52 protein-coding genes and 1 other RNA gene (1 of these 53 only partly in view) are annotated in these 56,485 nt (G+C 64.2%); 39 read left to right on the plus strand and 14 right to left on the minus strand.

The genetic code is table 11. The annotated features are described in order from the left end of the window. Positions 1-130: 130 nt before the first annotated feature. On the plus strand, positions 131-1,426 hold the full coding sequence (gene tcuC, locus JMY28_RS08925) for an MFS transporter (protein ID WP_201695531.1): 1,296 nt from the start codon (positions 131-133) through the stop codon (positions 1,424-1,426). A gap of 85 nt (positions 1,427-1,511) precedes the next feature. On the opposite strand, the gene JMY28_RS08930 is transcribed toward tcuC, so the two are convergent. Further along, on the minus strand, positions 1,512-3,461 hold the full coding sequence (locus JMY28_RS08930; RefSeq protein ID WP_201695532.1) for a tetratricopeptide repeat protein: 1,950 nt from the start codon (positions 3,459-3,461) through the stop codon (positions 1,512-1,514). Positions 3,462-3,603: 142 nt separating this feature from the next. Here JMY28_RS08930 and JMY28_RS08935 point away from each other — a divergent pair, with 142 nt between their 5' ends. The 3 genes from JMY28_RS08935 to JMY28_RS08945 all read left to right on the plus strand — a co-directional run bounded on the left by JMY28_RS08935 (position 3,604) and on the right by JMY28_RS08945 (position 6,806). After that, positions 3,604-3,924, plus strand: a complete 321-nt coding sequence (locus tag JMY28_RS08935) for an ArsR/SmtB family transcription factor (RefSeq protein ID WP_236596762.1) — start codon at positions 3,604-3,606, stop codon at positions 3,922-3,924. Further along, a complete protein-coding gene (locus tag JMY28_RS08940; protein WP_201695534.1) occupies positions 3,921-4,991 on the plus strand; it encodes a cation diffusion facilitator family transporter in 1,071 nt (356 codons plus the stop codon). The genes JMY28_RS08935 and JMY28_RS08940 overlap by 4 nt, the downstream gene beginning before the upstream one ends. A 120-nt stretch (positions 4,992-5,111) precedes the next feature. Further along, the gene (locus JMY28_RS08945) at positions 5,112-6,806 is read left to right on the plus strand and encodes an FAD-dependent monooxygenase (protein WP_201695535.1); all 1,695 of its coding nucleotides are present in this window, start codon (positions 5,112-5,114) and stop codon (positions 6,804-6,806) included. A 40-nt stretch (positions 6,807-6,846) separates the two neighbouring features. On the opposite strand, the gene JMY28_RS08950 is transcribed toward JMY28_RS08945, so the two are convergent. From JMY28_RS08950 to JMY28_RS08965, 4 genes are read right to left on the minus strand one after another with little or no spacing between them, the layout of a single operon-like run. Further along, positions 6,847-7,086 carry a formate dehydrogenase subunit delta gene (locus tag JMY28_RS08950; protein WP_201695536.1) on the minus strand — a complete coding sequence of 80 codons (240 nt, stop codon included), beginning with the start codon at positions 7,084-7,086 and terminating at the stop codon, positions 6,847-6,849. A 4-nt stretch (positions 7,087-7,090) separates the two neighbouring features. Then, complete coding sequence (fdhF, locus tag JMY28_RS08955; protein ID WP_201695537.1) at positions 7,091-10,027, minus strand: formate dehydrogenase subunit alpha; 2,937 nt, start codon at positions 10,025-10,027, stop codon at positions 7,091-7,093. A 13-nt stretch (positions 10,028-10,040) separates the two neighbouring features. Further along, complete coding sequence (locus JMY28_RS08960; protein ID WP_201695538.1) at positions 10,041-11,600, minus strand: formate dehydrogenase beta subunit; 1,560 nt, start codon at positions 11,598-11,600, stop codon at positions 10,041-10,043. Continuing rightward, a complete protein-coding gene (locus tag JMY28_RS08965) occupies positions 11,597-12,112 on the minus strand; it encodes an NAD(P)H-dependent oxidoreductase subunit E (protein ID WP_201695612.1) in 516 nt (171 codons plus the stop codon). The genes JMY28_RS08960 and JMY28_RS08965 overlap by 4 nt, the downstream gene beginning before the upstream one ends. Positions 12,113-12,242: 130 nt before the next feature. On the opposite strand from JMY28_RS08965, the gene JMY28_RS08970 reads away from it, so the two are divergent. Further along, positions 12,243-13,325: a substrate-binding domain-containing protein gene (locus JMY28_RS08970; protein ID WP_201695539.1), complete on the plus strand. Its 1,083-nt coding sequence runs from the start codon at positions 12,243-12,245 to the stop codon at positions 13,323-13,325. A 112-nt stretch (positions 13,326-13,437) separates the two neighbouring features. Further along, positions 13,438-13,704: a hypothetical protein gene (locus JMY28_RS08975; RefSeq protein ID WP_201695540.1), complete on the plus strand. Its 267-nt coding sequence runs from the start codon at positions 13,438-13,440 to the stop codon at positions 13,702-13,704. A gap of 197 nt (positions 13,705-13,901) precedes the next feature. On the opposite strand, the gene ssrA is transcribed toward JMY28_RS08975, so the two are convergent. The 4 genes from ssrA to ompA all read right to left on the minus strand — a co-directional run bounded on the left by ssrA (position 13,902) and on the right by ompA (position 16,763). Continuing rightward, positions 13,902-14,271, minus strand: a transfer-messenger RNA (tmRNA) gene (gene ssrA, locus JMY28_RS08980). Positions 14,272-14,397: 126 nt separating this feature from the next. Continuing rightward, complete coding sequence (locus tag JMY28_RS08985; protein ID WP_201695541.1) at positions 14,398-15,120, minus strand: HAD-IA family hydrolase; 723 nt, start codon at positions 15,118-15,120, stop codon at positions 14,398-14,400. A gap of 86 nt (positions 15,121-15,206) precedes the next feature. Further along, positions 15,207-15,905 (minus strand): bifunctional 2-polyprenyl-6-hydroxyphenol methylase/3-demethylubiquinol 3-O-methyltransferase UbiG, encoded by a 699-nt coding sequence (ubiG, locus tag JMY28_RS08990; protein ID WP_201695542.1) that lies wholly within the window; start codon positions 15,903-15,905, stop codon positions 15,207-15,209. A gap of 213 nt (positions 15,906-16,118) precedes the next feature. Continuing rightward, entirely contained in the window at positions 16,119-16,763 is a 645-nt protein-coding gene (gene ompA / locus JMY28_RS08995) for an outer membrane protein OmpA (RefSeq protein WP_201695543.1), read from the minus strand. Between the two features lie 563 nt (positions 16,764-17,326). On the opposite strand from ompA, the gene gyrA reads away from it, so the two are divergent. The 17 genes from gyrA to cysM all read left to right on the plus strand — a co-directional run bounded on the left by gyrA (position 17,327) and on the right by cysM (position 36,732). Next, entirely contained in the window at positions 17,327-19,936 is a 2,610-nt protein-coding gene (gene gyrA / locus JMY28_RS09000) for a DNA gyrase subunit A (RefSeq protein ID WP_201695544.1), read from the plus strand. Between the two features lie 186 nt (positions 19,937-20,122). Further along, positions 20,123-20,728 (plus strand): DUF2059 domain-containing protein, encoded by a 606-nt coding sequence (locus JMY28_RS09005; protein ID WP_201695613.1) that lies wholly within the window; start codon positions 20,123-20,125, stop codon positions 20,726-20,728. A gap of 219 nt (positions 20,729-20,947) precedes the next feature. Further along, the gene (gene serC, locus JMY28_RS09010; RefSeq protein WP_201695545.1) at positions 20,948-22,030 is read left to right on the plus strand and encodes a 3-phosphoserine/phosphohydroxythreonine transaminase; all 1,083 of its coding nucleotides are present in this window, start codon (positions 20,948-20,950) and stop codon (positions 22,028-22,030) included. Between the two features lie 63 nt (positions 22,031-22,093). Further along, a complete protein-coding gene (gene pheA, locus JMY28_RS09015) occupies positions 22,094-23,179 on the plus strand; it encodes a prephenate dehydratase (protein WP_201695546.1) in 1,086 nt (361 codons plus the stop codon). Positions 23,180-23,309: 130 nt separating this feature from the next. Then, positions 23,310-24,431, plus strand: coding sequence for a histidinol-phosphate transaminase (gene hisC / locus JMY28_RS09020; protein ID WP_201695547.1), 1,122 nt, complete (start codon positions 23,310-23,312; stop codon positions 24,429-24,431). Next, positions 24,418-25,407 (plus strand): prephenate dehydrogenase, encoded by a 990-nt coding sequence (locus JMY28_RS09025; protein ID WP_236596763.1) that lies wholly within the window; start codon positions 24,418-24,420, stop codon positions 25,405-25,407. Before hisC ends, JMY28_RS09025 begins: the two co-directional genes overlap by 14 nt. A 63-nt stretch (positions 25,408-25,470) precedes the next feature. Beyond that, a complete protein-coding gene (gene aroA, locus JMY28_RS09030) occupies positions 25,471-26,775 on the plus strand; it encodes a 3-phosphoshikimate 1-carboxyvinyltransferase (protein ID WP_201695549.1) in 1,305 nt (434 codons plus the stop codon). A gap of 28 nt (positions 26,776-26,803) precedes the next feature. Continuing rightward, positions 26,804-27,499: a (d)CMP kinase gene (gene cmk / locus JMY28_RS09035; RefSeq protein WP_201695550.1), complete on the plus strand. Its 696-nt coding sequence runs from the start codon at positions 26,804-26,806 to the stop codon at positions 27,497-27,499. A 195-nt stretch (positions 27,500-27,694) separates the two neighbouring features. Further along, a complete protein-coding gene (rpsA, locus tag JMY28_RS09040; RefSeq protein ID WP_201695551.1) occupies positions 27,695-29,425 on the plus strand; it encodes a 30S ribosomal protein S1 in 1,731 nt (576 codons plus the stop codon). Positions 29,426-29,450: 25 nt separating this feature from the next. After that, a complete protein-coding gene (locus JMY28_RS09045; RefSeq protein ID WP_027817382.1) occupies positions 29,451-29,774 on the plus strand; it encodes an integration host factor subunit beta in 324 nt (107 codons plus the stop codon). Between the two features lie 296 nt (positions 29,775-30,070). After that, the gene (locus tag JMY28_RS09050; protein ID WP_201695552.1) at positions 30,071-30,364 is read left to right on the plus strand and encodes a lipopolysaccharide assembly protein LapA domain-containing protein; all 294 of its coding nucleotides are present in this window, start codon (positions 30,071-30,073) and stop codon (positions 30,362-30,364) included. A gap of 64 nt (positions 30,365-30,428) precedes the next feature. Further along, positions 30,429-31,604, plus strand: a complete 1,176-nt coding sequence (gene lapB / locus JMY28_RS09055) for a lipopolysaccharide assembly protein LapB (RefSeq protein WP_201695553.1) — start codon at positions 30,429-30,431, stop codon at positions 31,602-31,604. A 95-nt stretch (positions 31,605-31,699) separates the two neighbouring features. After that, complete coding sequence (locus JMY28_RS09060; RefSeq protein ID WP_201695554.1) at positions 31,700-33,097, plus strand: UDP-glucose dehydrogenase family protein; 1,398 nt, start codon at positions 31,700-31,702, stop codon at positions 33,095-33,097. Continuing rightward, complete coding sequence (gene rfaE1, locus JMY28_RS09065; protein WP_201695555.1) at positions 33,069-34,073, plus strand: D-glycero-beta-D-manno-heptose-7-phosphate kinase; 1,005 nt, start codon at positions 33,069-33,071, stop codon at positions 34,071-34,073. The genes JMY28_RS09060 and rfaE1 overlap by 29 nt, the downstream gene beginning before the upstream one ends. Positions 34,074-34,168: 95 nt before the next feature. Then, the gene (gene rfaD / locus JMY28_RS09070; RefSeq protein WP_201695556.1) at positions 34,169-35,161 is read left to right on the plus strand and encodes an ADP-glyceromanno-heptose 6-epimerase; all 993 of its coding nucleotides are present in this window, start codon (positions 34,169-34,171) and stop codon (positions 35,159-35,161) included. Positions 35,162-35,234: 73 nt separating this feature from the next. After that, on the plus strand, positions 35,235-35,585 hold the full coding sequence (locus JMY28_RS09075) for a ComEA family DNA-binding protein (RefSeq protein ID WP_201695557.1): 351 nt from the start codon (positions 35,235-35,237) through the stop codon (positions 35,583-35,585). A 244-nt stretch (positions 35,586-35,829) separates the two neighbouring features. Beyond that, a complete protein-coding gene (gene cysM / locus JMY28_RS09080; RefSeq protein ID WP_201695558.1) occupies positions 35,830-36,732 on the plus strand; it encodes a cysteine synthase CysM in 903 nt (300 codons plus the stop codon). A 71-nt stretch (positions 36,733-36,803) separates the two neighbouring features. Here the strand turns inward: cysM and mltB are convergent, their stop codons facing one another. Next, entirely contained in the window at positions 36,804-38,102 is a 1,299-nt protein-coding gene (gene mltB / locus JMY28_RS09085; protein WP_201695559.1) for a lytic murein transglycosylase B, read from the minus strand. A gap of 214 nt (positions 38,103-38,316) precedes the next feature. Here mltB and JMY28_RS09090 point away from each other — a divergent pair, with 214 nt between their 5' ends. Both JMY28_RS09090 and JMY28_RS09095 read left to right on the plus strand, forming a co-directional pair. Further along, positions 38,317-39,243 (plus strand): histone deacetylase family protein, encoded by a 927-nt coding sequence (locus tag JMY28_RS09090; RefSeq protein WP_201695560.1) that lies wholly within the window; start codon positions 38,317-38,319, stop codon positions 39,241-39,243. Positions 39,244-39,294: 51 nt separating this feature from the next. Next, positions 39,295-40,080 carry an enoyl-CoA hydratase gene (locus JMY28_RS09095; RefSeq protein WP_407945487.1) on the plus strand — a complete coding sequence of 262 codons (786 nt, stop codon included), beginning with the start codon at positions 39,295-39,297 and terminating at the stop codon, positions 40,078-40,080. 13 nt (positions 40,081-40,093) lie between these two features. Here the strand turns inward: JMY28_RS09095 and JMY28_RS09100 are convergent, their stop codons facing one another. Then, a complete protein-coding gene (locus JMY28_RS09100; RefSeq protein ID WP_201695562.1) occupies positions 40,094-40,984 on the minus strand; it encodes an alpha/beta hydrolase in 891 nt (296 codons plus the stop codon). A gap of 280 nt (positions 40,985-41,264) precedes the next feature. Here JMY28_RS09100 and JMY28_RS09105 point away from each other — a divergent pair, with 280 nt between their 5' ends. The 6 genes from JMY28_RS09105 (at position 41,265) to JMY28_RS09130 (ending at position 47,628) form a co-directional block, all read left to right on the plus strand. Further along, a complete protein-coding gene (locus tag JMY28_RS09105; RefSeq protein ID WP_201695563.1) occupies positions 41,265-42,299 on the plus strand; it encodes a methionine ABC transporter ATP-binding protein in 1,035 nt (344 codons plus the stop codon). Continuing rightward, positions 42,289-42,942, plus strand: coding sequence for a methionine ABC transporter permease (locus JMY28_RS09110; protein WP_201695564.1), 654 nt, complete (start codon positions 42,289-42,291; stop codon positions 42,940-42,942). The genes JMY28_RS09105 and JMY28_RS09110 overlap by 11 nt, the downstream gene beginning before the upstream one ends. 55 nt (positions 42,943-42,997) lie before the next feature. Continuing rightward, positions 42,998-43,795, plus strand: a complete 798-nt coding sequence (locus JMY28_RS09115) for a MetQ/NlpA family ABC transporter substrate-binding protein (RefSeq protein WP_201695565.1) — start codon at positions 42,998-43,000, stop codon at positions 43,793-43,795. Between the two features lie 211 nt (positions 43,796-44,006). Next, entirely contained in the window at positions 44,007-44,756 is a 750-nt protein-coding gene (locus JMY28_RS09120) for an electron transfer flavoprotein subunit beta/FixA family protein (protein WP_201695566.1), read from the plus strand. A gap of 14 nt (positions 44,757-44,770) precedes the next feature. Then, a complete protein-coding gene (locus JMY28_RS09125) occupies positions 44,771-45,706 on the plus strand; it encodes an electron transfer flavoprotein subunit alpha/FixB family protein (protein ID WP_201695567.1) in 936 nt (311 codons plus the stop codon). 134 nt (positions 45,707-45,840) lie between these two features. Next, on the plus strand, positions 45,841-47,628 hold the full coding sequence (locus JMY28_RS09130; RefSeq protein WP_201695568.1) for an acyl-CoA dehydrogenase: 1,788 nt from the start codon (positions 45,841-45,843) through the stop codon (positions 47,626-47,628). A gap of 78 nt (positions 47,629-47,706) precedes the next feature. Here JMY28_RS09130 and JMY28_RS09135 read toward each other — a convergent pair whose 3' ends face one another. Next, positions 47,707-48,993: a D-amino acid dehydrogenase gene (locus JMY28_RS09135; protein ID WP_201695569.1), complete on the minus strand. Its 1,287-nt coding sequence runs from the start codon at positions 48,991-48,993 to the stop codon at positions 47,707-47,709. 177 nt (positions 48,994-49,170) lie between these two features. Here JMY28_RS09135 and JMY28_RS09140 point away from each other — a divergent pair, with 177 nt between their 5' ends. Beyond that, positions 49,171-49,659 (plus strand): Lrp/AsnC ligand binding domain-containing protein, encoded by a 489-nt coding sequence (locus tag JMY28_RS09140; protein ID WP_042261052.1) that lies wholly within the window; start codon positions 49,171-49,173, stop codon positions 49,657-49,659. A gap of 101 nt (positions 49,660-49,760) precedes the next feature. Next, positions 49,761-50,918, plus strand: coding sequence for a PA0069 family radical SAM protein (locus tag JMY28_RS09145; protein WP_201695570.1), 1,158 nt, complete (start codon positions 49,761-49,763; stop codon positions 50,916-50,918). A 24-nt stretch (positions 50,919-50,942) separates the two neighbouring features. Here the strand turns inward: JMY28_RS09145 and JMY28_RS09150 are convergent, their stop codons facing one another. Both JMY28_RS09150 and JMY28_RS09155 read right to left on the minus strand, forming a co-directional pair. Continuing rightward, on the minus strand, positions 50,943-51,449 hold the full coding sequence (locus JMY28_RS09150) for an NINE protein (protein WP_236596764.1): 507 nt from the start codon (positions 51,447-51,449) through the stop codon (positions 50,943-50,945). Between the two features lie 118 nt (positions 51,450-51,567). Further along, a complete protein-coding gene (locus JMY28_RS09155; RefSeq protein WP_201695571.1) occupies positions 51,568-52,701 on the minus strand; it encodes a PQQ-dependent sugar dehydrogenase in 1,134 nt (377 codons plus the stop codon). A gap of 252 nt (positions 52,702-52,953) precedes the next feature. On the opposite strand from JMY28_RS09155, the gene rpsP reads away from it, so the two are divergent. From rpsP to JMY28_RS09185, 6 genes are all read left to right on the plus strand, one after another. After that, positions 52,954-53,217, plus strand: coding sequence for a 30S ribosomal protein S16 (gene rpsP, locus JMY28_RS09160; RefSeq protein ID WP_028206744.1), 264 nt, complete (start codon positions 52,954-52,956; stop codon positions 53,215-53,217). Positions 53,218-53,313: 96 nt separating this feature from the next. Then, positions 53,314-54,078 carry a ribosome maturation factor RimM gene (gene rimM, locus JMY28_RS09165; protein WP_201695572.1) on the plus strand — a complete coding sequence of 255 codons (765 nt, stop codon included), beginning with the start codon at positions 53,314-53,316 and terminating at the stop codon, positions 54,076-54,078. Between the two features lie 53 nt (positions 54,079-54,131). Further along, positions 54,132-54,893 (plus strand): tRNA (guanosine(37)-N1)-methyltransferase TrmD, encoded by a 762-nt coding sequence (gene trmD / locus JMY28_RS09170; RefSeq protein WP_201695573.1) that lies wholly within the window; start codon positions 54,132-54,134, stop codon positions 54,891-54,893. A gap of 157 nt (positions 54,894-55,050) precedes the next feature. After that, positions 55,051-55,446: a 50S ribosomal protein L19 gene (gene rplS / locus JMY28_RS09175; protein WP_028206741.1), complete on the plus strand. Its 396-nt coding sequence runs from the start codon at positions 55,051-55,053 to the stop codon at positions 55,444-55,446. Between the two features lie 86 nt (positions 55,447-55,532). Beyond that, the gene (locus JMY28_RS09180; protein WP_201695574.1) at positions 55,533-56,255 is read left to right on the plus strand and encodes a CoA pyrophosphatase; all 723 of its coding nucleotides are present in this window, start codon (positions 55,533-55,535) and stop codon (positions 56,253-56,255) included. Between the two features lie 148 nt (positions 56,256-56,403). Continuing rightward, positions 56,404-56,485: the start of a CobD/CbiB family protein gene (locus JMY28_RS09185; protein WP_201695575.1), read on the plus strand. 857 nt of this gene lie beyond the right edge of the window; only the first 82 of its 939 coding nucleotides appear in the window; it begins with the start codon at positions 56,404-56,406; its stop codon lies beyond the right edge, outside the window.

Below are 56,485 nucleotides of genomic sequence, written 5' to 3' on the forward strand. Positions count from 1 at the left end.
CCCGGCGTGTACCGCACAATAAAACACCCGCGCGTGCGCGCCCGCGCGACCCTCGCTTTACCGCGGGTGATTGTTTTTCACTGTCCCGCGAGCCGCACTGGCTTCCCGGACAGTCTCTTCAGAGAATGTCATGTCTACCGCGTCCCACGCATCCCCAAGCGAATCAAAATTCCGGACAGTTTTCCGCGTCGTCAGCGGCAACTTCCTGGAAATGTACGATTTCATGGTCTATGGCTACTACGCTTCGGCGATCGCCCGGACCTACTTCCCCAGTGACAATGCGTTCGCTTCGCTGATGCTCACGCTGTCGGTGTTCGGCGCGGGCTTCCTCGTGCGTCCGCTCGGCGCCATCGTCCTCGGCGCGTACATCGACCATCACGGCCGCCGCAAGGGCCTGATGCTCACGCTCGGCCTGATGGCGTTCGGCACGCTTGCCGTTGCCGTCGTGCCTGGTTACGCAACCATCGGCATACTCGCACCGGCTCTCGTGCTGCTCGGGCGCTTGTTGCAGGGCTTCTCGGCGGGCGTGGAACTGGGCGGCGTCTCGGTTTATCTCTCCGAGATCGCGACCAAGGGCAACAAGGGCTTCTACGTTTCGTGGCAGTCGGGTAGCCAGCAGGTCGCCGTGGTGTTCGCCGCGCTGCTGGGCGTGCTGCTGCATCGTCTGCTGCCCGTCGAGCAAATGACGAACTGGGGCTGGCGCGTGCCGTTCCTCATCGGCTGCCTGATCGTGCCGTTCCTGTTCATCATTCGCCGCTCGCTCCAGGAAACGGAGGAGTTCGCCAGGAAGAAGCATCGTCCGTCGATGGGCGAAATCATGGCGTCGATGGTGCAGAACTGGGGTGTCGTGGTCGCCGGTATGGGCATGGTCATCATGACCACCGTGTCGTTCTACCTCATCACTGCCTACACGCCGACTTTCGGTAAGGAAGTGCTCAGGTTGAACGAGTTCGATACGCTGCTCGTCACGGTCTGCATCGGCTTGTCGAATCTGTTCTGGCTGCCGGTTTCCGGCGCGGTTTCGGACCGTGTCGGCCGCCGCCCGATGCTGATCACCTTCACCGTGCTGACGATCCTCACCGCGTATCCGACGGTGCAGTGGCTCGTGGCTGAACCGTCGTTCGGCCGCCTGCTCACGGTCGAACTGTGGCTGTCGTTCCTCTACGCGTGCTACAACGGCGCGATGGTCGTGGCGCTCACGGAAGTCATGCCCGCCGACGTGCGCACTGCCGGTTTCTCGCTCGCCTACAGCCTCGCGACGACGGTTGGCGGCTTCACACCGGCGATCGCGACGTACCTCATCCACGTGAGCGGCAACAAAGCTGCGCCGGGGGCGTTGATGGGCGTGGCGGCCGTGTGCGGCCTCATCGCGACGCTCGTGCTCTATCGCACGCCGGAAGCGCGTAATCAGTACAAGGCGGCTTGATCGGGCGAAGCTGTCATCTCGCTACGAAAGCAATAAAAACGGGGCGCTCAGGCGCCCCGTTTTTTTGTGTCGCTTATTGTGCCGCTTACGCGTCGCGTAACTCACGCGCGACCGTTTCCACGACTTCCGCCCATGCATGCGGGCGCGGCTGGCGTACGAGGCGGGCGCGTGGGTACCAGGGGCTTTCGTCGGTATCCGCGAACCAGCGCCAGTCCGCGGCGAACGGCAGCATGACCCAGAGCGGTGCGCCAAGCGCGCCCGCGAGGTGGGCGATCGAGGTGTCGATCGACACGACGGCGTCCAGACGTTCGATGACAGCCGCGGTATCCGCGAAATCCTGCAGCTTGCCGCCGAGGCGGTGGATCGAGCGCGAGCGCGGATGCGCGTCGAGCGCCGCGTGTTCCGCGGCGCTGAGCTCGGGCTGCAGCACGATCCAGTCGATACCTTCGAGCGCAAAGAGCGGTTCGAGCGCGGCGAGCGCAATCGCGCGGTTCTCGTGTTTCTGGATGCGTCCGGACCATGCGAGTCCGATCTTGCGGCGCGCCTGGCCGCCCAGCGAGCCGCGCCATTTACGCCCGTAGGCGGGGCTGGCGTTGAGGTAGGGCGTGCGCGCGGGCAGCGTGTCGACGCTTGTGCCGAGCGCGAGCGGTAGCGAGAGGAGGGGGCAGTGCAGGTCGACGGCGGGGCGCGGCGCACCCTGCTCGACGAGCGTGACGTGCCAGGCTTCGGCGACGGGCGCGATAAGCGGCACGAGCGCGCGCTGCACTTCGAGCACGACGCGCGCGTTGCCCGAGCGCGCCGCGGCTGCCGCGACGAGCGGCACGAAGCGCACAAACTGAAGCGTGTCGCCGAAACCCTGTTCGGCCTCGATCAGCAGCGTGCGGCCGTTCAGGGGCTCGCCGTGCCAGCGCGGCAGCGTGCTTTGCGTCGTGCGCGGCGCAATGGATGCAGCCTGTGCGTTCACCGGCAGGGGCAAGGCATAGCCTGCGCCGCGTGGTGCGTTGGCGTGCGCCTCGTCGCGCGCGGCCGGATCGAGCCGCCATTCGTATTCGGGCAGTCCGCGCCGGAAGTCACCGAGCGTGAGCCACGTGAGCGCGCGATTCAAATGCGCGGCGGCCAGATCGGGCCGCACGCGCAGCGCTTCGTCGAAGGCGCGCAGCGCGGCCGCATGCCGACCGAGTGCGTGATGCGCCACGCCGAGCGCGAGCCACGCGAGAGCGAATTTCGGATCGAAGCCGATCGCACGCTCGTAGGGTCCGATGGCTTTGTCGTGGCGGCCGAGCGCGGCAAGCGCATTGGCAAGCCCGAAGAGGGCCGGCGCAAAGTGGGGCTGCAGCGACAGCGCCGTTTCGAAGGCGGCGACGGCCTCGCCGTGATGGCCGGTCGCATCGAGCGTGTTCGCAAGATTGAAATGTGCGGCGACGAAGCGCGGCTGCACGCGCAGCGCCTTCTGGAAATGTTCGATCGCGCTCGCGCTGTCGCCAAGCGCGTTGAGCGACATGCCGAGGTTATTGTGCGCCCCCGCATGGCCCGGGCGGATCTTGAGCGCGCGGCGAAACGAGTCCGCGGCTTCGGCATGGCGGCCGAGCGCGTGCAGCGCGTTGCCGAGATTGTTGTGCGACGAGGCGTCGCCGGGCTGCAGGCGCACGGCCTGGCTGAACGCGTACATCGCGTCCTCATGTCGACCGATCACCGCATAGGCGTTGCCGAGGTTGTAATGCGCGAGCGCAAAAGCGGGCGCGAGCGTGAGGGCGTTGCGAAATCGCTCGATCGCGCCTTCCAGTTCGCCGAGCGCCTTCAGCGCGTTGCCCAGGTTCAGCTGGAGCGCGGCGTCGTCGGGGCGCAAAGCGACCGCGCGGCGCACGAGGTCCGCGGCTTCGGCGTGCTGGCCTCGCTGATGCCGTAGCACGCCGAGCAGATGCAGCGCATCGACGTGCACGGGATCGGCGGCGAGCGTCGCGCGATAATCGCGCTCGGCGTCGTCCAGCCGGCCGTCGCGATGTGCGGCGTACGCGCGGACAAAAAGCTGTTCCATGACTGAAGAAGCAAAAAGATCGAGACACAAAGGCGGCATTTTCCCACACTCGCGGACCCGGTCCCGAAGTTCGCCTGAGTTTGACTCGAATCCGTTGCTGAACTAACATATGAACACATATTCATATGTATCGTATCCATTCATGACCCTGGTTTCCGACGACGAGCGTGTCGTCCCGCTCGCCGACCTCTTCCGTTTGCTTGGTGACGCTACGCGCCTGCGTATCGTGCTCGCCTGCGTTCAGGACCGGCTCGCCGTGGGGGCGATTGCCGACACGCTCGGCTTGTCGCCGTCGCTCGTGAGCCACCATCTGCGGCTCTTGCGCGCCGCGCGCATCGTGCGCGCCGAACGCGAGGGCAAGCAGGTGTTCTATGCCGCCGCGGACGCACATATCAGCGCGATGATCGCCGGCATGCTGGAACACGTTGCCGAGCCCTCGGCGCAATGGCCGGAGGGCGCATGAGTGCCGCTGACCACGAGCACGCGCATGGCGCCAAAGGCGCCCGGAACCACGAGGACGAGCGCGAACATGACCACGATCACGGCCATGCGCACGACGATGCCGGCGTGCACGACACCCACGCGCCGCACGGGCATGGTCACGCGCACGGCCACCATCACCATCATCACGCGCCCGTCGCCGGGCACGGCCGTGCGTTCGCCATCGCCGTCGCGCTGAACGTATTCATCGTCGTCGTACAGACGGTGTACGGCGTGCTTGCGCATTCCACCGCGCTGCTCGCCGACGCCGGCCACAATCTCTCCGATGTGCTCGGTCTGCTGCTCGCCTGGGGCGCCGCGTGGCTCGCAACACGCCGCCCGTCCGCGCGCTTCACGTTCGGGTTCGGCAGCTCGTCGATTCTCGCCTCGCTCGCCAACGCCGCGCTGCTCCTCCTCGCGTGCGGCGCGATCCTCGCCGAGGCGCTTGGGCGCCTGCTCCATCCTGCGCCGGTCGCAGGCTTCGACGTGTTCGTCGTCGCGACCATCGGCATGGCGGTCAACGGCTTTTCGGCGTGGCTTTTCATGCGCGGGCAAAAGGACGACCTGAACATTCGCGGCGCATTCCTGCACATGGCCGCCGACGCCGGCGTGTCCGCCGCCGTGGCCGTGAGCGGACTGGTGATTCTCGCGACCGGCCAGAGCTGGATCGATCCGCTCATGTCCATCGCGGTCGTGTTCGTGATTCTGTACGGCACCTGGGGGCTGCTGCGCGAGTCGGTACGGCTAGCGCTCGCCGCGGTGCCCGAGAACGTCGACATCGTGCGCGTGCGCAGCTTCCTCTCGCAGCAGGAGGGCGTGGTCGATGTGCATGACCTGCACGTCTGGGCGCTTTCGACCACGGGCTGTGCGCTCAGCGCGCATCTCGTGATGCCGGCGGGGCATCCCGGCGACGCCGCCCTCGATCGTATGGTCGAGTCGCTCGAAGTGCGCTTCGGCGTGAGGCACGTCACGCTACAGGTGGATCTCGGCACGAGCGAGCATCGCTGCGCACTGGACATGCCGGACGGCGCACATCGGCACGCGCACTGAAGCGCGGCAATTTGCAGCGCGACTTGTCGAGCCATTCAGGTCGCTTTTGATGCGCTGCCGCGCGACCGCTTGAGGCGCGGGCGATACACTACGTATCGTGTCGAGCGCAAGGAGGTCTGCATGGCCGTGGCTTCTTCTCTCGCGCCCGTGCTCATCGTGGGCGCGGGACCCACCGGGCTGGCCGCCGCGATGAGTCTTGCGCGCGCGCATATCCCCGTGCGGCTGATCGATCGCGCGCCGCAGGCAGGACGCCACTCGCGGGCGATCGGCATTCAGGCGCGCACGCTCGAACTGTTCGAACAGCATCGCATCGTCGAGCCGTTTCTCGAGCTTGGCCACCGCGCGCATATCGCGAATCTTTATTCGAACGGCCAGCGCCGTGCGCGGCTCGACTTCGATCCGCTCTTCACGCGTTATCCCTATTTGCTCTTCATTGAACAGACCGTTACCGAGCGCATTCTCGCCGGGCATCTCGCAACGCTCGGCGTGGAGATCGAGCGCGGCTGCGAGTTGCTGGAGTACACCCAGGGCTCGGCTGGGGCGAGCGCAGAAGTGCGCCGCCCTGATGGGCGCGTGGAGTCGCTGCGCTGCGCTTACGTGATTGCCGCTGACGGCGCGCATAGCACTGTGCGCCATCGCCTCGCCATGAAGTTCGACGGCGAGACGATGACGCAATCGTTCCTGCTCGCCGACCTGAGCGCGAGCACGCCCTGGTCCGACGACGAGTTCCACATCTTCGCCTCGGGCGAGGGCCTCGCCGCGCTTTTTCCGTTCGGTCATGGCCGCTACCGCCTGATCGCCGATCACAAGGCGATGCTGCCCGCCGCGCCGGAAGGCACGATCCCAGTGCCGACGCTGGAAGAATGCCGCGACATCATTCAGCAGCGCGTGCACCACCCGGTGTCCGTTTCTGACATGAGCTGGGCGTCCTACTTCAGCGTGAACAGCCGCATGGTGCGGCAATTACGCGTGGAGCGCACCTTCTTTGCGGGCGACGCCGCGCACGTGCACAGCCCCGCCGGCGCGCAGGGCTTGAACACGGGCATCCAGGAAGCCTTCAATCTGGGCTGGAAGATCGCGCGTGTGCACGCGCGCGGCGCGCCCGAGCGCCTGCTCGACACCTATCACGCGGAGCGTTATCCGATCGAGCGGCTCGTGCTGCAGCAGACGAGTTTCATGACGCAACTGGTGGAGGCCGATCACGGTCCGCTCAAGCTGCTGCGCGAGCGCGTGATGCCGGCGCTCGTCGCGCTCGGGCCGCTGCGCGACGCGGCGCGCCAGGCGGTCAGCGAGTTGTCGATCCAGTATCGCCGCAGTCCGCTCACGCTCGAGCGCGTGCTGGACGGCGGCCCGCGCGCGGGCGAGCGCGCCCCGGACGCATTCGTGCGCGTGGTGGACGGTCCGCTAGGCAAGGCGCCGGGCAAGGGGCGCATCTTCGATCTGCACGACCCGGCGTGCTTCTCGTTGTTCCTGCTGGTCGATGGCGATGCCGATTCCGCGGGCGCGGCGGCAAAAAACAGCGCAGAAGCGAGCGCGACGCTCAAGCATTTCACCGAAGCCATCGAGCGGCTCTTTCCGCAAGCGCTGCGGGTATGGTGGATTGCCGATCTCGCCAACGGCGAGACGCCGCTGGCGGGCGAGGGCGCGGCCTCGCTAAGCGAATCTTACGGGCGCACGCGGCCCGCGTTTTATCTGGTGCGGCCCGATGGCTATATCGGCGCGCGGGGACGGCCCGCGTCGGACCTCAATGCGTTGCTGCGCCACTGTGAGACGTGGTACGCGGCAGCGGGATTCGCGCAGGCACCGCCCGTCTGAGCGACCCGGCGGCGCCTTGCGCGTGATGCAACGGCCTGGCTCAGGCCGCCGCGGGCGCCAACGCCTCGCGATACTTGGTGAGCGAGGCGAGCACGATTTCCGTGAAGCCTGCTTGCTCGCGTTCGCCATCGAGCGCCGCGAGCAGCGTGCGGCGCATGCGCGGCTCCCAGAACTTGCGGATGTGCTCCGCGATGCCCGTGAGCGCTTCCTCGCGATCGGGCAGCGAGTCGAAGAACATGCCTATCTGGTTCGCCATTTCGATCAAGTGATCAGCTTTCATCGCCTTATTTCCCTGAGGTTGTAAGCGGTTCGCGCTTGCTCAGCAACTCGAGTTGGGTCGTGTTGAAGCGCGAGTATTCGCGCTGCCATTCCGAGGGCTGCTGCACGTGGCTGACCTGCACGGCCGTCACCTTGTATTCCGGGCAGTTCGTGGCCCAGTCGGAGGCATCCGTGGTGATCACGTTCGCGCCCGATTCGGGGAAGTGGAACGTCGTGTAGACCACGCCCGGCTGCATGCGCGTGCTGACCTTTGCGCGCAGCACCGTATGTCCCGCGCGCGATTCGATGCCCACCCAGTCGCCGTCGCGAATGCCGCGATCTTCGGCGTCCACCGGGTGGAGCTCGAGGCGGTCTTCTTCGTGCCAGCGCGAGTTCTCGGTGCGGCGAGTTTGTGCGCCCACGTTGTACTGCGAAAGGATGCGGCCCGTCGTGAGCAGCAGCGGGAAGCGGCGCGTGACCTTCTCCGGCGAGGCGATGAACTTCGTGATGACGAACTTGCCCTTGCCGCGCACGAATTCGTCGATGTGCATGATCGGTGTGCCTTCGGGCGCTTCCTCGTTGCAAGGCCACTGGATGCTGCCCATCTCGTCGAGCTTCTTGTACGAGACGCCGTGGAACGTAGGCGTCAGGCGCGCGATCTCGTCCATGATCTGCGACGGATGCGTGTAATCCATCTCGTAGCCGAGCGCGCGAGAGAGCAGGATCGTCGCTTCCCAGTCCGAGTAGCCGGCGACCGGCGGCATGACCTTGCGCACGCGCGAGATGCGGCGTTCGGCGTTGGTGAACGTGCCGTCCTTTTCCAGGAACGACGAGCCCGGCAGCAGGACGTGCGCGTACTTCGCCGTTTCGTTCAGGAAGATGTCCTGCACGACGATGCATTCCATCGACGAAAGCGCGGCCGCCACGTGCTGCGTGTTCGGGTCCGACTGGACGATGTCCTCGCCCTGGCAGTAAAGGCCCATGAAGGTGCCGTCGAGCGCTGCCTCGAACATGTTCGGAATCCGCAGGCCCGGCTCGCTTTGCAGCCCGACCTGCCAGGCGTCCTCGAAGAGCGCGCGCACGTTCGCGTCGCCCACGTGCCGATAGCCGGGCAACTCGTGGGGGAACGAGCCCATGTCGCACGAACCCTGCACGTTGTTTTGGCCGCGCAGCGGGTTCACGCCGACGCCTTCGCGGCCGATGTTGCCCGTAGCCATCGCGAGGTTGGCGATGCCCATCACCATGGTCGAGCCTTGCGCGTGTTCCGTGACGCCGATGCCATAGTAGATCGCCGAATTGCCTTGCTGCGCGTAGAGACGCGCGGCGGCGCGAACTTGCTCAGCCGGCACGCCGGTCACTTCGGCCATGGCTTCCGGCGAATTCTCCGGCAGCGCGACGAAGTCGCGCCATTGCTCGAATGCGCGCGTTTCGCAGCGTTCGGCCACGAACGACTCGTTCACGAGCCCTTCGGTGACGATCACGTGCGCGAGCGAGTTGATCATCGCGACGTTGGTGCCCGGGCGCAGTTGCAGGTGATGTTCGGCCTTCACGTGGGCGGTATCGACGATATCGATGCGGCGCGGATCGACGACGATCAGCTTCGCGCCCTGACGCACGCGGCGCTTCAGGCGCGAACCGAACACGGGGTGACCGTCGGTGGGGTTCGCGCCGATCACCATGATCACGTCGGAGTGATCGACCGAGGCAAAGGTCTGCGTACCCGCCGATTCGCCGAGCGTCGTCTTCAGGCCATAGCCGGTGGGCGAGTGGCACACGCGTGCGCAGGTATCGACGTTGTTGTTGCCGAACGCGGCGCGCACGAGCTTCTGCACGAGATATGTTTCCTCGTTCGTGCAGCGCGACGACGTAATGCCGCCAATCGAATCGCGCCCGTGCTTTGCCTGGATGCGGCGGAACTCGCTCGCGGCGTAGTTGATTGCTTCGTCCCAGCTCACTTCGCGCCACGGATCGGTGATCTTCGCGCGGATCATCGGCTTCTTGATGCGGTCCTTGTGCGTGGCGTAGCCCCATGCGAAGCGGCCCTTCACGCAGGCATGGCCTTCGTTCGCCTGGCCGTTCTTGTGCGGCACCATGCGCACGACTTCGTTGCCCTTCATCTCTGCCTTGAACGAGCAGCCCACGCCGCAATAGGCGCAAGTCGTCACGACCGAGTGTTCGGCCTGGCCCAGCATCACGACGGTTTTTTCCTGCAGCGTGGCGGTTGGGCAGGCGGCCACACAGGCGCCGCACGACACGCATTCGGAGTCCATGAACGATTCGCTCGCGCCGGCGGCGACACGCGATTCGAAGCCGCGCCCGGCGATGGTCAGCGCGAACGTCCCTTGCGTCTCTTCACACGCGCGCACGCAACGATTGCAGACGATGCACTTCGAAGGGTCGTAGGTGAAGTACGGGTTCGACTCGTCCTTCTTGTCTTTCAGGTGATTCGCGCCGTCAAAGCCGTAGCGCACTTCGCGCAGGCCCGTGACGCCCGCCATGTCCTGCAGTTCGCAGTCGCCGTTGGCGGGACAGGTGAGGCAGTCGAGTGGGTGATCGGAGATGTACAACTCCATCACGTTGCGGCGCAGCTTTTGCAGCTGATTGCTTTGCGTGCGCACCTTCATGCCCGCTTCGACGGGCGTCGTGCACGAAGCGGGATAGCCGCGGCGCCCTTCGATTTCCACGAGACACAGGCGGCACGAACCGAACGGTTCGAGCGAATCGGTCGCGCACAGCTTGGGCACGTTGATGCCGGCCTCGACGGAGGCGCGCATCACCGAAGTGCCGGCCGGCACCGTGACGGACTGGCCGTCGATTTCGAGCGTGACGTCGACATCGGCGTGGACGAGCGGCGTGCCGAAATCGGTCTCGTCGAAGGGCGAGCGTTGCTTCTTTGCTGCCGATTTGCAGGCGCAATTGCCGGAACCGCAACCACCGGCTTGGGACATGAGCGTGTCGGACATGGTGGTTCCTCGTTCAGGCGGCTGCTGCCGGAGCAGCGACGGGTTCGAGACCGAAATCTTCAGGAAAATGGTTGAGTGCGGAGATCACGGGGTAGGGCGTCATGCCGCCCATTGCGCATAGCGACCCGGACACCATCGTGTCGCACAGGTCGCGCAGCAGCGTGACCTGCTTCTCCGACGTGTCGCCCTTGCGGATCTTCGCGATCACCTCGACGCCGCGCGTCGAACCGATGCGGCAGGGCGTGCACTTGCCGCACGATTCGAGCGTGCAGAACTCCATGGCGTACTGGGCGAGTTCGGCGAGATTCGACGTATCGTCGTGCACGACGAGGCCGCCGTGGCCCACGACCGCGCCGACTGCCGCATACGCTTCGTAGTCCATGGGAATGTCCCACTGGCTCTCGGGCAGATAGGTGCCGAGCGGGCCGCCCACCTGTACCGCGCGCGCCGCTCGCCCGCTGGCGGTGCCGCCGCCGTACTCGACCATCAGCTCGCGCAATGTCACGCCGAACGCAAGCTCGACGAGCCCGCCGCGCGCGATGTTGCCCGCGAGCTGGAACGGCAGCGTGCCGCGCGAGCGGCCCATGCCGAAGTCCTTGTAGAACGCTGCGCCTTTGGCAAAGATGATCGGCACCGTGGCGAGCGTGATGACGTTGTTGATGACCGTGGGCTTGCCGTAAAGACCGGAAAGCGCGGGCAGCGGGGGCTTCGCGCGCACGATGCCGCGCTTGCCTTCGAGCGATTCGAGCAGCGCCGTTTCCTCGCCGCACACGTAAGCGCCCGCGCCCTTGGCCACGAACAGCTCGAAGCGCTTGCCGCTGCCGAGCACGTCGTCGCCGAGCCAGCCCGCCACACGCGCGCGCTGGATGGCTGCCTCGAGCGCCGCGATCGAATGCGGATACTCGCTGCGCACGTAGATATGCCCAACGGTGGCGCCCACCGCGATGCCCGCGATCGTCATGCCCTCGATCAGCACATACGGGTCGCTTTCCATGACGAGGCGGTCCGAGAACGTGCCCGAATCGCCTTCGTCGGCATTGCAGACGATGTACTTCTGATCGGCTTGCGCATTCGCGACCGTGCGCCACTTGATGCCGGCCGGGAACGCCGCGCCGCCGCGGCCACGCAGGCCCGACTCGACGAGCGCTTCGCAAATATCGGCGCCGGTCATCTTCAACGCCTTGCGCAGTCCTTCGAGGCCGCCGTGAGCGACGTAGTCGTCGGTGGAAAGCGGGTCGGTGATGCCGATGCGCGCGAACGTGAGGCGCTGCTGCTTGCGCAGATACGGAATCTGCTCCACGAGCCCGACGCTGCGCGCGTGCTGGCCGCCCTGCAAGAAGCCGGCGTCGAAGAGCGCGCCCACTTCATCGGGTTCGACGTTCGCGTAGCCGACGCGGCCGTCGGGCGTTTGAACTTCGACGAGTGGTTCGAGATAGAGCAGACCGCGCGAGCCGTTGCGCACGAGCTCGATGCTCGCGCCGCGCGCGGCAGCCTCACGTTCAATGGCTTCAGCGATGGCATCCGCGCCGAGCGCGAGGGCCGAGGAGTCGCGGGGTACGTAGACGCGTGTCATGCCGCCTCCTCGGTGCGAGCGACCGCCGTCATGGCGGCGGCAAGGAGCTTGTCGAACTTCTGCGGAGTCACTTTTGCGTGCAAGGTGCCGTTAATCATCATGGCGGGCGAGAGCGCACATTGGCCGAGGCAATAGACGGACTCCAGCGCGACCGGACCTTCGTGCGCATGCGCGTGTTCGGCGTCGTGCCCATGTTGTCCGAAACGGCAGCCGGTATGCGCCTCGACATGCTGCGCGAGCGCTTCGCTGCCCATGCTTCGGCACGCCTCGGCACGGCACAGCTGGACCGTAACCGGCGCGGGTGGCGCAGTGCGGAAGTGGTGGTAGTAGGTGATCACGCCGTGCACCTCGGCGCGCGAAAGATTCAGCGCCTTCGAGAGCGGCACGACCGTGGCCGGCGGCACGAAGCCGACTTCGTCCTGGATCGCATGCAGGATCGCAAGCAGCGTGCGGCCCGGTTGCGAGTGACGCAGGACGAGATCGTCCGGCGTGCTAACAGCTGTCTCTTCCATCATGGGGCTTCTCCTGGGCATATATGCACTTGTTATTCATAAAGTGTGCATCTATGCTGCGGTTGTCTTGTTGTCTGACCGAACAATAGGCCTGCGGAAAGGCAGACGCAATAGGAAGGAAAATTTCATAATGATCAAGGTCGAATGCCATGCGCAGCTCGTTGTGCGCGACGCTGAAGGTCGCGAGGCAAGCCTGACGGACGTTGTGCCGTTGCTTGCGCTCGTCGCCGAAGAAGGAAGCATTGCGCAGGCCGCGCAGCGTAAGGGTTTGTCCTATCGCCATGCGTGGGGCGTTTTGCGTGAAGTGGAGGAGCGCCTGGGGGGCGCGCTGATCGCGAAGGCACGCGGTCGCGGCTCCGTGCTCTCCGAACTGGGCGAGGCTGTGCTGCGCTCGCAACGCCTGTGCGTGGAACGGCTCCAGGGTAACCTCGAGGCGCTGGCGAGCGAGGTGGCGAGCGACCTGAACCGCTGGCTCGCCCCCGACGCGCAGGATCTGCGTATTCACGCTTCACACGGCTACGCGGTGGCGGCGCTCGTGACGGCACTCGTCGCCGACCAGGTGCCCGTGGAGATCAAGTACCGTGACAGCGTCGATGCGATCACGGCGCTCGCGCGCGGCGAATGCGATCTCGCGGGCTTTCATCTGCCGCGCGGCGACTTTCGGGCCGCCTGTGCCAACGCGTACCGCAGCTGGCTCGATCCCCAGCGGCACGTGCTCGTGCATCTCACGCAGCGCAAGCAGGGGCTCTTCGTCGGGCGCGGCAACCCGAAGCAGGTCACGGGTCTGGCCGACCTCGCGCGTGGCGATATCCGCTTTGTGAACCGGCAGCCGGGCTCGGGCACGCGCATGCTGATCGATCTGCTGCTCACACGCATTGGCGTCGACCCGGAGCGCGTGAACGGCTATGCGTCGTCGGAACTCACGCATTCGGCGATCGCCGCATTCGTGGCGAGCGGCATGGCCGACGTGGGCTTCGGTGTGGAGCCGGCTGCGCACCATTTCGGGCTCGATTTCATCGAAATCGCAGACGAAGACTACTATTTTGCGTGTGATCGCGGTCATCTCGCACACGAACCGCTGGCGACCGTACTGGGATTGCTGCGTGGCGCCGGCTTCCGTGCGTCGGTTGCGCAACTGGAGGGGTACGATCCGGCGGCCTGCGGTGACGTAGTGGAACTCGACGCCGCATGGGGCCAGCCGCGAGCGTTGTAATAGAAGGCAACGTATTGGCCGGACTACGCTGCAGACTGAGGCGCTTTTTGTGATACTTTCAGTTCGTATTCGCTCTCACGTTTCAGATGCGCGCTCGTCGCGCCGGTCGACCATGAAATTTGTCCTCAAAGTTGGTGCTGCTGCCGCTACGGCAGCGGCGTTGTTGGCTACGTTCAACCTTGCCTTTGCGCAGAACTCCCCAGGCGTCCCTGGCGGCATTCTGAGCGATCAGTTCAAGTTCAACGAGCATCCGCAAATGCAGTTCGCCGCTTCGGCGCCTTCGGGCAAGTATCAGCATGGCAAACCGTCTGCCGAGCGCAAGCGCGGCGATCTGGGCGATCCGAACGGCTGTAATCTGCAGTGCCCGCAGGACAATTAACGGCGTAAAGGCGCGGGTGGCGGTTGCATCGCCTGCGGAATGAAGAAAAACTCGCGAGGCCCGAACGGGCTGTCGCGAGTTTTTTATGGGCGCTTTGCCGGGTTGGCCGGCGTCAGGACGGCGCGGAAAGCAAAAAGCCCCGACAGCCTTGCGGCGGCGGGGCTTGAGTCCGTTCGTCGTGAACGACCGGAAATATCTGGTGGAGCCGGCGGGAATCGAACCCGCGTCCAGAAGCAGTCCATAACCAGTTCTACATGCGTAGTTCTGTCATTTGATTTAACCGGAGCGACGCGGACGAACACGCTGCGCTACGGCGATTCACTAAATTTTCGACCTTGGCGTCATGACGCCACCAAGGCTTAACTGACGTAAATGACCTCTGGCGGTATTGCTACCGGTCTTGCGACGCTAGCCCGTCAGTGAGCCAGGCAGAGGACGGCGGCCCTTAGGCTGCCAGTGCGAACGTTTCGTCGTTTGCAGTTACGTTTTTCCCATTGATTAACGAGGTGACGGGTCCTCGGCATGCCCTGATTACTTCATAACCCCTGTCGAAACCAGGTCGGCCCCAGAGGAAGGAACAATTATCCCATAGTTCGCGATATGAGGCGAACCGCGCCCGGTTCAAGGGCGCGCGGAGCTGTCGCCGGGCAAAAGCCGCTTGCACGTTCGGCTTTTAGTCCGCCTTACGTCGCCTCAGGCCGGCTTGCCGATGTGCTGAAGCAGGGCGAACAGCGTCGCCGGGGTGTCGGCGACATATTGCGCATTCCACTGCGAGGGCGGCACGTCGTTACCGCAGTAGCCGTAAGCGGCGGCGATCGTCGCCATGCCCGCAGCCGCGCCCGCTTGCACGTCACGCAGATCGTCGCCGACATACACCACACGCTGCGGCCCAACGCCGAGCACCTCGGCCGCGTGCAGCAACGGCGCGGGATGCGGCTTGGAATAGGGCGTCGTGTCGCCGCTCACCACGCAGCTTGCGCGCGTGTCCAGATGCATCAGTTTCACGAGCGGCTCGGTGAGGCGTGCGACCTTGTTTGTCACGATGCCCCAGCGAACGCCGCGCGCGTCGAGGTCGTCGAGCACGGCGTCGATCCCTGCGAAGAGCGCCGTCTCGACGCGCAGATTGGCCTCGTAATTGGCGAGAAATTCCTCGCGCATGGCGGCGAACTCGCGATCGTCAGGGCCGATCCCGAACGCGCCGCCAATCAGGCCGCGCGCGCCCGCCGAAGCGAGCGGACGCAGTTTCTCGAGCGGCGCGGGCACGAGGCCGCGTGCATGGCGCATCTGGTTGACGGCGGCCGCGAGATCGGGGGCCGTATCGGCGAGCGTGCCGTCGAAGTCGAACAGCACGGCGTCGCAGGCGGCGAGCGCTGCGGCGCTGTCCGCGGCAGATTGGGCGTTCGTGGGTGAGTTCATGTCTGGAAACGATGGCGCGGCGCGCCGGTGTGCAGGAAATGCCGCCGGAGCAGGGTGGTCCGGCGGCACCGATCGCGCAAGCGCCGTCAGGCGTCGCGCCGACAGGCGATCATGTAATTGACGCTGGAGTCGTTCGAAAGCGCGAAGTGCCGCGTGAGCGGGTTATACGTGATGCCCTTGATCTCCGCGACACGCATGCCGGCGTCGCGCACGAACGCGGCAAGCTCCGAGGGGCGGATGAAGCGCGCGTAGTCATGCGTGCCCTTGGGCAGCATCTGCGCGATGTATTCTGCGCCGATCACGGCGAGAAGATACGACTTCACGTTGCGATTGAGCGTCGAAAAGAATACCCAGCCGCCAGGCTTCACGAGCGTTGCGCAGGCCTTCACGACCTCGGCGGGCTCCGGCACGTGTTCGAGCATTTCCATGCAGGTCACGACGTCGAACGACGCAGGTTCGCGTGCGGCGATGGCTTCGGCGGCGATCAACTCGTAGTCCACCGTCACGCCGCTCTCGAGGCTATGCAGGTCGGCTACGCCGAGCGCCTCGCGCGAAAGGTCGATGCCTTTCACGGTCGCGCCAAGCCCCGCCATCGATTCGGAGAGGATGCCGCCGCCGCAGCCGATGTCGAGGACGCGCTTGGACGGCAGATGCGCATGCCTGTCTATCCAGCCGAGGCGAATGGGGTTGAGTTCGTGCAGCGGCTTGAATTCGGCGTTCGGGTCCCACCAGCGATGAGCGAGATCGCTGAATTTCTGCAGCTCGTGGGGATCGGCATTCGTCATGTCGTGGCAGCCTGAAGCGCGGTGCGGGTCGGAAAGAATAAACCCCGAGTATATAGGCGGGTGCCCAGGGCGGCAAAATGCCACGCTGCGCCGTAAACCTTTCCAAAACGATAAAGCCGCGCGGAGACAGGCGAAATGAAAGAAGGTAAAGCGCGGGATAAAAAAAGCCCCGCCGAAGCGGGGCTTTTGAGGCTTGCGGTCGAAAGCTCGCGATTACTGCTTTTGCGTGCCGACGACTTCGACTTCCACGCGACGGTCCGGTGCGAGGCAGGCGATGAGAGCCTTGTGGTTCTTCTGGTTGCAGCCCGTCGTAACCGGGTTGCGCTTGCCCTTGCCTTCCGTGTAGATACGCTCTGCCGGAACGCCCTTGCTGACCAGGTACGACTTGACGGCTTGCGCACGGCGCAGCGACAGACGGTCGTTGTAGGCAACCGAGCCGATACGGTCGGTGTAGCCCGTCGCGACGACGACTTCGAGGTTCAGAGCCTGGATCTTGCTTGCCAGGTCGTCCAGCTTTTCCTTACCAGCCGGCTTCAGGATGGCCTTGTCGAAGTCGAACAGGGCGTCAGCCTGGTACGTGATCTTCTGGCTGCTGATGGCCGGCGGCGGCGGAGCGACCGGCGGCTGCGGTGCCTGGGCGACCAGGGCGCCATCGCACTTGGCGTTGGCGGTGGCCGGCGTCCAGAATGCATCGCGCCAGCAAAGCTCGTTCGTGCCGTTCATCCACACGTATTCGCCGGTACCATTCACCCAGTTGTCATTGACGGCTTGTCGCGACGCCGGCACCGATTGTGCCTGAGCGGATGCAGCCACAACTGCGGTAGCTGCAATGAACGCGAGCTTTGAAAGTTTATTCATATTTCTCCTCTCGAAATTGAGATTACCGCAGGTTTACTGCGAGCCATATGACGAAGACAAGTCATACATTGCTCGAAGTATAACATTGGCAAGTTGTGGGGAACGCTTTGCGTTGTGTAGACTTCGAGCAGTGTCTAACTTTGTGCGTTGGCATTTTGCCATATCGTTCCCCTCCGACGATAAAAAAAATCCGCCCCTTTCACTGCGGCTTCTCGAACGTGGTACGCCCGCAACAAAAAAGTTCCCGTTATTTTACCTGGTAGTGCGCCTGGGTAGTCGGTGCGTCACACATTGTCATCCAAATCGGTGGCGATGCATCTGATTCCGGTTCGCACTGCGGCGTTTGCGCCACGCTCAAGGCGCTTTTGAGCGCTTCGGCTTCACTCCTCTAATAGGTATACGCAGGCGGCGGGCGAGGGTGTCGTGCATGGTAGAATCGCGTGATGCGCTGCGTCCGCGGCGTCCATGCGACAGCTGGGCGTCTCGCGGTGAATGCAGCGACCTTCGCTCTTCCAGTTGGGGCGAGGCGCTAGCACACCGTGTGCCCAAATAAGACATCGATAATGGATCAATTCGCCAAAGAGACTCTGCCAATCTCCCTCGAGGAGGAAATGCGCCGCTCGTATCTCGATTACGCGATGAGCGTAATCGTCGGGCGGGCACTTCCGGATGTTCGTGACGGCCTCAAGCCCGTCCATCGGCGCGTGCTCTATGCGATGCACGAACTGAATAACGACTGGAACCGCGCTTACAAGAAGTCGGCGCGTATCGTCGGCGACGTCATCGGTAAGTACCACCCCCACGGCGATACGGCCGTCTACGACACGATCGTGCGGATGGCGCAGAGCTTCTCCCTGCGCTACATGCTGGTCGACGGCCAGGGCAACTTCGGCTCGATCGACGGCGACAACGCCGCCGCCATGCGATACACCGAAATCCGCATGGCGAAGATCGGCCACGAACTGCTGGCCGACATCGACAAGGAAACGGTCGACTTCGGGCCGAACTACGACGGCAGCGAAAGCGAGCCGCAGATCCTGCCCGCGCGCATTCCGAACCTGCTTATCAACGGGTCGTCGGGTATCGCGGTCGGCATGGCCACGAACATTCCGCCGCACAATCTCAACGAAGTTGTCGACGCTTGCCAGCACCTGCTGAAGACTCCGCAGGCAACGATCGACGAGCTGATCGAGATCATTCCCGCGCCCGATTTCCCGACCGCCGGCATTATTTATGGCGTCGCCGGCGTGCGTGACGGCTATCGCACCGGCCGCGGCCGCGTGGTGATGCGCGCGACTACGCATTTCGAGGAAATCGATCGCGGTCAACGCATGGCGATCATCGTCGACGAGTTGCCGTATCAGGTGAACAAGCGTTCGCTACTCGAACGCATTGCCGAGCTTGTCAACGAGAAGAAGCTCGAAGGTATTTCCGATATTCGCGACGAATCGGACAAGAGCGGCATGCGTGTCGTGATCGAACTCAAGCGCGGTGAAGTGCCCGAGGTCATCCTCAACAATCTTTACAAGGCGACGCAGCTGCAGGACACGTTCGGCATGAACATGGTCGCGCTGGTGGACAACCAGCCGAAGCTGCTGAACCTGAAGGAAATGCTCGAGCATTTCCTCTCGCATCGCCGCGAAGTGCTCACGCGCCGCACGGTGTACGAACTGCGCAAGGCGCGCGAACGCGGCCACGTACTCGAAGGTCTCGCCGTTGCGCTCGCGAACATCGACGATTTCATCGAGCTCATCAAGGCCGCACCCACGCCGCCCATCGCGAAGCAGGAGTTGATGAACCGCTCGTGGGATTCGTCGCTTGTGCGTGAGATGCTCGCGCGCGCGGAGCAGGAGAACGCGGCGGCGGGCGGGCGCGAAGCCTACCGTCCGGAAGGGTTGAACCCGCAATATGGTATGCAGGCCGACGGCCTCTACCGTCTGTCCGACACGCAGGCGCAGGAAATCCTGCAAATGCGCCTTCAGCGCCTGACTGGCCTGGAGCAGGACAAGATCATCGGCGAGTACCGCGAAGTCATGGCGCAGATCGCCGACCTGCTCGACATCCTTGCGCGCCCCGAGCGCGTAACGACCATGATCTCCGACGAACTCACCTCGATCAAGAGCGAATTCGGCGATGGCCGCCGCTCGAAGATCGAGATGAATGCCACGGAGCTCAACACCGAGGACCTGATCACGCCGCAGGATATGGTCGTGACCATGTCGCACGCCGGTTACGTGAAATCGCAGCCGTTGTCGGAATATCGGGCCCAGAAGCGCGGAGGTCGCGGCAAGCAGGCGACCTCGATGAAGGACGACGACTGGATCGACACACTCTTTATCGCCAACACGCACGACCACATTCTGTGCTTCTCGAATCGCGGCCGCGTGTACTGGGTGAAGGTGTATGAAGTGCCGCAGGGCTCGCGCAACTCGCGCGGCCGTCCGATCGTCAACATGTTCCCGTTGCAGGACGGCGAAAAGATCACGGTCGTGCTGCCGGTCAAGGAATTCTCGGCCGACAAGTTCGTTTTCATGGCCACTGCGCTGGGCACGGTCAAGAAGACGCCGCTCGAAGCCTTTAGCCGCCCGCTGCGCAAGGGTATTATTGCGGTCGGCCTCGATGACGGCGACTACCTGATCGGCGCTGCCATCACCGACGGCGAACACGACGTGATGCTGTTCTCCGACGCCGGCAAGGCTGTGCGCTTCGACGAGAACGACGTGCGGCCGATGGGCCGCGAAGCGCGCGGCGTGCGCGGCATGCAGCTCGAAGACAATCAGCAGGTCATCGCGCTCCTCGTAGCAGGCGACGAGCAGCAGTCGGTGCTCACCGCGACCGAGAACGGTTATGGCAAGCGCACACCGATCTCGGAGTACACGCGTCATGGCCGCGGCACGAAGGGCATGATCGCGATCCAGACTTCGGAGCGCAACGGCAAGGTGGTTGCGGCCACACTCGTCGACTCGGAAGCGCAGATCATGTTGATCACCACCACGGGCGTTTTGATTCGCACCCGCGTGTCGGAAATTCGCGAAATGGGCCGTGCAACGCAAGGTGTTACACTCATCAGCCTTGACGAAGGGACGAAGCTCTCCGGACTGCAGCAGGTCGCCGAAGCGGACGCAGAGGCGGACGCCGAAGGTGAGGGCGAACCGGGCGAAGGCGAAGAGTGATGCGTCATCTGGGCCCGCAGAAGTGTGTTCAATCGATGCGCTTACGCGGGCTTTAAGGTGGGTTTCAGCGAACCTTGTTAGTGTCAGCTAAATGAATGGTATGCCGGGCGGAGCGGCCTGCGGGCGAACAGCGCCCCGCGGTCCGCGCGGCAGTGCAAATCGATTAATTTCTCAAAGGGAGTAATGATGCAAAAACGATTCAAGCAGGTGATGTTGCTGGCCGCTCTCGTGCCGACGTTTGCCATGGCTCAGGCGCTCCAGAACCAGGCGCCCGCCCAGGCACCGGCAGCGGCCGCAGCACCCGTCGATCCGGCCAAGCAAGCCGCGATCAAGGACCTGCTCGACGCGATCGACGCACAGAAGCTCGTCGGCGCAATCGGCAACAGCGCCCAGATGCAAGCCAAGCAGCTCGTCCCGGCAATCCTGTCGGACGCGCTCTCGGAAAACAAGACGATGACGGACAAGCAGAAGCAAGCTGCCGTCCCGTCGCTGCAGAAGAACGCCGTGCCGAAGCTGGTTGACTCGGCAGGCCAGGTCTTCGCGACCGACTCGTTCAAGCAAGACGCCATGGAAGCTCAGTACGAAGCGTATGCGAAGTACTACAGCACCCAGGAAATCAAGGACCTGACCACGTTCTACCGCAGCCCGACCGGCCGCAAGTTCATTCAGGTCCAAGACCAGGTTGGCCGCGACGTCGTGAACAGCCTGATGCAGAAGTACATGCCGCAGTCGATCAAGGCAACGCGCGACCAGGCCGACAAGGAAGTCGCTTCGGTCAAGGCTGGCAAGTAAGCCTGACAAACGCACCGCTGGTCCGCTGTCATGATGCAAGGGAGCGGGGCCGGATTGGCTGCGTAGGCTGGGAAGCCACCGCCGCGCCACGCGTGGCGGGTTCCCGGCGACAATGCGATAATGGTCGTTTGCGCGATGAGCGCAAGCGGCCATTTTCTTTTTCTGGCGTGTTTTCCGGTGGTTTTTGCCACAACGCCTGCCTCGGGGATCTTTTTTACGATGCGCGTCTACAACTTCTCAGCCGGACCGGCAGCGTTGCCAGAAGAAGTCCTGCGTCAGGCCGCCGACGAAATGCTCGACTGGCACGGCAGCGGCATGGGCGTGATGGAGATGAGCCATCGCGGCCCGGAATTCATGCAGATTCATGCAGAGGCGCTGCTCGATCTGCGCGAGCTGATGCGGGTGCCCGCAAGTCACCAGATTCTGTTTCTGCAGGGCGGCGGCATCGGCGAGAACGCGATCGTGCCGCTGAATCTGTTCGGCTCGAAGCCGAGCGCCGACTTTGTCATCACCGGCTCGTGGTCGCAGAAGTCGCAGAAGGAGGCGCTCAAGTACGGCGAGGCGCATATCGCCGCGACGGGTCGCACCGAGGCCGGCTTCACGCATTCGCCGCCGAAGAGCGAGTGGAAGCTCTCCGACGATCCCGCCTACGTGCACCTGTGCACGAACGAGACGATCGACGGCGTCGAAACCTTCGAGATTCCCGACCTCGGCGACATTCCGCTCGTGGCCGACGCCTCGTCGCACATCCTGTCGCGCCCGATGGACATCGCCAAGTACGGCGTGCTCTACGGTGGCGCGCAGAAGAACATCGGCATGGCGGGCGTGACGGTCGTGATCGTGCGTGAGGACCTGCTCGATCGCTCGATGCCAATTTGCCCGTCGGCATTCGAATGGAAAACCGTGGCCGCGAACAACTCGATGTTCAACACGCCGCCGACCTACGCGATCTATATCGCGGGGCTCGTGTTCAAGTGGCTCAAGCGCCAGGGCGGTCTCGAAGTCATCGAGGCGCGCAATGTGGAAAAAGCGAAGCTGCTCTATGACACGATCGACGCAAGCAGCTTCTACAACAACAAGGTGGAGCGCCGCGCGCGCTCGCGGATGAACGTGCCGTTCTTCCTCGCCGACGAAACACGTAACGCAGATTTCCTCGCCGGCGCCAAAGAGCGCGGGCTGTTGCAGCTGAAGGGCCACAAGTCCGTCGGCGGCATGCGGGCATCGATTTACAACGCGGTGCCGCTCGAGGCAGTGAAAGCGCTGGTCGAGTACATGAAGGAATTCGAGGCGAAGCACGCGTAAGCGCCCCTCGCTCATCGAGCGAAGCGGCGCCGCGCGCATCCTTTCAGATTGCCGGTTTCACGCATGGACGACGAACTCAATTCCCAACTCAAGCCGCTGCGCGAACGCATCGATGCGATCGACGCACAACTCATCGCGCTTCTGAACCAGCGCGCCTCGGTCGCGCTCGAAGTGGGCGAAGTCAAGAAGCATTTCAATGCGCCGGTGTTTCGCCCGGAGCGCGAGCTTCAGGTGATCGAGCGCCTGCAGAACATGAGCGACGGCCCGCTCGGCAACGATCACATCAGCGCGATCTGGCGCGAGATCATGGCCGCGAGCCGTTCGCTCGAAAAGACGATTTCGGCCGCGTTCCTCGGCCCGGTCGGCACCTATAGCGAACAGGCGATGTACCAGTACTTCGGTCAGTCGATCGAAGGCCTGCCGTGCCCGTCGATCGACGAGGTGTTCCGCTCGGTCGAGGCGGGCGCCGCCGAGTTCGGCGTCGTGCCGGTCGAGAACTCGACCGAGGGCGCCGTTTCGCGCACGCTCGACCTGTTCCTCGAAACGCAGCTCGTCATTGGCGGCGAAATCGCGTTGCCGATCCAGCACAATCTGATGACGCTAAGCGGCAACCTGAACGGTGTGAAGCGTGTGTGCGCGCACCCGCAGGCGCTCGCGCAGTGCCAGCACTGGCTGACCGCAAACGCGCCGCAACTCGAGCGTCAGCCCGTGTCGAGCAATGCCGAGGCCGCGCGCCTCGCCGCTGCCGACCCCACGGTTGCGGCGATTGCCGGCGATCGCGCGGCGACGCACTACGGTCTCCTGATCGCAAACGCGCTGATCCAGGACGACCCGCACAACCGCACGCGCTTCGTGATGATCGGCAAGCAGCCGGCGGGCGCGACGGGCCGCGACCAGACCTCGATGATCGTTTCGGTGAAGAACGAGCCGGGCGCGGTGTACAAGCTGCTCGAACCGCTCGCGCGCCACAGCGTGTCGATGACGCGTTTCGAGTCGCGGCCGGCGCGCCTTGGCAGCACGTGGGAGTACTACTTCTACATCGACTTCGAAGGTCATCGCGACGAGCCCGCCGTGGCCGCGGCGCTCGACGAACTCAGCAAGAAAGCCGCGTATCTGAAGATCCTCGGCTCGTATCCGCGCGCGCGCTAAAGCGCGGAAGGAGCGGGCGGCCCGCCGCCACCGCCGTCCGCCGGGAGGATGCCAGGCGGCGCGCCGTTCCCGATCCGGCCGTCCGGAACTGACCGTTGTACGCCCGGCGCCTTGAGCCTTGGAGAGACGCATGACCACGCAATTCGGCCCCTCGTATGTGCGCGCAATCGCGCCTTACGTTGCCGGCAAACCGATTTCCGAAGTCGCCCGCGAGTTCGGGCTCGACGAAGCACGAATCGTGAAGCTCGCGTCGAACGAGAATCCGCTCGGCATGCCCGAGTCGGCGCAGCGCGCGGTCGTGCGGGCGGCAAGCGAACTGGGCCGTTATCCCGATTCGAACGCGTTCGAGTTGAAGGCCGCGCTCGCCGCGCGCTACGACGTACCGCCCGAGTGGATCACGCTCGGCAACGGCAGCAACGACATTCTCGAAATGGCCGCGCATGCGTTCGTCGAGCGCGGTCAGTCGATCGTCTATTCGCAGTACTCGTTCGCGGTCTACGCGCTCGCGACTCAGGGCCTCGGCGCGCGCCATATCGTGACGCCCGCCGTGCGCTACGGGCACGATCTCGACGCAATGCTGGCGGCTATCGGTGAAGACACGCGTCTCGTATTCGTGGCGAACCCGAACAACCCGACTGGCACGTTCGTCGAAGGCGCGAAGCTCGAGACGTTCATCGCGAAGGTGCCCGCGCACGTTGTGGTGGTGCTCGACGAGGCGTACACGGAATACCTCGCGACCGAGAAGCGCTATGACTCGATCGCGTGGGTGCGCCGCTATCCGAACCTGCTCGTTTCGCGCACGTTCTCGAAGGCCTACGGACTCGCCGGCCTGCGCATCGGTTTTGCGATTGCGCAGCCAGAACTGACCGATCTGCTCAACCGTCTGCGCCAGCCGTTCAACGTCAACACGCTCGCGCAGGCGGCCGCGATCGCCGCGCTCGGCGACACACCGTTCCTCGAGCGCAGCGCGGCGCTCAACGCCGAAGGCTATCGCACGCTCACCGCGGCGTTCGAGCGGCTCGGCCTCGAATATGTGCCATCGGACGGCAATTTCGTGCTGGTGCGCGTGGCGAAGGACACAGCGGACGATGGCGCCGGCGAGCGCGTGAACCTCGCGCTGCTCAAGCAAGCCGTGATCGTGCGGCCGGTGGGCAACTACGGTCTGCCGCAGTGGTTGCGTGTGACGATCGGCTTGCCCGAGGAGAACGCGGCATTCGTCGCGGCCCTCGAGCGAGCGCTTGGCGCGCCTTGAGCGCGCAACCTTTACTTTTTTCGGTGGCGTCGTGAGTGCGTTTTCGTTTAACAAACTGGTGATTTTCGGCGTGGGCCTGATCGGCGGGTCGCTGGCGCGTGCGTTGCGCGAGCGCGGTTCGTCTGGACGAGAAGGCGCGCAGGTGATCGGCGTGGGCCGTCACGCGCGCTCGGTGTCGCGCGCGCTCGAACTCGGTGTAATCGACGCCGCCGCGACGCTCGACGACGAAGCGGCGCTCGCCGCCGCGCTCGATGGCGCCGATATCGTGTTGATCGCCGCACCCGTTGCGCAAACCCAGGCGCTGCTCGAGCGCATCGCGCCGCACCTCGGCAGCGAGACCATCGTCACCGACGCCGGCAGTACCAAAAGCGATGTGATCGCGGCGGCCCGTGCGGCGCTCGGCGCGCGCGTTGCGCAGTTCGTGCCGGGGCACCCGATCGCCGGGCGCGAGTCGAGTGGCGTCGACGCCGCGTTGCCCGATCTGTATGTGGGCCGCAACGTCGTGCTGTGCCCGCTCGAGGAAAACGCGCCGGCATCGGTCGAGCGCATTGCCGCGATGTGGCGCGCCACGGGCGCGGTGATCGGCGAGATGCCGGCTGCGCAGCACGACCGCGTATTCGCCTCGGTGAGCCATCTGCCGCACGTGTTGTCGTTTGCGCTCGTCGACCAGATTCTCGCTTCGCCCGACGCTCAGCTGAAGTTTTCGTTCGCGGCGGGCGGCTTTCGCGACTTCACGCGCATTGCCGCGTCGAGCCCCGAAATGTGGCGCGACGTGTGTCTCGCGAACCGCGCCGCGCTGCTTGCCGAACTCGACGGCTACACTGAAGTGCTGACCAGGCTGCGCGCGGCTATCGACGCCGGCGACGGCGTAGCGCTCGAAACGGTGTTCGCGCGTTCGCGCGCGGCGCGCGAGGCGTGGCAGGAGCGCGGAGGCAAGGGCGCGGCGGCGGCCATCGAAACAGCGCCAGGCAAATAAGCCAGGCAGGACTAAGCCCGACGGCGCGAGCGCCGCAACCCAAGGCATTCTCAGGACACGCTCATGGAACACCTCGATCTCGGACCGTTCACCCGTGCGTCCGGCACGATCCGTCTGCCCGGCTCGAAGAGCATCTCGAACCGCGTGCTGCTGCTCGCGGCGCTGGCCGAAGGCGAAACGACGATCACAAACCTGCTCGACTCCGACGACACGCGCGTGATGCTCGACGCGCTGGAAAAGCTCGGCGTGAAGCTCAAGCGCGAAGACGACACCTGCGTCGTGCAGGGCACGCGCGGCGCGTTCCAGGCGGTGCGCGCGGATCTCTTTCTCGGCAACGCGGGCACGGCGGTGCGTCCGCTCACGGCTGCGCTCGCGGTGAACGGCGGCGACTACCGCATTCACGGCGTGCCGCGCATGCACGAGCGGCCCATCGGCGACCTCGTGGACGGCCTGCGCCAGATCGGCGCGAAGATCGATTACGAAGAGAACGAAGGCTTTCCGCCGCTGCGCATCCGCCCGGCGCCGATTTCGGTCGAGGCGCCCATCCGCGTGCGCGGCGACGTGTCGAGCCAGTTCCTCACCGCGCTTCTCATGACGCTGCCGCTCGTGCGCGCCAAGGATGGCGTGACGATCGTCGAGGTGGACGGCGAGCTGATCTCCAAGCCCTACATCGAAATCACGATCAAGCTGATGGAGCGCTTCGGCGTAAAGGTCGAGCGTCACGGCTGGCATCGCTTCGAGATTCCCGCGGGCGTGCGCTACCAGTCGCCTGGCAAGATCATGGTGGAGGGCGACGCGTCTTCGGCGTCGTACTTCCTGGCTGCGGGCGCGATTGGCGGCGGCCCGCTGCGCGTGGAAGGCGTGGGGCGCTCGAGCATCCAGGGTGATGTCGCGTTCGCGGCGGCGCTCATGCGCATGGGCGCGAACGTCACGGTCGCCGACGACTGGATCGAAGTGCGCGGAATCGGCAACGATCACGGCAAGCTCGACCCCATCGACATGGACTTCAACCTGATCCCGGACGCGGCCATGACGATCGCCGTGGCGGCGCTGTTCGCCGACGGCGCCACCACGCTGCGCAACATCGCGAGCTGGCGCGTGAAGGAAACCGACCGCATCGCCGCGATGGCGACGGAGCTGCGCAAGGTGGGCGCGGACGTGGAAGAGGGCCCGGACTATCTGATCGTGCGTCCGCCCGAGAAACTCACGCCGAACGCCGCGATCGACACCTACGACGATCACCGTATGGCGATGTGCTTCTCGCTCGTGAGCCTCGGCGGCGTGCCGGTGCGCATCAACGACCCGAAGTGCGTCGGCAAGACGTTCCCCGATTATTTCGAGCGCTTCCTGGCGCTCGCGCAACCTTGATTCAAATGAAGCCGAGTACCTTTGCCGCATGAAATCGACCCGTCCCTTTTATCCGACGCCCGTCATCACGATCGACGGCCCGACCGCTTCCGGCAAGGGCACGGTGGCCGCGCTGGTCGCCGCGCAACTCGGCTTTCACCTGCTCGACAGCGGCGCGCTATACCGGCTGGCCGCGCTCGCAAGCGTGCGCTATGCGATTGCTGCCGACGACGCCGGGAGCCTGGCGAAGCTGATCGACGATCTTCACATCACGTTCCGCGAGGGGCTTGCGCAACTCGACGGCGTTGACGTTTCGAACGAAATCCGCGCCGAGGAAGTGGGCAACCGCGCCTCGATGATCGCCGCGCATCCGGCCGTGCGCACGGCGCTCGTGGCGCGCCAGCGGGCGTTTCGCAAGCTTCCTGGGCTCGTGGCGGACGGCCGCGACATGGGCACCGTGATTTTCCCGGACGCCGTTCTGAAGGTGTTTTTGACGGCCAGCGTGGAGGCCCGTGCGGCCCGCCGGCATAAGCAATTGATCCAAAAAGGTTTTTCTGCTAATATGGAAGACTTGCTTCGGGATTTGCGTGAACGCGACGCGCGCGACAGTAACCGCGCGGCCGCGCCGCTCAAGCCCGCAGCGGATGCGCAGCTTCTCGATACCTCGGCGCTTTCCGTCGACCAGGCGGTCGAACAGGTGGTGCGGTGGTATGAGGAGTCGAGCCAACTGCGGCCCGTGCGGTAATTTACGCTCGCGGCAAAACGCAGTAGTCAGGTAGCAGCAAGAAAGCAGTAGCAGTACGAGTTGGTGCCCTGGAAAGAAACAGGGCGTGTCTTAAACCCTTTAACCCCGTGTGGCTTTTGCATCTGTGCCGCGAACGTAAGCGCTCCGGCCTCAACGCCCGACCGGTCAAAACTGGCTGGCGGAGCAGCGAAAACCATGCAAATCCAGATTTTTATGTCCGACCTGCAAACCTCCACCCCGAATACCGAATCTTTTGCGGCTCTGTTCGAAGAGTCGCTGACCCGTCAAGACATGCGCGCCGGCGAAGTGATCTCCGCCGAAGTCGTGCGTGTTGACCACAACTTCGTGGTCGTGAACGCTGGTCTCAAGTCCGAAGCCTATATTCCGCTCGAAGAGTTCCTGAACGACGCGGGTGAAGTGGAAGTGCAGGCGGGCGATTTCGTTTCCGTCGCGATCGACGCGCTGGAAAACGGCTACGGCGACACCATCCTGTCGCGCGACAAGGCGAAGCGTCTGGCTTCGTGGCTGTCGCTGGAAAAGGCTCTCGACAACAACGAACTCGTGACCGGCACGATCACGGGCAAGGTCAAGGGCGGCATGACCGTCATGGTCAACGGCATCCGCGCGTTCCTGCCGGGTTCGCTCGTCGACACGCGTCCGGTCAAGGACACGACGCCGTACGAAGGCAAGACGCTCGAATTCCGCGTGATCAAGCTCGACCGCAAGCGTAACAACGTCGTGCTGTCGCGCCGCGCAGTGATCGAAGCCACGCAAGGCGAAGAGCGCGCAAAGCTGCTCGAAACGCTGAAGGAAGGCGCGATCGTCAACGGCGTGGTCAAGAACATCACCGACTACGGCGCGTTCGTGGACCTCGGCGGTATCGACGGCCTGCTGCACATCACCGACATCGCATGGCGTCGCGTGCGTCACCCGAGCGAAGTTCTGTCGGTTGGCCAGGAAGTCACCGCGAAGATCCTCAAGTTCGACCAGGAAAAGAACCGCGTTTCGCTCGGTATCAAGCAACTGGGCGACGATCCGTGGGAAGGCATCTCGCGCCGTTACCCGTCGGGCACGCGCCTGTTCGGCAAGGTCACGAACATCACCGACTACGGCGCGTTCGTCGAAGTCGAATCGGGCATCGAAGGCTTGGTTCACGTGTCGGAAATGGACTGGACCAACAAGAACGTTGCTCCGTCGAAGGTTGTTCAGCTGGGCGACGAAGTCGAAGTCATGGTCCTCGAGATCGACGAAGACCGCCGCCGCATCTCGCTCGGCATGAAGCAATGCAAGCCGAATCCGTGGGATGACTTCAGCCGCAACTTCAAGAAGGGCGACAAGCTGCAAGGCGCAATCAAGTCGATCACCGACTTCGGCGTCTTCATCGGTCTGCCTGGCGGCATCGACGGTCTGGTTCACCTTTCGGACCTGTCGTGGTCGGAAACGGGCGAAGAAGCCGTTCGCAAGTACAAGAAGGGCGACGAAGTCGAAGCCGTGGTTCTGGGCATCGACGTCGAGAAGGAACGTATTTCGCTCGGTATCAAGCAGCTCGAAGGCGACCCGTTCAGCAACTTCGTTGCTGTCAACGACAAGGGTTCGACGGTCGACGGCGTGGTCAAGTCGGTCGACGCCAAGGGCGCTGTGATTACGCTGAACGCCGATGTCGAAGGCTACCTGCGTGCTTCGGAAATCGCGCAAGACCGCGTGGAAGATGCTCGCAACGTGCTGAAGGAAGGCGACAAGGTCAACGCGATGATCATCAACATCGATCGCAAGTCGCGTGGCATCAACCTGTCGATCAAGGCGAAGGACTCGGCTGAGACGCAAGAAGCACTGCGCAGCATGTCGTCGGATACGGGTTCGGCTGCCACCGGCACGACCAACCTGGGCGCGCTGCTCAAGGCCAAGCTCGACGGCCAGAACCAGTAAGCCTCAAACGGGGGCAAGCTGAAGTATGACCAAATCTGAATTGGTCGCGCAGCTGGCTACGCGATTTCCGCAACTTGTTCTCAAGGATGCGGATTTCGCGGTCAAGACGATGCTCGATGCGATGTCCGAGGCGCTTGCCAAGGGCCATCGCATCGAAATTCGTGGCTTTGGCAGCTTCGGCCTGAATCGTCGGCCGTCGCGCGTTGGGCGCAATCCCAAGTCGGGTGAAAAGGTGCTGGTGCCTGAGAAGTTTGTGCCGCACTTCAAGCCGGGCAAGGAGTTGCGCGAGCGCGTGGACCGTAATTCGGGCGAGCCGCTGAAGGCGGACGAGCCGGACGACGACCTGTAAGCGTTGGATCGTTTTTCGATCGGGCGATTGCGGTCGTCGGCGGTCAATGCCAGATGGCCAGAATGCATGGACCGGTAAAAAGCGCTGGGGTGAATAACCCCGGCGCTTTTTTTTCGTCTGCGCCTTTTCGACGCTGTTTGCGCTGGCGTCCCGGTTTGATCTGGTGCTGCGCTCGCTCACACGTGTCGGCGCGCGAGCCGTTCAATTACAATACGGGACACTTCGGCGCGGCTTGTGCTGCGGCGCAGCATGTCCGCCACGCCGGCGCCTTTCTCAACTGCCGAGAGAATCCTTCAATGAGATTGATCGCCTGGGTGATCCGTGTGCTGGTGTTCGTACTGCTGCTCGTACTCGCGCTCGCCAACACGCAAACCGCGACGCTGAACTTTCTGGCCGGATATTCGTGGCAGGCTCCATTGATCCTGATCGGCCTCGCGTTTTTTGTGGTGGGGCTGCTGGCGGGGCTGCTTTCCGCGCTGCCCGGCGTGTTCCGGCTGCGCATGGAAAACGGCCGCCTCAAACGCGACTTGCGTGTGGCGCGAGAAACGCCCACGCCGAGTGCCGAGCCGCCGCTGCCGCCGCTCATCTGATTTGTATTGCCGTGCCGCGCGCCTGATCGCGTGCGGCTGATTTTCTGCTCATACCATCGCTCGCATGGATCTCGATTTTTGGTGGCTCCTCGTCATTCCCGTGGCTTTTGCGCTCGGATGGATGGCGTCGCGCTACGACCTGAAGGCACTCCTTTCGGAAAGCGCCAACCTGCCGCGCTCGTATTTTCGCGGGCTGAATTTTCTGCTTAACGAGCAGCCGGATAAGGCCATCGATGCGTTCATCGAGGTCGCCAAGCTCGACCCTGAAACCGTCGAACTGCACTTCGCGCTCGGCAATCTGTTTCGGCGCCGCGGCGAGACCGATCGTGCGATCCGCGTGCATCAGAATCTGCTTTCGCGCTCCGACCTGCCCGTGAACGAGCGCGATCACGCGCTCTATGAACTCGGCCAGGATTTCCTGAAGGCCGGCATGCTCGACCGCGCCGAGGAAACCTTCGGCAAGCTCAAGTCGGGCGACTTTGCGCTTGGCGCACAGCGCGCGCTGCTCGCGATCTACGAGATCGAGAAGGACTGGAATCGCTGCATCGACACCGCACGTCATCTCGAAACGATGGGCGCGGCGTCGCTCGACCTCGAGATCGCGCAGTTCCATTGCGAACTCGCACAGGAAGCGCTCCAGCAGAAGAAGCCCGACGAAGCACGCCGTCAGCTGGCGCTGGCGCTCAAGGCCAATTCGCAGAACGTGCGCGCGACGATCCTCGCGGGCGACGTCGATGCGGCAAGCGGGGATTGCGAGACCGCGCTAGGCCACTGGCGCGAAGTCGAGGCGCAAAACCCCGCGTATCTGCCGCTCGTCGCCGAAAAGGTCATGAAGGCCTACGAGACGCTCGGCCGCGCCGAACAGGGCGCGCAGTTGCTCACGACGTGGGTCGACGCATATCCGTCTAACGATCTGCTCGATGTCGCCTACAAGTATGTCGCCGCCCTGCGCGGCACCGATGCGGCACACGCGCTCGCCCGCACGCAGATGCAGAAGTCGCCCAACCTCGCCGGCATGGCGCGCCTGCTCGAAGCGCAGCAGGCGACGGCCGAAGAGCCGCGCCGCAGCGAACTCGAACTGATGCGCAAGCTGCTCCAGCAGCGCACCAAGAACCTGCCTCGCTACACCTGCCAGAACTGCGGCTTCCGCGCGCGCCTCTTCTACTGGCAGTGTCCGGGCTGCAGCGGCTGGGAAACCTACGCGCCGCGCCGCGTCGAACCGGTTCCCGCGTCGAGCTGAGCCTAAGGGCGCCTCGCCGGCCACAACTGGCCGGCCGCAGCTCGCGGGCCGCACAAACAGTCATTCCAATATCAGCATCTGTCACCGGAGCGCCTATGAAGATCACCATTGTCGGTACCGGCTACGTCGGCCTCGTCACCGGTGCGTGTCTTGCCGAAATCGGCCACGACGTGTTTTGCCTCGATGTCGATCCGCGCAAGATCGATATCTTGAATGGCGGCGGCGTGCCGATTCACGAGCCGGGCCTGCTCGAACTCATCGCGCGCAACCGCGCGGCCGGGCGCATCACTTTTTCCACTGACGTGGCGGCGAGCGTCGAGCACGGCGAGGTGCAGTTCATCGCCGTGGGCACGCCGCCTGACGAAGACGGCTCGGCCGATCTCCAGTACGTGCTCGAGGCGGCGCGCAACATTGGCCGCCACATGAACGGCTTCAAGGTGATCGTCGACAAGTCGACGGTCCCGGTCGGCACGGCGCAGCGCGTGCACGGCGTGCTGGCCGAAGAACTGGCGAAGCGTGGCCTCACGCATAGCGCGGACCATCGCTTCTCGGTCGTCTCGAACCCCGAGTTCCTGAAAGAGGGCGCGGCCGTGGACGACTTCATGCGCCCGGACCGCATCATCATCGGGCTCGACGAGGACGAGAACGGCAACGCCGCGCGCGAGAAGATGAAGCGCCTCTACGCGCCGTTCAACCGCAATCACGAGCGCACGATCTACATGGATGTGCGCTCCGCCGAATTCACGAAATACGCGGCCAACGCCATGCTCGCCACGCGCATCTCGTTCATGAACGAGATGGCGAATCTCGCCGACCGCGTGGGCGCCGACATCGAGTCGGTGCGCCGCGGCATCGGTTCCGATCCGCGCATCGGCTATCACTTCCTCTATGCGGGCTGCGGCTATGGCGGCTCGTGCTTCCCGAAGGACGTGCAGGCGCTGATCCGCACGGCCGCGGAGTCGGGCCAGAACCTGCGCGTGCTCGAAGCGGTCGAGGAAGTCAATCACGGCCAGAAGGAAGTGCTTGTCAAGAAGATCGCCAAGGTGTGCGGCGAAGACCTCACTGGCAAGCACTTCGCCGTGTGGGGCCTCGCATTCAAGCCGAACACCGACGACATGCGCGAAGCGCCGAGCCGCCGCCTGATCGCCGACCTGCTTGCGCGTGGCGCGACGGTGGCCGCCTGGGATCCGGTCGCGGCTGAGGAAGCGCAGCGCGTATTCGCGCTCGATCTCGCGCACCTGCCAGAGCAGCATGCGCGCCTTACGTTCGCGTCGAGCCAGGACGACGCGCTCACGGACGCGGACGCGCTCGTGATCGTCACCGAATGGACCGCGTTCAAGGCGCCCGATTTCGCGCATTTGAAGAAGGTGCTCAAGACACCGCGTATCTTCGACGGACGCAATCTCTACGAGCCCGACGCAGTGGCGGAGCTCGGCATTGACTATCACTCGATTGGGCGGCCCCATGTCAATCTCGCAAACTCCGCAGCCTGAAGCCACGCCTGTCACCGCGCTTGCGACAGCTATCGCGCCCGAAGTGCGCGTCGTGCCGCGCGAGAAGCTCGCCACCTCGCGCGTGCTGGTGGTGGGCGACGTCATGCTCGACCGCTACTGGTTCGGCGACGTCAACCGCATCTCGCCGGAAGCGCCGGTGCCGGTCGTGCATGTGCAGCGCAAGGAAGACCGCCTGGGTGGCGCCGCGAACGTTGCGCGCAACGCGGCGGCGCTCGGTGCCCATGCGGGGCTCCTGTGCGTGGTGGGCCACGACGAACCCGGCGAGCGCATCGTCGAGTTGCTCGACGAAAGCAACGTGAACGCGTATCTCGAACGCGATCCCACGTTGCCGACCACCATCAAGCTGCGCGTGCTGTCGCGCCAGCAGCAGCTCTTGCGTGTGGACTTCGAGAACACGCCCGCGCACGAGATCCTGCTTGCCAGCCTCGCACGTTTCGACGCGCTGCTGCCCACGCACGACGTGATTCTGCTCTCCGACTACGCAAAGGGCGGCCTCACGCACGTCACGCAGATGATCGCGAAGGCGCGCGCTGCGGGCAAGGCGGTACTTGTCGATCCCAAGGGAGACGACTGGGAGCGCTATCGCGGCGCGAGCCTCATCACGCCGAACCGCGCGGAGCTACGCGAAGTGGTGGGCACCTGGAAGTCCGAGGAGGACCTGCACGCACGCGTGACGAAGCTGCGCCGCGAACTGCAGTTCGATGCGCTGCTGCTCACGCGCTCGGAAGAGGGTATGACGCTCTTTTCCGAAGACGGCGTGGTGCACGCGGCAGCCGACGCGCGCGAAGTGTATGATGTCTCGGGCGCCGGCGACACGGTGATCGCGACTGTCGCGGTCATGCTGGGCGCGGGTTTGCCGCTCGTCGAGGGCGTTGCGCTCGCGAATCGCGCGGCCGGCATCGTGGTCGGCAAGCTCGGTACGGCCACCGTCAATTACGACGAACTCTTTCAATAACGTTGCGCACCCCGGCCGGGATTTCCGGAGAGTTTTCCCGGTTGTGGGTCAACCTCGCATCAACCTCGCGTGAACCTCGTCACCGCAGACCTATCATGACCCTCATCGTCACCGGCGCGGCCGGCTTCATCGGCAGCAACATCGTCAAGGCGCTGAACGAACGCGGCGAAGACCGCATCATCGCCGTCGACAATCTCACCCGCGCGGACAAGTTCAAGAATCTCGTCGATTGCGAGATCGACGACTATATCGACAAGACCGAGTTCGTCGAGCGCTTCACGCGCGGCGACTTCGGCGACGTGCGCGCGGTGTTCCACGAAGGCGCCTGTTCGGACACGATGGAAACCGACGGCCGCTACATGATGGACAACAACTTCCGCTATAGCCGCGCCGTGCTCGACGCGTGTCTCGCGCAGCGCGTGCAGTTTCTGTATGCATCGTCGGCGGCGATCTATGGCGGCTCTACGCGCTTCGTCGAAGAGCGCGACGTGGAAGCGCCGCTGAACGTGTACGGCTATTCGAAGTTCCTGTTCGACCAGGTGATCCGCCGCGTGTTGCCCACGGCGCAAAGCCAGATTGCGGGCTTTCGCTACTTCAACGTGTATGGTCCGCGCGAGACGCACAAGGCGCGCATGGCGTCAGTGGCGTTCCACAACTTCAACCAGTTCCGCGCTGAAGGTCGCGTAAAGCTGTTCGGCGAGTACAACGGTTATGCGCCGGGCGAGCAGACGCGCGACTTCGTCTCGGTCGAGGACGTCGTGAAAGTCAACCTGTTCTTCTACGATCATCCGGAGAAGACGGGCATCTTCAATCTGGGCAGCGGCCGCGCGCAACCGTTCAACGACATCGCAACGACCGTGGTGAACACGCTGCGTGCGATGGAAGGCAAGCCAGCGCTCTCGCTGGCGGAGCAGGTCAAGGAAGGGCTGATCGAATACATCCCGTTTCCCGACGCGCTGCGCGGCAAGTATCAGTGCTTCACGCAAGCGGATCAGTCGAAGCTGCGCGCAGCGGGCTACGACGCGCCGTTCCTGACGGTGCAGGAAGGGGTGGATCGTTATGTACGTTGGCTTTCTGGCCAGGTGTAACGCGAAGCCGTGACTTCATAAACTGGATTCTCCTCGCCGGCGGTGGTCGCCGGCGTTTTCAGGGAGATCCAGCATGTTCCGAAAAATCCTTGCGGCGGCCGCGCTTCTGGCCGTATTCAGTCACGCCTTCGCGGCCGTGGACGTCAACACGGCCAACGAAGACGCGCTTCGCGGCATCAAGGGCATTGGACCCGCGCGCGCCAAGGCCATTCTCGACGAGCGCGGCGCGCACGGCCCGTACAAGGATGCCGCAGACCTCAGCAAGCGCGTAAAGGGCTTGGGCGGCCATACTGTCGAACGTTTGCAGGCCGAAGGATTGGCGGTCGGCCCCGCGAATGCCCAGGCGGGGCAGGCGAAGGTTGCACAGGCAACGCCCGCGAAGGCGGGAGTGCCGCAGCCGGCTACCGTGGCCGTCAAGAAGTAGGCGTCCGCTTGTGTTTTGCCCCGCGCGTCGTGCTTTGGCATCGCGGGGTGCAGTCTCCTTCAGGTGTCGCTCAGGGGATGTCGACCCGCGACGTTGACCCGCGGCCCTGTCCGCGGGCTTTTTGCTGTGGCGTCGAGGTCGGGTCGCCAGCCTGCGTCCATACCAGCGTTATGGGTCTCCAGCGGTCGCTGGCCGCGTGGTTTAGAATCGACGGATCACGTCATCGCGCCTCACCGCCATTCCCATGCCCTACAAGACCATCGAAGACACGATCGGCAATACACCGCTCGTGCAACTCGTCCGCCTGCCGGACGACGAAATCCGCGCCCGCAATAACGTCGTGCTGGCCAAGCTGGAAGGCAACAACCCGGCTGGGTCGGTGAAGGACCGCCCGGCGCTTTCGATGATCCGCAAAGCCGAAGAGCGCGGCCGCATCAAGCCGGGCGATACGCTCATCGAAGCGACGAGCGGCAATACGGGCATCGCGCTCGCCATGGCAGCGGCGATTCGCGGCTACAAGATGGTGCTCATCATGCCGGAGGACCTCTCGGTCGAGCGCCGTCAGAGCATGGCCGCTTACGGCGCCGACATCATGCTCACGCCCATCAAGGGCGGCATGGAATATGCACGCGACCTCGCCGAGCAAATGCAACGCGACGGCAAGGGCATCATCCTCGACCAGTTCGCCAATCCCGACAATCCGCTTGCGCATTACGAGACCACCGGCCCGGAAATCTGGCGCGACACCGAAGGGCGCGTCACGCACTTCGTTTCGTCGATGGGCACGACCGGCACGATCATGGGCACGTCCCAGTTCCTGAAGGAAAAGAATCAGGCCATCGAGATCGTCGGCGCGCAGCCGGAAGAGGGCTCGCGCATTCCGGGCATCCGCAAGTGGCCCGAAGCGTATATGCCGAAGATTTTCGACCGCAGCCGCGTGGATCGCGTGGAGAACGTGAGTCAGGCCGCTGCCGAAAACATGGCGCGCCGGCTCGCCTCGGTCGAAGGCATTTTCGCGGGTATCTCGTCGGGTGGCGCATGCGAGGTGGCGATACGTCTTGCGCGCCAGCTCGAGAACGCGACGATCGTGTTCATCATCTGCGATCGTGGCGACCGCTATCTGTCTACGGGTGTGTTTCCCGCTTGATTCAAGCGTAGGTGCAAAAACGAAACGGCCTTCGGTGTTTCCGAAGGCCGTTTTGTTTTGCGCCGCTGAAATTAGTCTTGCTGTCCGGGTGGGGTCGTGCCCGTACCATTCGGGGCGCTGTTCATGCCGTTGCCATTTCCGTTGCCGCCATTCCCAGCATTGCCGTTCGCCGGGCCCACACCCACACCCGGCTGCGTCGCCAGCATCTGCGCCTTGACGCGCATACCCAGCTGATACACCGCAAGTGCATAGAAGAAGCTGCGGTTATAGCGCGTGAGCACATAAAAGTTCTTGAGCCCGAGTTTGTACTCGGTGCCGCGTCCGGGCGAGGGCAAGTCGATCACCGTGACGGGCGTGCCCGCCTCGGCGGCGATGTCCACGTCCGGCTGGTCGAGCACGAGCCCCGATCGCAGCAACTGGCTAAGCGGCCAGCGCGGCTCCGGCTTGCCGTCCGCGGCGGCCTGCGCAATGCCGAGGCTGCCCGCATCGGTGGCGATGTTCCACACCACGGGCCGGCCCGATTCCCAGCCGTTCTGCCTCAAATAGTTCGCTACGCTGCCGATCGCGTCGGCTGTGCTCGCGCGCAGGTCGATGTGATTGTTGCCCTCGTAGTCCACCGCGTACTGCACGATGCTGCTCGGCAGGAACTGCGGAATGCCGATCGCGCCCGTGTACGAGCCGAGCACCGACGACGGATCGATCTGCGCGTCGCGCGTCCACACGAGGTAGTCCTCGAGATTCTTGCGGAACGTTGCCATGCGCTCGGCGCGGTTCGGCGTGTTCGGATAATCGAAGGCGAGCGTGGTGAGCGCATCGAGCGCGCGGAAGTTGCCCATGTAGCGGCCATAGATCGTCTCCACGCCGATGATGCCGACGATCACCTCAGGCGGCACGCCGAACTCTTCCGACGCGCGCTGCAGCGTGGCCTGGTTCGCGCGCCAGAAGCGCACGCCCGCATTGATGCGTACTGGGTCGAGAAAGCGCGCCTGATACGCGCGCCAGTTCTTCACGCCCGGAACCGGCGAGGGCGTGACGAGCTTCACCGCCGTCGCCGAATAATTCGCACTCGCGAAGAGCGCGTGCAGCGCGGTGGGATCGAAGTCGTAGCGCGCCACCATGTCGTTGATGAAGCCGTCGACGTCCGGATTGTTCGCGTAGCGCTGCGGGACGATTTCCTCTTCGAACGTCTGGCCCTGCGTCGGCGTTTGCGGCTGTGCTTGCGCGAGCGTGAGCGGCGTCTGTCGCGATTTCGGCGCGGCAGTTTGCGCGCGCGCCGCGCCGGTGCACAACGACGCCGCGACGCAAAGCGCGAGTGCGAGGGTCGTGCGACGTGGGCGGCTGGAGGCCAACAGAGCGGTCTTGAGCGTCATGAGCGAGAGGGGGAGAGCGGTCCGGGAAGATCCCGGGCAGTATAACCGAGGGCCTTATGGGAATTGGGCCGCTGCGCGCTTGCGTGGCGCGTGAGCACCAGGACGCTGTGGTAACGTGGTGCCTGTTCGCGCGCCGGCCGGCGCGCCGCCAGACAAAAGATCGAAGGAGACCCGCGGCCGCGCGCATGCGCGAAGCCCGCGGCCAGTGCGACTCATGACGACCGGTTTCTTCTCTCACCCCGATTTTCTGCTGCACGAGATGGGCGAATGGCATCCTGAATGCCCGGCGCGTCTGCAGGCCATCGAAGACCAGCTGATCGCGAGCCGCATCGACGCGCTGATCGAGCGCGACGAATCGGCGCCGCTCGCGACCGAAGCGGACCTCCTGCGCGTGCATACCCAGGCGCACATCGACTTCATCCGCAACACGGCGCCCAAGGAAGGCTACGCGAGCATCGACCCCGACACGCTGATGAATCCGCATACGTGGCAGGCGGCGCTGCGCGCGGCGGGCGCGGCGATCGCGGCCACCGACGCGGTGCTCGCAGGGCGCTACGAGAACGCATTCTGCAGCGTACGGCCGCCCGGCCATCACGCGGAGCCCGCGCGCGCGATGGGCTTTTGCTTCTTCAACAACATAGCGATCGCGGCGCGCCATGCACTGGAAGTTCATGGCCTCCAACGCGTGGCGATCGTGGATTTCGACGTCCATCACGGCAATGGCACCGAAGCGGCGTTCGCGGGCGATTCGCGCGTGCTGATGTGCAGCTTTTTCCAGCATCCGTTCTATCCGTACACCGGGGCCGAGAATCCGGCGCCGAACATGGTCAATCTGCCGATCGCGGCGCGCACGAAGGGCATGGAAGTGCGCGAGGCCATCGACATCATGTGGTTGCCTCGCCTGCACGAATTCAAGCCGGAGATGGTGTTCGTCTCGGCGGGCTTCGACGCGCATCGCGAAGACGACCTCGGCAACATGGGGCTCGTGGAGGACGACTTCGCGTGGATCACGGAACAGATTCGCGAGATCGCGGGCCGCTATGCGAAGGGGCGTATCGTGAGCAGCCTCGAAGGCGGCTACAACCTCTCGGCGCTTGGCCGCAGCGTGGTGGCGCATTTGCGCGCGCTGGCCGATATCTAGGCAACCGTTGTCGCACACATTCGAACGAAGGAGACACGCATCGTGAGTGCCATTCCCTCCGTATCGCCATCGCTCGTCGACGTGACGCGCGACGCGTACAGAGTGCCAGGCGTCGTGCGCCTCACGCTGAACCGCCCCGATGCGTTCAATGCGCTTTCCGAAGCGCTGATCGATGCCGTGCAGACCGAACTCGCCGCGCTAGCGAAATCCGATGCGCGCGTGATCGTGATCGCTGCAGCGGGCCGCGCATTCTGCGCGGGCCACGATCTTAGGGAAATGCGCGCGACGCCCTCGCAGGAGTACTACGCGAAACTGTTCGAGCGCTGCTCGAAGATGATGCTGGCCATTCAAAAGATGCCGCAGCCTGTGATCGCGCGCGTGCAGGGCGTGGCGACGGCAGCGGGCTGCCAGCTCGTCGCGATGTGCGATCTGGCGGTGGCGGCGGATACGGCGCGCTTTGCCGTGTCGGGCATCAATCTCGGGCTCTTCTGCTCGACGCCCGCTGTGCCGCTCTCGCGCAACGTCTCGCGCAAGGCGGCCTTCGAAATGCTGATGACGGGCGAATTCATCGACGCGCAAAAGGCGCTGCGCGAAGGCCTCGTGAATCGCGTGGTCCCCGTCGACGAACTCGACGTCGCCGTGACGGCGCTTGCCGCGAGCATTTGCGCGAAGCCGCGCGAGGCGGTCGAGGCAGGCAAGGGGCTCTTTTACCGGCAGATCGAAATGGGCATCGAAGCCGCGTATCAACTGGCCGGACAGACCATGGCCTGCAACATGATGACCGACCCCGCGCTCGACGGTGTGCAGGCATTCATCGAAAAACGCGGGGCGAAATAGCGAGTGTGGCCGCTCAGCAGTGGCGGTCGATCCAATCCATCATTGCCCCGATCACGCGCTCGCGATCGAGGTCGTTGAGCGTTTCGTGGTAGCTGCCTTCATAAAGCGTGAGCGTGCGATCGGGCGATCCCACGTTCGCACCGAATGCGCGGCTGCCTTCGGGCTCGGTGAGTTTGTCCTCGGTGCCGTGCCAGATCAGCACGGGTAGCCGCAATTGCGCGCGGCCCGCCTCGATGCGCTTCATCGCTTCCAGCAATTGCGCGCCCGTGCGCGCGGGAATCGCGCCGTGATGCACGAGCGGATCGGCGCGATTCGCTTCGACCACGGCGGCATCGCGCGCGAGCAGCGCGGCGTCGATCTTCATGGCCGGAAAGGTCGGCCAGATCGCGCTGATTACGCGGCTCGCGGCGATCATCCATGCGGGCACGTCGCGGCCTGGAGCTAGCGCCGCGCTCGAGAGCAGCAGGCCCGCGAGCGGCACGCGCGTTTGCGGCAGGCGCTCGACGGCATAGAGCGCGGCGATCGCGCCGCCCATGCTGTGGCCCATCAGGAAGAGTGGCGTGCCCTGGGTGGCGCATTGCGCGCTCGTGTGGGCGAGAAGCGCGTCGGCGTCGTCGAGATATTCGTCGACGCGCGCAACCCAGGTGCGACGGCCCGGCGCATGCCCGTGACCGCGCAGATCGATTGCGTAGACGTCGATGCCCGCAGCGTTCAGCCGCGCCGCAAGCGCCGCATAGCGGCCCGCATGTTCCGCCAGGCCATGAACCAGCGCGATGGCCGCGCGCGGCGGCGCGCTCGCGCGCCATACGTAGAGCGGCAGTTCGACGCCGTCGCGCGAGCGCAGCGTCGATCGCGCAGTGTGCTCTTTGGCTTCGGCCGTGCCGATTTTCTGACTGGTCTCCATCTCGCTCCTTCGTAGGGCGGTTCGTTTTCGGTATCAGTCTGTCGGCTGCAGTGTAGCGGCCGGACGAGCGGCGACGCGCTGCCAGAGCCCTCTAATGCAATCGAGTTATGAAAGTATCGAAATTGATTATTAAAAGGAATTTTGCGTGCCAGGGTAAAATGCCGAGCTATATCCAGTCCATCAAACGGCGGCTGTCTGCCGGCGCGACGCGTTTTCCGCTACTCGAAAGGGGCGGCCTGCGCGAGCGGCGCGCGGCACACCCGCCGTTTTGCTTTTCTCCATGATCGAAATTCGAAACGTGTCCCAGCGCTTCGCCGGCCCACAAGGCTGGATCGAGGCGCTGCACAACGTCAATCTGACGATTCCGCCGGGCGAAGTGTTCGGCATCATCGGGCGCAGCGGCGCAGGCAAGAGCACGCTCGTGCGTACCATCAACCTGCTCACGCGGCCCACCGAAGGCGACATCGTCGTCAACGGGCGCACGCTCACGTCGCTCTCGTCAGCCGACTTGCGCGAAGCGCGCCGCGAGATCGGCATGATCTTCCAGCACTTCAACCTGCTGTCGTCGCGCACGGTGTTCGGAAACGTCGCGTTGCCGCTGGAGCTTGCTGGCGCGAAGCGCGCCGAGATCGAAGCGACGGTGCTGCCGCTGCTCGAACTCGTTGGCCTCACCGCGCAGAAAGATCGATATCCCTCGCAGATCAGCGGCGGCCAGAAGCAGCGCGTGGGCATCGCGCGCGCGCTCGCCAGCAAGCCGAAGGTGCTGCTTTCGGATGAGGCGACTTCCGCGCTCGACCCCGAAACCACGCGCGCGATTCTCGATCTGCTGCGCAAGATCAATCGTGAGCTGAACCTGACCGTCGTGATGATCACGCACCAGATGGAAGTGATCAAACAGGTCTGCGACCGCGTGGCCGTGCTCGATGCTGGCCGCGTGGTGGAAAGCGGTCCCGTGATCGACGTGTTCCTGCAGCCTCGCCACGAAGTCACGCGCGCGCTGCTCGGCGACGTGATTGCCCAGGAATTGCCGCCCGCGCTCAAGGCGCGCGTGGCCGAGCACCTCGCGAAGGGCAGCGGCCATTTGCTGCGACTCGCGTTCAAGGGTACGGGCGTCGACCAGCCGGTTCTCTCGGAAACGATCCGCCGCTTCGAACTCGATTTCAACATCCTGCACGGCCAGATCGACGAGATCCAGGGGCAGGCGTTCGGCTCGCTCGCGGTGCTCGCGGGCGGCGATCCGGTGAAGGTGGCGCAAGCCATTGCGTGGCTGCGAGAGCAAAGTGTCGTGGTGGAGGAACTGTCCCATGTGGAGTGAAATGTTCGACATGTTCGTCCAGTCGTTCTGGGAGACGCTCATCATGGTGGGCATCTCGGGACTCGTGGGCGCGGCCTTCGGCCTGCCGCTCGGCGTGCTGCTCTATCTCACCGACCGCAACGGCGTGCTGCAGAACATCGCCGCGAATCGCGTGATGGGCGTGATCGTCAACGCCGTGCGATCCACGCCGTTCATCATCTTGCTGGTCGCCGTGATTCCGTTCACGCGTCTCGTGGTCGGCTCGTCGATCGGCACGGCGGCCGCCATCGTGCCGCTCACCATTGCTGCTGCGCCGTTCATCGCTCGACTCGTGGAAACGGCGCTGCGCGAAGTCGATCGCGGCCTGATCGAAGCCGCCCAGGCCATGGGCGCGAGCACGAGCCAGATCGTCTTCAAGGTGCTGTTGCCCGAGTCGCTGCCCGGCGTGGTGGCGGGGCTCACCATCACGTTCATCTCGCTCGTCGGCTATTCGGCAATGGCGGGCGCGATCGGCGGCGGCGGTCTTGGCGACCTCGGCATCCGCTACGGCTATCAGCGCTTCGAGCCCGAAGTCATGCTGATCGTCGTCGTGATCCTGATCGTGTTCGTGCAGCTCGTGCAATCGTTCGGCGACTGGCTTGTGCGACGCTTGAGCCACAAATAAGCCTTAAAGCAGGCTGTTTTTCGATCACCATAACTACACAAGACAAAGGTTTGGTATGCAACGTCGTTTCATCATCCGGCTCGCGGCGGCGCTTGGCGCGGCGTCGCTGATCGCACCGCTTGCTGCGCACGCGGACGAAACCATCAAGGTGGGCGTGACGGGCGGCCCGCACGAGCAGGTGATGGAAGTCGTGAAGAGTGTGGCCGCGAAGAACGGTCTGAACATCAAGATCGTCGAGTTCTCCGACTACGTGCAGCCGAATGCCGCGCTCGCGGGCGGCGACCTCGACGCCAACAGCTACCAGCACGGGCCGTATCTCGATGCGCAGGTAAAGGATCGCGGCTACAAGCTCACCAGGATCGCGGACACGGTCACGTTCCCGATGGGCATCTACTCGAAGAAGATCAAATCGCTCTCCGAACTAAAGCCGGGCGCTCGCATCGCGGTGCCTAATGATCCGACGAATGGCGGCCGTGCATTGCTGCTGCTGCAAAGCCAGGGTCTCATCAAGTTGCGCGCCGACGCAGGTTTGAAGGCGACACCGCTCGACATCGTGGAAAACCCCAGGAAGCTGAAGATCGTCGAACTGGACGCCGCGCAGATTCCGCGTTCGCTCGACGACGTGGACGCCGCCGCGATCAACACGAACTTCGCGATGGAAGCGGGCCTGAAGCCGAAACAGGACGCGATCGCGATCGAAGACCCGAAGGGGCCCTACGTGAATATCCTCGCGATCCGCGAAGCCGATCGCAGCAAGCCCTGGGTGGCCAAACTGGTAGCCGCGTACCACTCGCCGGAAGTGAAGCAGTACATTGAAACGAAGTTCGGCGGGGCGGTCATCACCTCCTGGTAAGTCCCCTCCAGGCCGTGAAATTAGAGATATTTTTCGGCGCCCGGGCTTGATGCCCGGGTTTTTTCCAACGTAAAATCGCACGATCGTTCGCTACTGACGACCGGGGTGCGGCAGCGGTGGTTCGTGAAAATTGCTGGTGGCAGATCGGCCCGACAGGGCTATCGCTATAATGTCCGCCAGGTTGACGTATTCGTAACTTCGGAGCATGTGAATGAAAGTCCTTGTGCCAGTCAAACGCGTAGTCGATTACAACGTGAAGGTTCGTGTGAAGTCGGATGGCACGGGCGTCGATATCGCCAACGTGAAGATGTCGATGAACCCGTTCGATGAGATCGCTGTTGAAGAAGCGGTGCGTCTGAAGGAAGCGGGCGTGGCGACGGAAGTCATCGCCGTTTCGGCGGGCGTCACGCAAGCGCAGGAAACGCTGCGTACGGCGCTGGCCATCGGCGCGGATCGCGCGATCCTCATCGAGTCGAACGAAGACCTGCAGCCGCTGGCTGTCGCCAAGCTGCTGAAGGCGCTGGTCGACAAGGAACAGCCGCAACTGGTCATTCTCGGCAAGCAGGCCATCGACGACGATTCGAACCAGACCGGCCAGATGCTCGCCGCGCTGGCGAACCTGCCGCAAGCGACGTTCGCCTCGAAGGTGGTCGTTGCCGACGGCAAGGCTACCGTGTCGCGCGAAGTGGATGGCGGCGCGGAAACACTCTCGCTGACGCTGCCCGCAGTCATCACGACGGACCTGCGCCTGAACGAGCCGCGCTACGTCACGCTGCCGAACATCATGAAGGCGAAGAAGAAGCCCCTCGAAACGGTCAAGCCGGAAGACCTGGGTGTCGATGTCACGCCGCGTCTGAAGACGCTGAAGGTTGTCGAGCCGGCGAAGCGTAGCGCAGGCGTGAAGGTGCCGGACGTGAAGACGCTGGTCGAGAAGCTGAAGACGGAAGCCAAGGTGCTGTAAGGAGCGAGACGAAAATGACGAATCTGGTTATTGCTGAACACGACAATCACTCGATCAAGGCCGCGACGCTGAACACCGTCGCAGCAGCACAGAAGATTGGCGGCGACGTGCACGTGCTGGTCGCGGGCCACAACGCCCAGGCCGCGGCGGACGCAGCCGCGAAGATCGCAGGCGTGGCGAAGGTGCTGCTCGCCGATGCGCCGCAACTCGAACAGGGTCTCGCAGAGAACGTCGAAGCGACGGTTGTTGCGATCGCGAAGAACTACTCGCACATCCTGGCTCCGGCTACGGCAGCGGGCAAGAACGTCACGCCGCGTATCGCCGCGAAGCTCGACGTTGCGCAGATCAGCGACATCACCGCAGTCGATGCGCCGGACACGTTCGAGCGTCCGATCTACGCGGGCAATGCGATCGCGACGGTGCAATCGGTCGATCCCGTCAAGGTCATCACGGTCCGCACGACCGCGTTTGACCCCGTTGCAGCCGAAGGCGGCAGCGCAGCGATCGAGAAGCTCGAAGCGGCAGCAGACAGTGGCCTGACGCAGTTCGTCGGCCGTGAAGTCACGAAGCTCGACCGTCCGGAACTCACGAGCGCGAAGATCATCGTCTCGGGTGGCCGGGGCCTGGGCAGTGGCGAGAACTACACGAAGGTTCTGGAACCGCTCGCCGACAAGCTCAACGCCGCGCTTGGCGCCTCGCGCGCAGCAGTCGATGCGGGTTACGTGCCGAACGATTACCAGGTCGGTCAGACCGGCAAGATCGTCGCCCCGCAGTTGTATGTCGCGGTGGGCATCTCGGGCGCGATCCAGCATCTGGCCGGCATGAAGGACTCGAAGGTCATCGTCGCGATCAACAAGGACGAAGAAGCGCCGATCTTCAGCGTCGCCGATTATGGCCTCGTGGGCGACCTGTTCACGCTCGTGCCGGAACTCGTGAAGGAACTCGGCTGAAGCTGGCCGGAGTATCCAGCGACGAGCGCCGCGAATCATGATTGAACGCGCGGCGTGAGACGAAGAACAAAGGGGCGCCGCGGCGCCCCTTTGTCATTTGAGGAACCGCACTCTGGAAAGGGGAGGAGACTGACATGTACCAGGCGCCCACGAGTGACATGCTGTTCGTCATGAAGGAACTGGCCGGCCTCGAAGCGATCGCGAAGCTGCCGGGCGGTGAAGACGCCACGCCCGAAACCGTCGAAGCCGTGCTGCACGAAGTCGCCAGGCTATGCGGCGAAGTGCTCGAGCCGCTGAACGCCGAAGGCGACCGCAATCCGAGCCGCTGGGAAAATGGCAACGTGCACGCCACACCCGGTTTCAAAGCGGCATTCCGGCAATACGTGGAAGGCGGCTGGCAGGGTGTACAGCATCCTCAGGAATACGAAGGACAGGGCTTGCCGAAGCTCGTCGGCACGCCGTGCGTGGAAATGCTCAATGCGGCGAATCTCTCGTTCGCGCTGTGTCCGCTCCTCACCGACGGCGCCATCGAAGCGCTCCTCACCGCCGGCACCGAAGCGCAAAAGCAGCGCTTCGTGCCGAAGCTCATCTCGGGCGACTGGACCGGCACGATGAACCTCACCGAGCCGCAGGCGGGCTCGGATCTCGCGGCCGTGCGCACACGCGCCGAGCCGCAAGGCGACGGCACGTTCAAGCTGTTTGGCACGAAGATCTTCATCACGTGGGGCGAGCACGACATGGCGGAGAACATCGTCCATCTCGTGCTCGCGCGCACGCCCACGGCGCCCGAAGGCGTGAAGGGCATTTCGCTCTTCATCGTGCCGAAGTTTCTCGTCAACGAAGATGGAACCCTTGGCGCGCGCAACGACGTGCACTGCGTGTCGATAGAGCACAAGCTCGGCATCAAGGCGAGCCCGACGGCCGTGCTGCAGTTCGGCGATCATGGCGGCGCGATCGGGCAGTTAATCGGCGACGAGAATCGCGGCCTCGAATACATGTTCATCATGATGAACGCGGCGCGTTTTGCCGTGGGCATGCAGGGCGTGGCCGTTTCCGATCGCGCATACCAGAAGGCGCTCGCCTATGCGAAGGAGCGCGTGCAGAGCCGTCCGGTGGATGGCTCCGCGAAAGCCGCGGTGAGCATCATCCATCATCCCGACGTGCGCCGCATGCTTGCGACGATGCGCGCGCTCACCGAAGCCGCGCGTGCGCTCGCCTACGTGGCGGCGGCCGACAGCGACCGCGCGCATGGCGATCCCGATGAGGCGGCCCGCGTGCGGCATCAGGCGCGCTACGAATATCTCGTGCCGATCGTGAAGGGCTGGAGCACCGAACTCGCGCTGGAAGTGACGAGCCTCGGCGTGCAGGTGCATGGCGGCATGGGCTTCATCGAGGAGACGGGCGCGGCGCAGTTCTACCGCGATGCGCGCATTCTGCCGATCTACGAGGGCACGACGGCGATTCAGGCCAACGACCTGATCGGACGCAAGACGCTGCGCGACGACGGCGCGGCGGCAAAGGCGCTGCTTGCCGATGTCGCACAGACCGTCGGCGCGCTAGCCGGGCAACAAGGCGCGGCGTTCGAGTCGATGCGCAAGCATCTTGCGCTCGGTCGCGAGGCGCTGTCCTCGGCCGTGGACTTCGTGCTCGCGAAGGCCAGGAGCGATCCGAACGCGGTGTTCGCGGGCAGCGTGCCATATCTGAAACTGGCGGGAATTGTGCTGGGCGGCTGGCAGATGGCGCGCGCCATGCTCGCCTCGCAGCGTCTCATGCAGGACGATCCGAAGTTCCATGGCGCGAAGATCGCCACGGCGCAGTTCTTCGCGCAACACGTCTTGCCGCAGGCTGTGGCGCTCGAAGCGGCGATTGTGAGTGCAAACGGCAGCGAGGGCGTGCTGGCGCTGGCGGAGGATCAGTTCTGACGCCGCGCGCCAATCTAAGCGAGAAATAAAACACGGCGCCTCTAAGGCGCCGTGTTCGTTCATGCTGAAAGCGTTGCTTCAGGCATAAGCCGGGCGATGCGAGCCCTGCGTGTCGCCGAGATAACGATGGACCGAAAGATCGTCGGCGCGGATGGCGGGCTGCTTACCCGAGATCAGGTCGGCGAGCAGTTGGCCCGAGCCGCACGACATCGTCCAGCCGAGCGTGCCGTGACCCGTGTTCAGGAACAGGTTCGAGATCGGCGAGCGGCCTACGACCGGCGTGCCGTCCGGCGTCATCGGGCGCAGGCCGGTCCAGAAGGTGGCCTTCGTCGTGTCGCCGCCGCCCGGGAACAGATCGTTCACGCACATTTCGAGCGTTTCGCGGCGCGCCTGTTTGAGCGTCTTGTCGAAGCCGACGATTTCGGCCATGCCGCCCACGCGGATGCGGTCGTCAAAACGCGTGATCGCAATCTTGTAGGTTTCGTCGAGCACGGTCGAGACCGGCGCGGCGTCGGCGTTGACGATCGGCGCCGTGATCGAGTAACCCTTCAGCGGGTAGACCGGAATCTTCACGATGCCGGCGAGCATTTTCGTCGAGAAGGAGCCGAGCGCGACGACGAACGAATCCGCGCGCACCAGTTCGTTGCCGCATTGCACGCCCGCGATACGGTCGCCCTGCATGGCGAGGCCGTCGATCGGCGTGTTGTAGCGGAATTTCACGCCCAGTTGTTCGGCCATCGCGGCCAGGCGCGTGGTGAACATCTGGCAGTCACCGGTTTCGTCGCCGGGCAGACGCAGGCCGCCCGTGAGCTTGCCCGACACCGCGGCGAGCGCGGGTTCGGCGCGGCCGAGTTCGGCGGCGGTGAGCAGTTCGTACGGAACGTTCGCGTCCTTCAGCACGGCGATGTCCTTCGCCGCGCCTTCGAACTGCTGCTGCGTACGGAACACCTGGAGCGTGCCACCCGTGCGGCCTTCATACTCGATGCCCGTGTCGGCGCGCAGCGCCTGCAAGCAGTCGCGGCTGTATTCGGCGAGGCGCACCATGCGGCCCTTGTTGAGCGCGTATCGTTCTGCCGTGCAGTTCTGCAGCATCTGCCACATCCACTGCAACTGGAATTTGCTGCCGTCGAGGCGGATGGCGAGCGGCGCGTGCTTCTCGAACATCCACTTGATCGCCTTGAGCGGTACACCAGGCGCTGCCCACGGCGCTGCGTACCCCGGCGAGATCTGGCCGGCGTTCGCAAAACTCGTTTCGAGCGCGGGACCGGCCTCGCGGTCGATCACCGTCACTTCGTGGCCCGCGCGGGCGAGATACCAGGCACTGGCCACACCGACCACACCACTGCCTAACACGACGACTCGCATAGCTGCTCCATATAGATTCGTTGGGGCTACGCCGCGTTGCCGGGGCCCTGAAGGCGCTGTTGTGGCACCGATAGGGTGTAAGGCATGAAAATTCGGGTATAGCCAGTATTTGTAGCTATGCTATTGTTGTATGGCTAGATTTTGTTATCGTATTTTTCAGATTTTCGGGAATAAATCATGAGAACGCAGCGCCAACCGGTCCGCGCGCTCGACCGGCTCGATCACCGCATCCTGAAACTGCTCCAGGAAGACGGCCGCATGGCCATGAAGGACCTCGCGGAGCAGGTCGGGCTCTCGGTTACGCCGTGCATCGAGCGGGTGAAGCGCATGGAGCGCGACGGGGTCATCACGGGCTATTTCGCGCGCGTGAATCCCTCGGTGCTGGGCGCGGCGCTGCTCGTGTTCGTGGAGATCACGCTCGACCACAAGAGCGGCAACATGTTCGACCAGTTCCGCCGCGAAGTGCAGAAGATTCCCGAGGTGCTCGAATGCCACCTCGTCTCGGGCGACTTCGACTATCTCATCAAGGCGCGCATTGGCGAGATGGCCGACTATCGCAAGCTGCTTGGCGACATCCTCTTGCAACTGCCCGGCGCGGTTCAGTCGAAAAGCTACGTGGTGATGGAAGAGATCAAGGAAACACTGACCATCGCCGTGGGGGAATGAGGGGCTGAAAGCGCCCCGTTTTTAGGACTCGACAAAGCCGTCAAGTACTGTATATTTGTACAGTACCTGGCGGCTTTTTTCATGTCCTGTTCGCTCTAACCGTGACCCACTCTCATCACCCCGATCCCGATACCTGGTATCCCGTTGCGCCGCCTACGGCGCGCAAGGGGCGCGGTGCGGTTACGAATCTGCAAGGGCGCTACGAAGTGGACCAGCGCGAAGCGTTCGACGATGGTTGGCAACAGACGGGCGAAGGCGAGGGGGGCCAAGCGGACCAAGCCGACCAAAGCGGCGAGCCCAGGCTGCGCACCGAAGTCTTCGAAGAGCGTGCGAAAAGCATCCTCACGCGCAACCAGTCGCCAGACATTCCGTTCAACGTCTCGCTCAATCCTTATCGCGGTTGCGAGCACGGCTGTATCTATTGCTTCGCGCGGCCCACGCACAGCTATCTCGGTCTCTCACCGGGGCTCGATTTCGAAAGCCGCATCTACGCGAAGGTGAATGCCGCGGAGCTGCTCGCGCGGGAGATCGCGAAGCCGTCGTACGAGCCCGAGCCGATCGCGCTGGGCGTGAACACCGACGCCTGGCAACCGGTGGAGCGCGACATGCGCATCACGCGGCGAGTGGTCGAGGTGCTGGCCGAACGGCAGCATCCGTTCGCGGCGATCACGAAGTCCTCGCTGATCGAGCGCGATCTCGACCTGCTCGCGCCGATGGCCGCGCGCAAGCAGTTCATGGCGGCCATTACGATTACGACGCTCGACGCCGATATCGCCCGCTCGCTCGAACCGCGTGCGGCGACGCCTGCGCGGCGCCTGCGCACCATTCGCACGCTAGCCGAAGCCGGCGTGCCGGTGGGCGTGAGCATCGCCCCTGTCATTCCGTTCGTGACCGAGCCCGACATGGAGCGCGTGCTCGAAGCCTGCGCCGAGGCCGGGGCAACGAGTGCGAGCTATATCGTGCTGCGCCTGCCATGGGAGGTCGCGCCGCTCTTCCAGGATTGGCTGGCGGCGCACTTCCCGCAGCGCGCCGAACGCGTGATGAGCCGCGTGCGCGACATGCGCGGCGGCAAAGACTACGAGTCGGCGTTTTCGCAGCGCATGAAGGGCACGGGGCTTTGGGCCGACCTGCTCAAGCAGCGCTTTCACAATGCCGTGCGGCGCCTCGGGCTGAACGAGCGGCGCCACGGCATCCTGGACATGTCGGCGTTCGTGCAGTCGAAGACCGTGCGTGAGAAGCCGCAACTCGACTTGTTTTGAGGGGGGGCGAGGCGTTACTGCGAGTTACTGCGAAAGCGCCTTTGCGGCCTCGACCTGCGACTCGAAATACGTCTGGAATGAGAGCGCGAGTCCCGTCATCAGCAGGAACGCGCCAATCAGCAGCGAAAAGATCACGACGAAGATCACCGTCCAGCCCGAACGACTCGTGCGGCCTTTCTCCGCGAACGCGGCGTTGAACTGCGCGTCCCATTTGGCGTCGGGGCGCAGCCCATAGACGATCGCCGCCAGAAACGCCGAGATGACCGACACCGCGCCGATCACGGCGAGCACCCAGCCGGGAATCGAAGCGCGTTCGGTCGCGACGAGCAGCATCACGCCCGGGATGCCGATAAGCGTGCCGAGCAGATGCGCCCAGCCCCACACGTCGCGCGGGCCGTACAGATAGAAGCGATGCGCGCCGAGGCTGCCAAACAGGAACGCGAGGGCGGCGGTGAGCGTCTTGGAGCGAAAGCGTGCGGAGTTATTTTCGTTGGGCATGGGCTGGGCGAAACGTGGACGTTTGACCGTCATGGGCGCGTCACGTCATCGCACATGGGCCGCCGGGCATTGTATGCCGCACGCCCGGCTTGCAGCACAAGCGCACGCTTATGCCCGGCAGCACGTCAGCAGCCTTAACGTGGTGCTCGCCTCACGGCTTGGTGTAAGTCACGCGATAGATCGCGCCCGCGTAGTCATCGCTGATAAGGAGCGAGCCGTCGGGCAGTGGCAGCACGTCGGCGGGGCGGCCCCATTGGGTCTCGTCGGAATTTAGCCAGCCCTGCGCGAACACTTCCTGGCGTGCGTTCGTGCCGTCGGGGTTAGCGCTCACGCGCACGACGCGATAGCCGACCTTCTTGCTGCGGTTCCATGAGCCGTGCTCGGCGATGAAAATGCTGTTCTTGTAGTCGGCCGGGAACATTGAGCCGGTGTAGAAGCGCATGCCGAGCGACGCCACGTGAGCGCCGAGTTTCGCGACCGGGGGCGTGAAGCCGCTGCACGGATGCCCGGCGCCGAACTCGGGGTCGGCGACATTGCCGCCATGGCAATAGGGAAAGCCGAAGTCCTCGCCCACGTGCGCGAGGCGGTTGAGCTTGTCGTCGGGGATGTCGTCGCCGAGCATGTCGCGGCCGTTGTCGGTGAACCAGAGTTCGTGCGTCTGCGGATGCCAGGCGAAGCCGACCGTGTTGCGCACGCCGCGCGCGATGGTCTCGTAGTGCGAGCCGTCGGGGTCCATGCGGCCGATCATCGCGAAATGCACGCGCTGCGGGTCGCTTGCCGGCAGACAGACGTTACACGGCGCGCCTTGCGGCACGTAGAGCTTGCCATCGGGGCCGAAGGCGATGAACTTCCAGCCGTGGTGGCGCTCGGTGGGCAGCGAATCCGTGACGACTACGGCCTTGGGCGGATCGACGAGATGACGGTCGATGTCGTCTAGCCGCACGATCGACGAAACCGCCGAGACGTACAATGCGCCGTTGCGCCAGGCCACGCCCACCGGCATCGTCAGCCCGGAGGCCACGATGTGGTGCTTTTCCGCCTTGCCGTCCTTGAGTTCTAGCGCGTAGACGTCGCCGCCCATACTGCCTACATATAGGGTGCCGCTTTCCGAGAGCGTCATTTCGCGTGCGCCGGGAACGTCGGCGGAGAGCACCTCGATGTGGAAGCCCGGTGGCAGCTTGATGCGCTCGATGGGAAGCGCCCCGTGAGCGAGCGGCGCCGCGAGCAGGGCGGCGGTAAAGGCGATCCACGCCCCCGCGAAGCGTCCGGCTGACGCTCGAGACATCGGAAAAGGGGCGCTGTCGCCCACGCGGCCGTCGCAAGCGCGACGCAGCCATTGCACGAGTCGTCTGAAAGTCGCCACAATTCGCTCCAAGGCCCGTCCACCGTGGGCACGAGCCGCAGTTTGACCGCTGCGTCCTGTCGCTTTCTCAGCGCCAGCGCGCAATTTCCCGTTAAGTGTTTGTTATACCTTCTGTTTCGGGCTATAATCGCATGTTTCAGTAGTCCCGAACCCCCGGTTTTCAAGGATTTTCGTATGGTCATCATCCGTCTGGCACGCGGCGGCTCGAAGAAGCGCCCGTTCTACAACATCGTCGCAACCGACTCGCGCAACCGTCGCGACGGCCGTTTTATCGAACGCGTGGGCTTCTACAACCCGGTCGCCACCAAGGGTGAAACGCTGCGTATCGCTCAAGATCGCGTGACGTACTGGAAGGAAAACGGCGCGCAAATGTCGCCGGCTGTCGAGCGCCTCGTGAAGGAAGCGCAAAAGACCGCCGCCGCTGCGCCGGCTGCTTAAGCTTTTAAGCGTCTTTCAGTCTGTTGTCTGTGTTTTACCCGCGTACGCGCTGCATGAGCTGCGTGTGCGATATCAAGCTGGTCGCAAGGGGTGCTGATGTCCGCGCATGACGCTAAATCTGCCGTAGAGGCGAACGACGCGTCGGAAAACGGGGCGCCCGCAGTTGCAACAAGCGCTGCGACCGGCGGCGCTGGCAAGGCTGCGGCCCGCGGCACGCCTTCGTTTGGTGCGTTCGTGCGCAAGCCTGCGCGCGAGAGTGCCGCGAAAGCTACGCCCGCAACCGAGGGCCTGCACGCCGAAACCGAAGCGAGCTGGCCTGCCGACGCCGTTGAAGTCGGCGCCGTGATCGACGCCTATGGCCTCAAAGGCTGGCTGAAAATCGCGCCGCACGCGCAGGACGGCCGCGCGCTGCTTTCCGCTAAACGCTGGTGGCTTCTCAAGGGCCGTGAGGGTCAGGGGCACCGCGAGCGTCATTCCGCGGTAAGCGTGAGCGCCAAGGTTCATGGTGACAGCGTCGTTGGCCAGCTTTCGGGCCTGGCCGACCGCGATGCCGCGCTGCTGTTGCGCGGTGCGCGCGTGTACGTGAGTCGGGCCGAATTCCCGGCGCCCGCAGCCGATGAATATTACTGGATCGACCTGATCGGCCTCGACGTCGCCAATGAGGCGGGTGTCGAGCTCGGCAAGGTCGCCGACCTGATCGACAATGGCGCGCAATCGGTGTTGCGTCTGACGTACCCGGCCACGGACAAGGATGGCAAGCCGGTCACCGGCGAGCGCCTGATCCCGTTTGTGGGCGTGTTCGTGAAAACGGTAGACCTGGCGGCGAAGCGTATCGTCGTCGACTGGGAAGCCGATTACTAGGCAACACGGTAGTCCCGCGCGCCTTGATTCAATTTCGCTGAACGGAGAGAGTGATGCAGTTCGATGTCGTCACGCTCTTTCCCGAGATGTTCCGCGCGCTGACCGACTGGGGTATCACCAGCCGGGCGGCGAAGCAGCAGCGTTACACGTTGCGCACGTGGAATCCGCGTGATTTCACGACCGACAACTATCGCACGATCGATGACCGCCCCTACGGCGGTGGCCCCGGCATGGTCATGCTGGCCAAGCCGCTCGAAGCGGCGATCGGCGCGGCGAAGGCTGCGCAGGCGCAAGCAGGCGTAAGCGCCCCGCGTGTGCTGCTGATGTCGCCGCAAGGCAAGCCGCTCACGCACGAACGTGTCATGCAGTTCGCGCAGGAGCCGGGTCTCGTGATGTTGTGCGGCCGCTATGAAGCGATCGACCAGCGTCTCGTCGACCGCTGCGTGGACGAAGAAGTGAGCCTCGGCGACTTCGTGCTCTCGGGGGGCGAATTGCCCGCGATGGCCTTGATGGACGCCGTGGTGCGCAACCTGCCTGGCGTGCTGGGCGATGCTCTTTCGGCGGTGCAGGACAGCTTCGTCGACGGTTTGCTCGACTGTCCGCACTACACGCGCCCGGAGGAATACGACGGCGAGCGCGTGCCTGATGTGCTGCTTGGCGGTCATCACGCGGAAATCGAGTTGTGGCGCCGCCGCGAGGCACTGCGCAACACGTGGAACAAGCGGCCCGATCTGATCGAGCGGGCCAGAAAGAACAAGATGTTGAGCCGTGCCGACGAGGCGTGGCTCGCTAGTCTCGCGAAGGGTTCGAACTAAGCGTAAGGCTTCGGGCGTGCTCGACAAGGGGCGCAAAAGGCGGTGCCGCTTCATGCGTGAACGGCGCCAGTTGTGAACCCATCCTCTATCGGGGCCGTAGTTGCAGGTCATCCTGCACAGGTACGAACGCCGACAAGATGGCATACGGAGTCAATCCATGAATCTGATTGAAAAACTCGAGCAGGAAGAAATCCAGCGCGTGCTGGGCGAGAAGACCATCCCCGAATTCGCCCCCGGCGACACGGTGATCGTCAACGTGAACGTGGTTGAAGGTAACCGCAAGCGCGTTCAGGCATACGAAGGCGTCGTGATCGCGAAGCGTAACCGCGGCCTGAACTCGTCGTTCATCGTGCGCAAGATCTCGTCGGGTGAAGGCGTCGAGCGTACGTTCCAGACGTACTCGCCGCTGCTGGCCAGCATCGTGGTGAAGCGTCGCGGCGACGTGCGTCGCGCGAAGCTGTACTACCTGCGCAACCTGTCGGGCAAGAAGGCACGTATCAAGGAAAAGCTGGTGTCGAAAGACCGCGCAGCTGCTCCGGCCGACCAGGCGTAAAAGCTGTAAGAAAGAAGCACCCTCCGGGGTGCTTTTTTCTTTTTGGCCGCAAAATAATCTCGTGTACGTGTAATCCGAGACGCCCGTTGATCCGCCCAGTATTTGAACCCGAAAGCCTGCCGATCGAATCGACAGGCGCGAACCTTCCGCAGGTCGCTGCCGAACGCCTGACCGCCGCCGGCTTACGTGCGCGCTTCGAGCAGCACCTGCCGTGGGACCCCGAGCCGCAGGAAGCCCGTCTCGCCGAGATGCGCGATCCGCGCGAAGCCGCTGTGCTCATCCCCATCGCCATGCGCCCGGGTGGCCTGACCGTGCTGCTCACGCAGCGCGCTGACAACCTCAGCAATCACGCGGGCCAGGTGAGCTTTCCCGGCGGCAGCCGCGAGCCTTCCGACCCCACGCCCATCGCGGCCGCGCTGCGCGAGGCGCACGAGGAAGTGAACCTCGACCCCGCGCGTGTCGAGGTGCTCGGCGCATTGCCCGATTACCTCACTGGCACCGGCTTCAAGGTCACGCCCGTGGTCGGTCTCGTGCACGAGCCGTTCAGCCTTGCCGCTGATTCGCTCGAAGTGGCGAGTATCTTCGAGGTGCCGCTCAGCTTTCTCATGAACCCGGTGCATCACCAGGTGCGCGTGTTCCGTTGGGAGGGTGGCGAGCGGCGCTTTTATGCGATGCCGTATCCGGACCGCCATTCGCCAGACCGTAATGCGCCAGAACCCGCTGCCGCTTCCGGCGTAGGTTCCTCGCACTTTATCTGGGGGGCGACCGCGGGGATGCTGCGCAACTTCTACCGTTTCCTGCTCGCGTAACATGTCTGGCGGCGCGCGCAAGCGCCGCCGCGCACTGTTGCGAGATTGCCGCCCGATTGGCCGGCGATGGTCAGGCACATCTGGCCCTGTGATATCGTTGCAACACTTTCTAAAACCCTTTCGCAACTCGATCTGCACGGCGCGTCGCATGACCTTCTTTTCCGTATTGCTGGCCCTCGTCATCGAACAGGTGCGGGCGCTGTCGCCCAATAATCCGGTCATGGCGCTCG

Origin of the sequence: Paraburkholderia hiiakae (genome assembly GCF_904848665.1) — a bacterium.
GTDB lineage: Bacteria > Pseudomonadota > Gammaproteobacteria > Burkholderiales > Burkholderiaceae > Paraburkholderia > Paraburkholderia hiiakae.

Excerpts from the sequence above, each read along its gene's own strand:
- aroA (WP_201695549.1), top strand. The coding sequence starts at position 25,471 with ATGGAACACCTCGATCTCGGACCGTTCACCCGTGCGTCCGGCACGATC.
- JMY28_RS09100 (WP_201695562.1), bottom strand. The coding sequence starts at position 40,984 with ATGGAGACCAGTCAGAAAATCGGCACGGCCGAAGCCAAAGAGCACACT.
- rpsP (WP_028206744.1), top strand. The coding sequence starts at position 52,954 with ATGGTCATCATCCGTCTGGCACGCGGCGGCTCGAAGAAGCGCCCGTTC.
- JMY28_RS08945 (WP_201695535.1), top strand. The coding sequence starts at position 5,112 with ATGGCCGTGGCTTCTTCTCTCGCGCCCGTGCTCATCGTGGGCGCGGGA.
- JMY28_RS09135 (WP_201695569.1), bottom strand. The coding sequence starts at position 48,993 with ATGCGAGTCGTCGTGTTAGGCAGTGGTGTGGTCGGTGTGGCCAGTGCC.
- JMY28_RS09150 (WP_236596764.1), bottom strand. The coding sequence starts at position 51,449 with ATGACGGTCAAACGTCCACGTTTCGCCCAGCCCATGCCCAACGAAAAT.
- JMY28_RS09140 (WP_042261052.1), top strand. The coding sequence starts at position 49,171 with ATGAGAACGCAGCGCCAACCGGTCCGCGCGCTCGACCGGCTCGATCAC.
- ompA (WP_201695543.1), bottom strand. The coding sequence starts at position 16,763 with ATGAATAAACTTTCAAAGCTCGCGTTCATTGCAGCTACCGCAGTTGTG.
- JMY28_RS08985 (WP_201695541.1), bottom strand. The coding sequence starts at position 15,120 with ATGAACTCACCCACGAACGCCCAATCTGCCGCGGACAGCGCCGCAGCG.
- cysM (WP_201695558.1), top strand. The coding sequence starts at position 35,830 with ATGCCCTACAAGACCATCGAAGACACGATCGGCAATACACCGCTCGTG.
- ubiG (WP_201695542.1), bottom strand. The coding sequence starts at position 15,905 with ATGACGAATGCCGATCCCCACGAGCTGCAGAAATTCAGCGATCTCGCT.
- JMY28_RS08950 (WP_201695536.1), bottom strand. The coding sequence starts at position 7,086 with ATGAAAGCTGATCACTTGATCGAAATGGCGAACCAGATAGGCATGTTC.
- JMY28_RS09125 (WP_201695567.1), top strand. The coding sequence starts at position 44,771 with ATGACGAATCTGGTTATTGCTGAACACGACAATCACTCGATCAAGGCC.
- JMY28_RS09155 (WP_201695571.1), bottom strand. The coding sequence starts at position 52,701 with ATGTCTCGAGCGTCAGCCGGACGCTTCGCGGGGGCGTGGATCGCCTTT.
- JMY28_RS08965 (WP_201695612.1), bottom strand. The coding sequence starts at position 12,112 with ATGGAAGAGACAGCTGTTAGCACGCCGGACGATCTCGTCCTGCGTCAC.
- JMY28_RS09120 (WP_201695566.1), top strand. The coding sequence starts at position 44,007 with ATGAAAGTCCTTGTGCCAGTCAAACGCGTAGTCGATTACAACGTGAAG.
- cmk (WP_201695550.1), top strand. The coding sequence starts at position 26,804 with ATGAAATCGACCCGTCCCTTTTATCCGACGCCCGTCATCACGATCGAC.
- rimM (WP_201695572.1), top strand. The coding sequence starts at position 53,314 with ATGTCCGCGCATGACGCTAAATCTGCCGTAGAGGCGAACGACGCGTCG.
- mltB (WP_201695559.1), bottom strand. The coding sequence starts at position 38,102 with ATGACGCTCAAGACCGCTCTGTTGGCCTCCAGCCGCCCACGTCGCACG.
- JMY28_RS08940 (WP_201695534.1), top strand. The coding sequence starts at position 3,921 with ATGAGTGCCGCTGACCACGAGCACGCGCATGGCGCCAAAGGCGCCCGG.
- rpsA (WP_201695551.1), top strand. The coding sequence starts at position 27,695 with ATGCAAATCCAGATTTTTATGTCCGACCTGCAAACCTCCACCCCGAAT.
- pheA (WP_201695546.1), top strand. The coding sequence starts at position 22,094 with ATGGACGACGAACTCAATTCCCAACTCAAGCCGCTGCGCGAACGCATC.
- JMY28_RS09110 (WP_201695564.1), top strand. The coding sequence starts at position 42,289 with ATGTGGAGTGAAATGTTCGACATGTTCGTCCAGTCGTTCTGGGAGACG.
- JMY28_RS09060 (WP_201695554.1), top strand. The coding sequence starts at position 31,700 with ATGAAGATCACCATTGTCGGTACCGGCTACGTCGGCCTCGTCACCGGT.
- JMY28_RS09090 (WP_201695560.1), top strand. The coding sequence starts at position 38,317 with ATGACGACCGGTTTCTTCTCTCACCCCGATTTTCTGCTGCACGAGATG.
- gyrA (WP_201695544.1), top strand. The coding sequence starts at position 17,327 with ATGGATCAATTCGCCAAAGAGACTCTGCCAATCTCCCTCGAGGAGGAA.
- tcuC (WP_201695531.1), top strand. The coding sequence starts at position 131 with ATGTCTACCGCGTCCCACGCATCCCCAAGCGAATCAAAATTCCGGACA.
- JMY28_RS09050 (WP_201695552.1), top strand. The coding sequence starts at position 30,071 with ATGAGATTGATCGCCTGGGTGATCCGTGTGCTGGTGTTCGTACTGCTG.
- rfaD (WP_201695556.1), top strand. The coding sequence starts at position 34,169 with ATGACCCTCATCGTCACCGGCGCGGCCGGCTTCATCGGCAGCAACATC.
- trmD (WP_201695573.1), top strand. The coding sequence starts at position 54,132 with ATGCAGTTCGATGTCGTCACGCTCTTTCCCGAGATGTTCCGCGCGCTG.
- hisC (WP_201695547.1), top strand. The coding sequence starts at position 23,310 with ATGACCACGCAATTCGGCCCCTCGTATGTGCGCGCAATCGCGCCTTAC.
- serC (WP_201695545.1), top strand. The coding sequence starts at position 20,948 with ATGCGCGTCTACAACTTCTCAGCCGGACCGGCAGCGTTGCCAGAAGAA.
- JMY28_RS09115 (WP_201695565.1), top strand. The coding sequence starts at position 42,998 with ATGCAACGTCGTTTCATCATCCGGCTCGCGGCGGCGCTTGGCGCGGCG.
- JMY28_RS08930 (WP_201695532.1), bottom strand. The coding sequence starts at position 3,461 with ATGGAACAGCTTTTTGTCCGCGCGTACGCCGCACATCGCGACGGCCGG.
- JMY28_RS08970 (WP_201695539.1), top strand. The coding sequence starts at position 12,243 with ATGATCAAGGTCGAATGCCATGCGCAGCTCGTTGTGCGCGACGCTGAA.
- JMY28_RS08960 (WP_201695538.1), bottom strand. The coding sequence starts at position 11,600 with ATGACACGCGTCTACGTACCCCGCGACTCCTCGGCCCTCGCGCTCGGC.
- rplS (WP_028206741.1), top strand. The coding sequence starts at position 55,051 with ATGAATCTGATTGAAAAACTCGAGCAGGAAGAAATCCAGCGCGTGCTG.
- JMY28_RS09105 (WP_201695563.1), top strand. The coding sequence starts at position 41,265 with ATGATCGAAATTCGAAACGTGTCCCAGCGCTTCGCCGGCCCACAAGGC.
- JMY28_RS09075 (WP_201695557.1), top strand. The coding sequence starts at position 35,235 with ATGTTCCGAAAAATCCTTGCGGCGGCCGCGCTTCTGGCCGTATTCAGT.
- fdhF (WP_201695537.1), bottom strand. The coding sequence starts at position 10,027 with ATGTCCGACACGCTCATGTCCCAAGCCGGTGGTTGCGGTTCCGGCAAT.
- JMY28_RS09130 (WP_201695568.1), top strand. The coding sequence starts at position 45,841 with ATGTACCAGGCGCCCACGAGTGACATGCTGTTCGTCATGAAGGAACTG.
- JMY28_RS08935 (WP_236596762.1), top strand. The coding sequence starts at position 3,604 with ATGACCCTGGTTTCCGACGACGAGCGTGTCGTCCCGCTCGCCGACCTC.
- JMY28_RS08975 (WP_201695540.1), top strand. The coding sequence starts at position 13,438 with ATGAAATTTGTCCTCAAAGTTGGTGCTGCTGCCGCTACGGCAGCGGCG.
- JMY28_RS09045 (WP_027817382.1), top strand. The coding sequence starts at position 29,451 with ATGACCAAATCTGAATTGGTCGCGCAGCTGGCTACGCGATTTCCGCAA.
- rfaE1 (WP_201695555.1), top strand. The coding sequence starts at position 33,069 with ATGTCAATCTCGCAAACTCCGCAGCCTGAAGCCACGCCTGTCACCGCG.
- JMY28_RS09005 (WP_201695613.1), top strand. The coding sequence starts at position 20,123 with ATGCAAAAACGATTCAAGCAGGTGATGTTGCTGGCCGCTCTCGTGCCG.
- lapB (WP_201695553.1), top strand. The coding sequence starts at position 30,429 with ATGGATCTCGATTTTTGGTGGCTCCTCGTCATTCCCGTGGCTTTTGCG.